At 65.0% G+C, this 56,809-nt stretch carries 48 protein-coding genes, 1 pseudogene and 1 riboswitch (1 of these 50 cut by a window edge); of the genes and pseudogenes, 25 read left to right on the top strand and 24 right to left on the bottom strand.

All coding sequences use genetic code 11. The annotated features are described in order from the left end of the window. Positions 1-278 carry the 5' end (the start) of an anhydro-N-acetylmuramic acid kinase gene (locus FJ414_RS24135; protein WP_140646892.1) on the bottom strand. The gene continues 838 nt to the left of window position 1, outside the view, so 278 of the gene's 1,116 nt are visible here — the first part of the coding sequence; its start codon is at positions 276-278; the stop codon falls past the left edge of the window. Positions 279-467: 189 nt separating this feature from the next. On the opposite strand from FJ414_RS24135, the gene FJ414_RS24130 reads away from it, so the two are divergent. The 5 genes from FJ414_RS24130 (at position 468) to FJ414_RS24110 (ending at position 5,625) form a co-directional block, all read left to right on the top strand. Beyond that, positions 468-1,157, top strand: a complete 690-nt coding sequence (locus tag FJ414_RS24130; RefSeq protein ID WP_140646891.1) for an SDR family NAD(P)-dependent oxidoreductase — start codon at positions 468-470, stop codon at positions 1,155-1,157. A gap of 200 nt (positions 1,158-1,357) precedes the next feature. Next, positions 1,358-2,194 (top strand): transporter substrate-binding domain-containing protein, encoded by an 837-nt coding sequence (locus tag FJ414_RS24125; RefSeq protein ID WP_181181701.1) that lies wholly within the window; start codon positions 1,358-1,360, stop codon positions 2,192-2,194. A gap of 29 nt (positions 2,195-2,223) precedes the next feature. Then, entirely contained in the window at positions 2,224-3,561 is a 1,338-nt protein-coding gene (locus FJ414_RS24120; RefSeq protein ID WP_246672493.1) for a cation:dicarboxylase symporter family transporter, read from the top strand. Next, positions 3,558-4,352: an amino acid racemase gene (locus tag FJ414_RS24115; protein ID WP_140646889.1), complete on the top strand. Its 795-nt coding sequence runs from the start codon at positions 3,558-3,560 to the stop codon at positions 4,350-4,352. The genes FJ414_RS24120 and FJ414_RS24115 overlap by 4 nt, the downstream gene beginning before the upstream one ends. Before the next feature lie 253 nt (positions 4,353-4,605). Beyond that, the gene (locus FJ414_RS24110; RefSeq protein WP_140646888.1) at positions 4,606-5,625 is read left to right on the top strand and encodes an isopenicillin N synthase family oxygenase; all 1,020 of its coding nucleotides are present in this window, start codon (positions 4,606-4,608) and stop codon (positions 5,623-5,625) included. A 230-nt stretch (positions 5,626-5,855) separates the two neighbouring features. Here FJ414_RS24110 and hpaH read toward each other — a convergent pair. The 5 genes and pseudogenes from hpaH to FJ414_RS24085 all read right to left on the bottom strand — a co-directional run. Next, a pseudogene (gene hpaH / locus FJ414_RS24105) lies at positions 5,856-6,641 on the bottom strand (2-oxo-hept-4-ene-1,7-dioate hydratase); the annotation flags it as partial. Continuing rightward, positions 6,638-7,513: a fumarylacetoacetate hydrolase family protein gene (locus FJ414_RS24100; protein WP_140646887.1), complete on the bottom strand. Its 876-nt coding sequence runs from the start codon at positions 7,511-7,513 to the stop codon at positions 6,638-6,640. The gene FJ414_RS24100 and the pseudogene hpaH, both read right to left, overlap by 4 nt. Before the next feature lie 12 nt (positions 7,514-7,525). Then, a complete protein-coding gene (gene hpaD, locus FJ414_RS24095) occupies positions 7,526-8,506 on the bottom strand; it encodes a 3,4-dihydroxyphenylacetate 2,3-dioxygenase (RefSeq protein WP_140646886.1) in 981 nt (326 codons plus the stop codon). A gap of 13 nt (positions 8,507-8,519) precedes the next feature. After that, positions 8,520-10,037, bottom strand: coding sequence for a 5-carboxymethyl-2-hydroxymuconate semialdehyde dehydrogenase (gene hpaE, locus FJ414_RS24090; RefSeq protein ID WP_140646885.1), 1,518 nt, complete (start codon positions 10,035-10,037; stop codon positions 8,520-8,522). Between the two features lie 20 nt (positions 10,038-10,057). Continuing rightward, complete coding sequence (locus tag FJ414_RS24085; RefSeq protein WP_140646884.1) at positions 10,058-10,444, bottom strand: 5-carboxymethyl-2-hydroxymuconate Delta-isomerase; 387 nt, start codon at positions 10,442-10,444, stop codon at positions 10,058-10,060. A gap of 221 nt (positions 10,445-10,665) precedes the next feature. On the opposite strand from FJ414_RS24085, the gene hpaR reads away from it, so the two are divergent. Beyond that, positions 10,666-11,070 carry a homoprotocatechuate degradation operon regulator HpaR gene (gene hpaR, locus FJ414_RS24080; protein WP_246672492.1) on the top strand — a complete coding sequence of 135 codons (405 nt, stop codon included), beginning with the start codon at positions 10,666-10,668 and terminating at the stop codon, positions 11,068-11,070. Between the two features lie 5 nt (positions 11,071-11,075). On the opposite strand, the gene FJ414_RS24075 is transcribed toward hpaR, so the two are convergent. Both FJ414_RS24075 and FJ414_RS24070 read right to left on the bottom strand, forming a co-directional pair. Next, positions 11,076-11,585 carry a flavin reductase gene (locus tag FJ414_RS24075; protein WP_140646882.1) on the bottom strand — a complete coding sequence of 170 codons (510 nt, stop codon included), beginning with the start codon at positions 11,583-11,585 and terminating at the stop codon, positions 11,076-11,078. A 24-nt stretch (positions 11,586-11,609) separates the two neighbouring features. Continuing rightward, the gene (locus FJ414_RS24070; protein WP_140646881.1) at positions 11,610-13,154 is read right to left on the bottom strand and encodes a 4-hydroxyphenylacetate 3-hydroxylase N-terminal domain-containing protein; all 1,545 of its coding nucleotides are present in this window, start codon (positions 13,152-13,154) and stop codon (positions 11,610-11,612) included. 95 nt (positions 13,155-13,249) lie between these two features. On the opposite strand from FJ414_RS24070, the gene FJ414_RS24065 reads away from it, so the two are divergent. Beyond that, positions 13,250-14,131 (top strand): helix-turn-helix domain-containing protein, encoded by an 882-nt coding sequence (locus FJ414_RS24065; protein WP_140646880.1) that lies wholly within the window; start codon positions 13,250-13,252, stop codon positions 14,129-14,131. 59 nt (positions 14,132-14,190) lie between these two features. Here the strand turns inward: FJ414_RS24065 and FJ414_RS24060 are convergent, their stop codons facing one another. Genes FJ414_RS24060 through FJ414_RS24045 form a run of 4 tightly spaced genes read right to left on the bottom strand, consistent with a single transcriptional unit; the run spans position 14,191 to position 18,286 of the window. Next, the gene (locus FJ414_RS24060) at positions 14,191-15,546 is read right to left on the bottom strand and encodes an aminotransferase class III-fold pyridoxal phosphate-dependent enzyme (protein WP_140646879.1); all 1,356 of its coding nucleotides are present in this window, start codon (positions 15,544-15,546) and stop codon (positions 14,191-14,193) included. 23 nt (positions 15,547-15,569) lie between these two features. Then, the gene (locus tag FJ414_RS24055) at positions 15,570-16,235 is read right to left on the bottom strand and encodes an HAD-IA family hydrolase (RefSeq protein ID WP_140646878.1); all 666 of its coding nucleotides are present in this window, start codon (positions 16,233-16,235) and stop codon (positions 15,570-15,572) included. Then, entirely contained in the window at positions 16,232-17,491 is a 1,260-nt protein-coding gene (locus tag FJ414_RS24050; protein WP_140646877.1) for a Tm-1-like ATP-binding domain-containing protein, read from the bottom strand. Before FJ414_RS24050 ends, FJ414_RS24055 begins: the two co-directional genes overlap by 4 nt. Positions 17,492-17,521: 30 nt before the next feature. Next, entirely contained in the window at positions 17,522-18,286 is a 765-nt protein-coding gene (locus FJ414_RS24045) for an IclR family transcriptional regulator (RefSeq protein WP_140646876.1), read from the bottom strand. A 166-nt stretch (positions 18,287-18,452) separates the two neighbouring features. Here FJ414_RS24045 and FJ414_RS24040 point away from each other — a divergent pair, with 166 nt between their 5' ends. The 4 genes from FJ414_RS24040 to FJ414_RS24025 all read left to right on the top strand — a co-directional run bounded on the left by FJ414_RS24040 (position 18,453) and on the right by FJ414_RS24025 (position 23,752). Continuing rightward, positions 18,453-19,910 carry an APC family permease gene (locus FJ414_RS24040; protein ID WP_181181700.1) on the top strand — a complete coding sequence of 486 codons (1,458 nt, stop codon included), beginning with the start codon at positions 18,453-18,455 and terminating at the stop codon, positions 19,908-19,910. A 69-nt stretch (positions 19,911-19,979) separates the two neighbouring features. Then, positions 19,980-21,167 carry a cytochrome P450 gene (locus tag FJ414_RS24035; protein WP_140646874.1) on the top strand — a complete coding sequence of 396 codons (1,188 nt, stop codon included), beginning with the start codon at positions 19,980-19,982 and terminating at the stop codon, positions 21,165-21,167. A gap of 2 nt (positions 21,168-21,169) precedes the next feature. Next, on the top strand, positions 21,170-22,657 hold the full coding sequence (locus tag FJ414_RS24030; RefSeq protein WP_140646873.1) for an aldehyde dehydrogenase: 1,488 nt from the start codon (positions 21,170-21,172) through the stop codon (positions 22,655-22,657). 135 nt (positions 22,658-22,792) lie between these two features. Further along, positions 22,793-23,752: a dihydrodipicolinate synthase family protein gene (locus FJ414_RS24025; RefSeq protein WP_140646872.1), complete on the top strand. Its 960-nt coding sequence runs from the start codon at positions 22,793-22,795 to the stop codon at positions 23,750-23,752. Between the two features lie 75 nt (positions 23,753-23,827). Here the strand turns inward: FJ414_RS24025 and FJ414_RS24020 are convergent, their stop codons facing one another. Continuing rightward, on the bottom strand, positions 23,828-27,232 hold the full coding sequence (locus FJ414_RS24020; protein ID WP_140646871.1) for an acyl-[ACP]--phospholipid O-acyltransferase: 3,405 nt from the start codon (positions 27,230-27,232) through the stop codon (positions 23,828-23,830). Positions 27,233-27,660: 428 nt separating this feature from the next. Further along, on the bottom strand, positions 27,661-28,407 hold the full coding sequence (locus FJ414_RS24015) for an IclR family transcriptional regulator (protein WP_140646870.1): 747 nt from the start codon (positions 28,405-28,407) through the stop codon (positions 27,661-27,663). 160 nt (positions 28,408-28,567) lie between these two features. Here FJ414_RS24015 and FJ414_RS24010 point away from each other — a divergent pair, with 160 nt between their 5' ends. The 9 genes from FJ414_RS24010 to FJ414_RS23970 all read left to right on the top strand — a co-directional run bounded on the left by FJ414_RS24010 (position 28,568) and on the right by FJ414_RS23970 (position 38,901). Continuing rightward, positions 28,568-29,962, top strand: a complete 1,395-nt coding sequence (locus tag FJ414_RS24010) for a transaminase (protein ID WP_246672491.1) — start codon at positions 28,568-28,570, stop codon at positions 29,960-29,962. 3 nt (positions 29,963-29,965) lie between these two features. Next, positions 29,966-30,763 (top strand): SDR family oxidoreductase, encoded by a 798-nt coding sequence (locus tag FJ414_RS24005; RefSeq protein ID WP_140646869.1) that lies wholly within the window; start codon positions 29,966-29,968, stop codon positions 30,761-30,763. After that, positions 30,760-31,533, top strand: a complete 774-nt coding sequence (locus tag FJ414_RS24000) for an SDR family oxidoreductase (RefSeq protein ID WP_140646868.1) — start codon at positions 30,760-30,762, stop codon at positions 31,531-31,533. The genes FJ414_RS24005 and FJ414_RS24000 overlap by 4 nt, the downstream gene beginning before the upstream one ends. Before the next feature lie 63 nt (positions 31,534-31,596). Then, complete coding sequence (locus FJ414_RS23995; RefSeq protein ID WP_140646867.1) at positions 31,597-33,261, top strand: amidohydrolase; 1,665 nt, start codon at positions 31,597-31,599, stop codon at positions 33,259-33,261. A 25-nt stretch (positions 33,262-33,286) separates the two neighbouring features. Beyond that, the gene (locus FJ414_RS23990) at positions 33,287-34,336 is read left to right on the top strand and encodes a GTP-binding protein (protein WP_246672490.1); all 1,050 of its coding nucleotides are present in this window, start codon (positions 33,287-33,289) and stop codon (positions 34,334-34,336) included. Between the two features lie 36 nt (positions 34,337-34,372). Further along, complete coding sequence (locus FJ414_RS23985; RefSeq protein ID WP_140646865.1) at positions 34,373-35,557, top strand: ABC transporter substrate-binding protein; 1,185 nt, start codon at positions 34,373-34,375, stop codon at positions 35,555-35,557. 59 nt (positions 35,558-35,616) lie between these two features. Beyond that, positions 35,617-36,486: a branched-chain amino acid ABC transporter permease gene (locus FJ414_RS23980; RefSeq protein WP_140646864.1), complete on the top strand. Its 870-nt coding sequence runs from the start codon at positions 35,617-35,619 to the stop codon at positions 36,484-36,486. Beyond that, positions 36,473-38,191 carry an ATP-binding cassette domain-containing protein gene (locus FJ414_RS23975; RefSeq protein WP_140646863.1) on the top strand — a complete coding sequence of 573 codons (1,719 nt, stop codon included), beginning with the start codon at positions 36,473-36,475 and terminating at the stop codon, positions 38,189-38,191. The genes FJ414_RS23980 and FJ414_RS23975 overlap by 14 nt, the downstream gene beginning before the upstream one ends. Then, complete coding sequence (locus FJ414_RS23970) at positions 38,188-38,901, top strand: ABC transporter ATP-binding protein (RefSeq protein WP_140646862.1); 714 nt, start codon at positions 38,188-38,190, stop codon at positions 38,899-38,901. The genes FJ414_RS23975 and FJ414_RS23970 overlap by 4 nt, the downstream gene beginning before the upstream one ends. Positions 38,902-38,907: 6 nt before the next feature. On the opposite strand, the gene FJ414_RS23965 is transcribed toward FJ414_RS23970, so the two are convergent. The 6 genes from FJ414_RS23965 to mtnK all read right to left on the bottom strand — a co-directional run bounded on the left by FJ414_RS23965 (position 38,908) and on the right by mtnK (position 44,559). Continuing rightward, the gene (locus tag FJ414_RS23965; protein WP_140646861.1) at positions 38,908-39,633 is read right to left on the bottom strand and encodes an MgtC/SapB family protein; all 726 of its coding nucleotides are present in this window, start codon (positions 39,631-39,633) and stop codon (positions 38,908-38,910) included. 114 nt (positions 39,634-39,747) lie between these two features. Beyond that, complete coding sequence (locus FJ414_RS23960; RefSeq protein WP_140646860.1) at positions 39,748-39,906, bottom strand: peptide ABC transporter permease; 159 nt, start codon at positions 39,904-39,906, stop codon at positions 39,748-39,750. 133 nt (positions 39,907-40,039) lie between these two features. Continuing rightward, positions 40,040-41,104, bottom strand: coding sequence for a class II fructose-bisphosphate aldolase (fba, locus tag FJ414_RS23955; RefSeq protein ID WP_140646859.1), 1,065 nt, complete (start codon positions 41,102-41,104; stop codon positions 40,040-40,042). 159 nt (positions 41,105-41,263) lie between these two features. Then, positions 41,264-41,731: a 6,7-dimethyl-8-ribityllumazine synthase gene (locus FJ414_RS23950; protein WP_140646858.1), complete on the bottom strand. Its 468-nt coding sequence runs from the start codon at positions 41,729-41,731 to the stop codon at positions 41,264-41,266. A 78-nt stretch (positions 41,732-41,809) separates the two neighbouring features. Next, positions 41,810-41,962: riboswitch (FMN riboswitch) on the bottom strand. 237 nt (positions 41,963-42,199) lie between these two features. Next, positions 42,200-43,294 carry an S-methyl-5-thioribose-1-phosphate isomerase gene (mtnA, locus tag FJ414_RS23945; protein WP_140646857.1) on the bottom strand — a complete coding sequence of 365 codons (1,095 nt, stop codon included), beginning with the start codon at positions 43,292-43,294 and terminating at the stop codon, positions 42,200-42,202. Next, positions 43,291-44,559: an S-methyl-5-thioribose kinase gene (mtnK, locus tag FJ414_RS23940; RefSeq protein WP_140646856.1), complete on the bottom strand. Its 1,269-nt coding sequence runs from the start codon at positions 44,557-44,559 to the stop codon at positions 43,291-43,293. Before mtnK ends, mtnA begins: the two co-directional genes overlap by 4 nt. A gap of 136 nt (positions 44,560-44,695) precedes the next feature. Between mtnK and FJ414_RS23935 the strand changes: the two genes are divergently transcribed. The 3 genes from FJ414_RS23935 (at position 44,696) to FJ414_RS23925 (ending at position 48,364) form a co-directional block, all read left to right on the top strand. Continuing rightward, positions 44,696-46,207 carry a sugar ABC transporter ATP-binding protein gene (locus tag FJ414_RS23935; RefSeq protein ID WP_140646855.1) on the top strand — a complete coding sequence of 504 codons (1,512 nt, stop codon included), beginning with the start codon at positions 44,696-44,698 and terminating at the stop codon, positions 46,205-46,207. A gap of 69 nt (positions 46,208-46,276) precedes the next feature. Then, positions 46,277-47,272: an ABC transporter permease gene (locus tag FJ414_RS23930; protein ID WP_140646854.1), complete on the top strand. Its 996-nt coding sequence runs from the start codon at positions 46,277-46,279 to the stop codon at positions 47,270-47,272. A 39-nt stretch (positions 47,273-47,311) separates the two neighbouring features. Further along, complete coding sequence (locus FJ414_RS23925; protein ID WP_140646853.1) at positions 47,312-48,364, top strand: substrate-binding domain-containing protein; 1,053 nt, start codon at positions 47,312-47,314, stop codon at positions 48,362-48,364. Positions 48,365-48,439: 75 nt separating this feature from the next. Here FJ414_RS23925 and FJ414_RS23920 read toward each other — a convergent pair whose 3' ends face one another. Next, a complete protein-coding gene (locus FJ414_RS23920) occupies positions 48,440-48,679 on the bottom strand; it encodes a DUF1127 domain-containing protein (protein WP_140646852.1) in 240 nt (79 codons plus the stop codon). Between the two features lie 262 nt (positions 48,680-48,941). Between FJ414_RS23920 and FJ414_RS23915 the strand changes: the two genes are divergently transcribed. Beyond that, on the top strand, positions 48,942-50,447 hold the full coding sequence (locus FJ414_RS23915; protein ID WP_140646851.1) for a winged helix-turn-helix domain-containing protein: 1,506 nt from the start codon (positions 48,942-48,944) through the stop codon (positions 50,445-50,447). 56 nt (positions 50,448-50,503) lie between these two features. Here the strand turns inward: FJ414_RS23915 and FJ414_RS23910 are convergent, their stop codons facing one another. From FJ414_RS23910 to FJ414_RS23900, 3 genes are all read right to left on the bottom strand, one after another. Next, positions 50,504-51,568, bottom strand: a complete 1,065-nt coding sequence (locus FJ414_RS23910; protein ID WP_140646850.1) for a D-alanine--D-alanine ligase family protein — start codon at positions 51,566-51,568, stop codon at positions 50,504-50,506. Positions 51,569-51,793: 225 nt separating this feature from the next. Beyond that, positions 51,794-53,848: a bifunctional aldolase/short-chain dehydrogenase gene (locus FJ414_RS23905; RefSeq protein ID WP_140646849.1), complete on the bottom strand. Its 2,055-nt coding sequence runs from the start codon at positions 53,846-53,848 to the stop codon at positions 51,794-51,796. Between the two features lie 83 nt (positions 53,849-53,931). Next, positions 53,932-54,897 (bottom strand): sugar-binding transcriptional regulator, encoded by a 966-nt coding sequence (locus tag FJ414_RS23900; protein ID WP_140646848.1) that lies wholly within the window; start codon positions 54,895-54,897, stop codon positions 53,932-53,934. A 204-nt stretch (positions 54,898-55,101) separates the two neighbouring features. On the opposite strand from FJ414_RS23900, the gene FJ414_RS23895 reads away from it, so the two are divergent. After that, a complete protein-coding gene (locus FJ414_RS23895; protein WP_140646847.1) occupies positions 55,102-56,742 on the top strand; it encodes an acyl-CoA synthetase in 1,641 nt (546 codons plus the stop codon). The last annotated feature ends 67 nt before the right edge of the window (positions 56,743-56,809 follow it).

Genomic DNA, 56,809 nt, shown 5'->3' with positions numbered 1-56,809 from the left:
CCCTGGCTCTCGACCAGATCCCTGACCGCCGCCGATTGCGCGCGCGTCAGCGCCTCCTCGGCTTCGCGAAAGATCGCCGGCTCCGGTCCTTCGAAATTCCAGGCGCGCGCCTGGCGCAGCGTCTCTTCGAGCAAGGTGCGGATCGACTGCGGGTAGGGGGCCAGCGTGTAGGTGCCGGTGTCGGCGATGCGTTCGCCATCGGTCTTGATCAGCGCCACGTCGATATTGCCGTCGAGCACCGTGCCGGTCATCAGGCCGACGGCCCAGATTGGTTCCATGGTCGTTCCTCGAATCGCCCTTCATCCACGTGTCGGATGGATCAGCCCCGCAGGCAAGTCTTTCGCCGCGCCCTTCCAGGTCGCCTTTTGCGCCAAATGGCGAAAATCGAGCAGCCACGTTCTTGCCTCTTGGCGCCAAAGGCGCGAGCCTGCGGGTTCGACATCGAGGTACCTCAAGGAGGAAACGTCATGGCAGCCAATGTTGCGGTGATCGCGGGCGCCGGCTCCGGGCTAAGCGCCTCGCTGGCGCGGCTTCTAGCCAAGGAGGGATTCCTCGTCGTCCTTGCAGCGCGTAACGTCGACAAGTTAGCGGCGCTGGTCAAGGAAACCGGCGCGCAAGCCGTCGAAACCGATGTGTCGGACGCTGCTTCCGTCGAGCACCTGTTCGAGGCGGCCGACAAGGAAGGCCCGCTCGAAATTGCCGTCTTCAACGCCAGCGGCCGCACGCGCGGCCCAATCGCCGAGCTCGATCCCGAGGCGGTCAAGCAAGCCCTGCTCGTCGGCGCCTATGGCGGCTTCCTTGTCGGCCAGCAGGCAGCGCGCCGGCTTCTGGCACGTGGTTCCGGCTCGATCCTGTTCACCGGCGCCAGCGCAAGCCTGAAAGGGTTCTCCGGCTCCGCCGGTTTCGCCATGCCGAAATTCGGCCTGCGCGGGCTGGCGCAATCGATGGCACGCGAGCTCGGCCCGAAGAACATCCATGTCGCGCATTTCATCATCGACGGCCAGATCGAGCCGGCCGGACAGGCGCCCGAGTCCGACCGGCCGGATCGTCGCCTCTCGCCCGATGCGATCGCCGAGACCTATCTCGCCGTCCATCGCCAGCATCGCAGCGCGTGGAGCTTCGAGGTCGAGTTGAGGCCGTGGGTCGAGACGTTCTGACGACCCATTGCGCGAAACGTACAGTAACACACCTCGATGCTGCTCATTATTTTAGAAAGTATGCATATTTCCTGACGCCGTTTTAGCGGTCTGCAATGTAAAAAAGCGCAAAATAAAATATACCTTTACTTAACTTCGGCATGCATACTGCGCGTTGTCAGATCTGTTGTCCGGCTCTCCTGCACGAATTGAGAATGGGCATGCCGCTTACACGTCGCACGCTGTTTGCAGCCGGAGGCGGAGGGCTGCTCATTGCGCAGGCGCAAGCCGCGGCCACGCCGGCCCAGGCGCAAGACGCTCCAAAACCCATCGTCAGCGACAACAAGCTGCGCATCGCCATGCCGGCCTTCGCGTCCGATCCGTTCTTTCCGGCCGACGGCTCGGGTGACAAGGGCATCGACATGGACCTGGCGCGCGGCATAGCCGCGGAGCTCGGCGTCGAACCGGTGTTCGACCGGTCCGCCGTGACCTTCGACGCCATGGTGCAAAAGCTGACTTCCGGTGAGGCGGACCTGGCGATCGGCAAGTTGAGCCGCACCCTTCAGCGCGGTCGCTCGATCCTCTATTCCCGGCCCTACGCCATGCTGCACCAAGGGTTGCTCGCCAACCGCGTGAACCTGGCGCGCATCGCGCAAGGCGAGCCGCCGGAGCAGATCATCCGCGATTTCTCCGGCGATCTCGGCGTCATCGAAGGCTCGTCTTTCGCCACCTATGCGGCCACCACGTTCCCGCACGCGCAGATCCGACGCTTCGCGGGCTGGAATACGGTTGTCGATGCGATCCGCAACGGCGCGATCGACCTGGCCTATCGCGACGATTTCGAGATCAAGAAGCTGATGGTCGACGATCCCTCGATGACGGTCGTCGCGCGCTCGATCACGCTGACCGACAAGGTCGACACGATCGCGGTCGGCATCAGTCCGGACAATCCGCATCTCGCGGCCTTTGTCGATCTCTATCTCGACCTGGCAAGGGGCCAGCAGGTCCTCAACACCGACGAGATCATCGCGCGCTACCGCCAGGGGAGCAAAGCCTGACAATGGCCGTCTCGGATGTAGCCGCACCCATGCCCGTCGATTGGCGCCTGGCGGCGAAGCGCATCCTGCGCTCGCCGGCGACGACGATCATCATGATCCTGGCCGGAATCCTGTGCGGCCTCTATTACCCGGCCTTCGCCCACGCGATCAGCCCCGTCGCGCAGATCTACCTGAATTTCCTCAAGATGGTCGTCCTGCCCTATCTGGTCTCGTCCGTCATCTTCTCCATCACTGCCATGGTCCAGGACCCGAAATCGGTCCGCTACCTCGGCAAGGTGGGCATAGCCGTGCTGGTCGTGTCGTTCCTCGCCGTGCTGGTGAGCGGCACCTATTCGCTGATACTCAAGCCCGGCCAGATCGAGAACCCGCAGTCGCGCATCGAGCTCGGCGAATTCATCAATTCGCAAGGCAGCGTATCCACCGATCTCGCATTTCCGTTCCAGCCGCCGCCGCTCACCGGGGATCTGAATGGCGGGCATTCGATCTTCATGGATCTGGTGCCGAACAACGTCTTCAACGCGCTGGCCTCGGGCCAGACCATCCAGGTCCTGTTGTTCTGCCTGCTTTTCGGTCTGGCGATGGGTAAGATCCCCCAGCCCTCGTCGCTCAGCCTGTCGCAGGCGCTCAACGCGGTGTACCGGGCGTGCACGGTGCTGACCAACTGGTTCGTCTGGGGATTGCCCTTTGCAACCTTCATCCTGATCGCCGACCAGACCGCGTCGACCGGCACCAAGCCGCTGATGCTGATGGGTGGCTATCTGCTGGTGATGGGTCTTTCCTGCCTGACATTTCTCGCCGGCGCGTTTGCAATTATCGCCATACGCTCGCGGCGGAGCTACTGGGCCACGATCAAGACCTGCCAACCGCTTCTGATGGTGGCCATCACCACGCGCTCCTCGGTCGCCTCGCTGCCCTGGGTCATCAACCTGTTGAGCGAGCGGCTGCGCTTCAGCCTGGTGGTCGTCGAGCTGCTCGTGCCGCTGCAGGCGGCATTGCTGCGAACGGGCCCGGCGCTGGTCTACACTTCGGGCGTCCTGTTCATCGCCCAGCTCTACGGCCATCAATTGGCGATGCCGGACCTCTTGCTTGTCGGTATCGTCTCCGCGCTTCTGGCGCTGACCACCGGCGGCATGGGCAGCCTGCTCATCCTGTCACAGATGTCCATCGTCTGCGGCTATCTGAAGCTTCCTTTCGAGGCGGCGTTCGCCCTGTTCGTCGCGGTCGACGCGGCTGTCGATACGTTCATGACGCTGTCCAGCGTCTGCACCGTGGCGGCGAGCACGGCGATGATCGCGCCCAGCCACAGGGAGGCGACACAATCTGAAGAACCCGTCGCGGACGAGCTCGAAGCCGAGCCCGTCCGATGATCGACGACAGCATCCGCCCCCAGCTTGGCATCATCGGCGGTCTCGGGCCGCTGGCATCGGCGGACTTCTACTTCAAGCTGACCCGGATGACCGAAGCGCTCGGCGACAACGAGCATGTGCCTTCCGTCATCCTCAGCGTGCCGCAACTGCCTGACAGGACCGAAGCGATCCTTGGCGGTCATGACGGACCGCTGGCGCCGCTGCAGGCCGCGGTCTCGACGCTCAACGAGCTCGGCGTCGCCTGTATCGCCATGCCCTGCAACACCGCCCATCATTGGTACGATCGATTGGCGGCGAACTCGCGGGCCGAGATCATCCATATCGGCGACGCGGCGGTGGCGGAAATCCGTCGCGGCCTGGATCGCGGCAGGGTCGCGAATCTCGCAACCCGGGGCACGCTGGCCTCCGGCTTCTACCAGGACAGGGTATCGGCGGCGGGTTTCGAGCTTTGCCTTCCGCGAGGCACGGAGTTCCAGGAGCGCGTCGACAGCGCCATCGGCCTCGTCAAGGCCGGCTCGATCGCGCAGGCCGCGACCGAGACCGAGCGGGCGCTTCATCTCGCGCAACTGGCTGGCGCCGATGCAGCACTTCTCGGCTGCACCGAACTGTCGGTGGTGGCGGCCAGCCTCGGCGACACGAACGGATTGATCGTCATCGACAGCAACGTCGCCCTGGCGCGGGCCAGCCTGACGCGATTGGGCTTCGGCATTCAGGAAGCGCGAGGCCTGCCGACGGTGCTGCGGCCAACGGCGCATGACCGGTTGCCTTGGCGCGCCGCGCAACGCGTCTGATGCGCGCTGCCGCCCGGTAGAAATGCCTGATTTGCGTCGGCCGAAGCCCATTTGAACGCGATTTGCCGCAAAACCCGGGAATTGAGCGCCGGCTTGCGCCGTTTGCAATGAGATTGGTCGGCGCGTTTCTTCACCCGCAATGGCGCACATGTCATCTTGCGGCGGGGGCGCTAGAGCAATTCCAAGGAAAGTGTGCAGCGGTTTTCCGTCCGGAATTGCGAAAGACAAGAGTTGCCGTAGGAGGAGCCTGTCCATGCCCAGAATAATTCCGGTGCTCGATCTCGATCGCTTGGAGCAGGGTCCGTCGGAGCTTCGAACTTTTCTGTTTGACTTGCGCACAGCCGCCCGCGACGTCGGCTTCTTCTATCTCAGCGGCCACGGCATCACCCAACCGGAGATCGATGCGGTGCTGGGCGCCGCCCGCCGCTTCTTCGCTCTGCCGGAGGCCGACAAGCTCGGCATCGAAATGGTGAAGTCGCCGCAATTCCGTGGCTATACGCGCGCCGGCGGCGAGCTGACCAGGGGCAAGGCCGACTGGCGCGAGCAGCTCGACATCGGCGTCGAGCGTACGACCATTGCTCAGGGTCCGGGAGTGCCAGCCTGGACGCGGCTGCAGGGTCCAAACCAGTGGCCGGCCGCATTTCCCGATCTGAAGCCCGCGCTGCTCGCCTGGCAGGCAAAGGCGACCGACGTGGCGATCCGGCTGCTCAAGGCTTTCGCGCTGTCGCTCGACCAGCCGGAGGACGCTTTCGATCCGATCTATCGCGGCGAACCGAACCATCGCATGAAGATCGTGCGCTATCCCGGCCGCGACGCCACCGGCGACGACCAGGGTGTCGGCGCGCACAAGGATGGCGGTTTCCTGACCCTCCTGCTGCAGGACGAGAACAAGGGCCTGCAGGTCGAATATGACGGCAGCTGGGTCGATGTCGACCCGATCCCGCAGACGCTCGTCGTCAACATCGGCGAACTGCTCGAACTCGCCTCGAACGGCTATCTCAGGGCTACCGTGCATCGCGTCGTCACGCCGCCGGCCGGCGTCGAGCGCGTTTCGGTTCCGTTCTTCTTCAGCGCCCGGCTCGACGCCACGATCCCGCTTCTCGACCTGCCCGAGGAATTGGCGGCCGAAGCGCGCGGCCCGGCTAGCGACCCTGACAATCCGCTCTTCCGCAACGTCGGGACCAATGTGCTGAAGAGCCGGCTGAGGTCGCATCCCGACGTGGCGCGGCGTCACTATGCCGATCTGTTGGAAAAAGCATCGGCCGCTGGCTGAAGATTTCGCGCAGTCGAGCGAGTTTTTTTCGCAATTTCGATCTTTTTTGGAATTCCGTTCGTGGAAAATGTACCGCTCAGGCCCCAAATAAAGGTCATCGCTCGGTGTTTTCCTCCCATTGCGCCGGGCGATGTTCCCCTCTGAAGGTTATGACCTTCATTACTTGGCCGGGCCGCTTTCGCGCCCGGCCTTTTTCTTTCCTGTGCTGGGAATAAGCCGAAGCTTAAACGGATGGTTCCGTATGGGCCGAAATCCGAGACGATCCGGTCGCCATGCCGGCATTCGACCGGTCGGATGAAGGAGCCCGACAGCACGACCTGACCGGCCTCGATGCGCATGCCGTACTGATGCAGCCGGTTGGCGAGCCAGACGATGCCCTTGGCTGGATGATCGAGCACGCCGGCGCCCAAGCCCGTCTCCTCCACCTCGCCGTTGCGCGACACGATGGCGCCGATCCAGCGCAGATCCGCCTCGCGCGGGCCGGCCTTGCGGCCGCCGACGACGATGCCGGCATTGGCGGCATTGTCCGAGATCGTGTCGAAGAAGGTCCTGATCTTGCCGGTCTCCTTGTTCATCCGCTCGATGCGGGTGTCGAGGATTTCAAGCGCAGGCGTGATGTGATCGGTGGCGTCGAGCACATCGTCGATCGAGATGTCAGGACCGGCCAAAGGCGCCTTCATGACGAAGGCGATCTCGGCCTCGATACGCGGCTGGATGAAACGATCGGCCGGCACCGTGCCGCCGTCCGCGAAGAACATGTCGTCGAACAGGATCCCGGAATCGGGAATGTCGATGCTGAGCGCCGACTGCATCGCCTTCGAGGTCAGGCCGATCTTCCAGCCCTTTATCGTCAGTCCCGATGCGGCCTTCCGCTTCACCAGCGCCGCCTGCACGCGATAGGCGTCGTCCATCGTCGCTTGAGGAAAATCGAGGCTGAGCAGCCTGATCTGCCGGCGGTCGCGCTCGGCTTCGAACAGCCTGCGGGCGGCGTCCTCGACTTGGCTTTCCGTCATCATCGGCCGGTTCCCTCGTCGGCGACGCCGTTGCGAAGCTTCCCGATGCCGTCGGCCTCGACCTCGACCACATCGCCCGGCTTCAGCCAGACCGGCGGGTCGAAGCGGGCGCCGGCGCCGGTCGGCGTTCCGGTGACGATGACGTCGCCCGGCACCAGCGTGGTGAAGGTCGAGATGTAATTGATGATCTTGGCGAACGAAAAGGTCATGCGCCCAGTGCGGTCCTGCTGGCGCAGCTCGCCGTTGACGCGGGTGGTCAGCGAAATGTCGGCGATCTGCGCTTCGTCGATGAACGGCACCAGCCAGGGACCGATCGAGCCGGTCCGGTCGAAATTCTTGCCTTGGGTGACGTTGAACTTGGCGTGACGCACCCAGTCGCGGATCGTGCCTTCGTTGCACAGCGAGAGCGCCGCGATATGGCCGAGCGCATTGACCTCCGGTATGCGGCGGCCGCCCTTGCCGATGACAACGACCACTTCGCCCTCATAGTCGAGCTGCGGTGATTCCGGTGGCCGCACTAACGGCGCGCCATGGCCGACGAAGGAACGCGGGAAGCGGATGAACAGCGACGGGTTCGAAGGCGCCGCCTGCCCGTCCTTGTACTCCTCGTTGCGGTCCGGATAGTTGACGCCGACGCAGATGATCTTTTCAGGTGAGGGGATCGGGATTTCGTAGGCGATGTCCTTGACGCTGAAATCGGCTGCTAGACCCTCGGCCTCTTCGGCGAGTTTGCCGAGCGCGCCGGCCTCGATCACTTCGCGCAGCGTCGGCCATTCGGGATGACGCGCCGAGAGGTCGACGACACCCTTGTCGGTGATGGCGCCGTAGCGCGTCTTGCCGTCGGCGGTGAAGGTGGCGAGGCGTCCCGCGCTCATGCTGATGCTCCGTTAGGGTGCCACGATCGGCGAGGCCGCCAGATCGGACTTGCGCGGCTCGACACCCGCGAAAACGCTGCCTTCCTCGAACCAGCTTCGCGGCGCCGGCGCGCCCCACAGCGTCTGGCGCTGCGGGTCCTTGAGGTCCCATCTGATCGGCTCGAGATCGGGATCGACCGTCTGGTAGTCCGAGCAATAGATCTCGATGCGATGGTTGTCCGGGTCGCGGATGTAGAGGAAGAAGGCGTTGGAGATGCCGTGCCGTCCAGGCCCGCGCTCGATATTGCCGACATAGCCGGTGGTCGCCATCAGGTCGAGCAGGTCGATGATGTTGAGCGGCGTCGGCACCCAGAAGGCGACATGGTGCAAGCGCGGGCCGAGGCCGTTGGTGAAGGCGATGTCGTGCACGCCGCCCTTGCGGTGCGTCCAGGCGGCCCACAGTTTTCCGGTCTCGGCGTCCTCGGTGTATTCGGTCACGCGGAAGCCGAGCTCGTTGTAGAAGGCAACCGATTCATCGACATTCGGCGAGAAGCAGTTGAAGTGGTCGATGCGCAGCGGCTTCACGCCCTTGTAAAGCGCGTATTTCTGGTGGATCGGCGGCAGCCGCTCCATCTTCGAATAGAATTCGAGCGGGATGCCGTGCGGGTCACGGGTGCGGAAGGTGCGCGACTGGTACGGCCGCTCGACCCACTCCACCGGCAAGCCCTTGGCTTTGAAGAAATGCTCGGCCTTGTCGAGGTCCTCGTCGGAGAAGACCTTGAAGCCGAGCTCGCGCGCTTCCGGCGCCGTCGCCTTGCGCAGCACGATGCAGTGATGGCCGCGCTCTTCCATGGCGCGCAGATAGATGGCACCGCTGGTCTCGTCCGTCACCTGCAGGCCGAGCGTGTCGACATAGAAGGCGCGGGATTTCGCCAGGTCGGTGACGGCGAGCTCGACATGGCTGAGCCGCACGATGTTGAAGGCAGGGTAAAGGTTGGGTTGGGGCAGGGCCATCATGTGTCTCCGGTCAGCCGCCGAGCTTCTGGATCGAATGCGGCGCCGTGGCGAACGCAATGTTCTTGGTTTCCATGTAGAAGTCGAACGACCAGTCGCCGCCGTCGCGGCCGATGCCAGAACTCTTGACGCCGCCGAACGGCGTCGGCAGATGCCGCACATTCTCCGAATTCACCCAGATCATGCCGGCGTCGAGCGCGTCGGTGAATCGCAGCGCGCGGGTGACGTCGGAGGTCCATAGATAACCGGTCAGGCCGTATTGCGTGTCGTTGGCGAGAGCCAGCGCATCGGCCTCGTCCTTGAACGGGATTGCCGTCAGCACCGGCCCGAAGATTTCCTCCTGGGCGATGCGCATCTTGTTGGTGGCGCCGACGAACAATGTCGGGCTGACATAGCAGCCGCCGCCCGGACCGGCGAACTTGCCGCCGCCGGCGGCGACCACCGCGCCCTCCGATTTGCCGATCTCGATATAGGAGAGCACTTTTTCCTCGTGCACCGGATGGATCAGCGGGCCTACCACCGTCTCGGGATCCAGCGGATGACCGATTTTGATGCGCTTTGCCTTCTCCGCCACCAGTTCGGTGAATTTGTCGTGCACCGAAGCCTCGACCAAGAGGCGCGAGGACGAGGTGCAGCGTTCGCCGTTCAGCGAATAGATCATGAAGACGGCGGCGTCAGCCGCGCGTTCCAGGTCGGCGTCGGCGAAGACGATGACCGGGTTCTTGCCGCCGAGCTCGAAATGCACGCGCTTCAGCGTCTCGGCGCCCTGCTTCATGATCATCGAGCCGGTGCGGCTTTCGCCCACGAAGCCGATCGCCTTGATGTCGGGGTGCTCGGTCAGCGCCCGGCCTGCATCCTCGCCAAAGCCGTTGACGAGGTTCCACACGCCCTTGGGCAGGCCGGCTTCCTCGGCGATCTCGACCAGCAGCCGTGCGGTAAGCGGCGACAGCTCCGCCGGCTTGTGCACGATGGTGCAGCCGGCGGCCAGCGCCGGCGCGATCTTCCAGGTCGACAGCATGAAGGGCGTGTTCCACGGCGTGATCACGCCGACCGGGCCGATCGGCACGCGCGTCGTCAGATTGAGCTGATTAGGCGCTCTCAACGAGCGGCCGTCACGCGCTTCCGGCGCGCGGTCGGCATAGAAGCGGAAGTTCTCGGCGCCGCGCAACGCCGCCTTGGCCATGAATTTCAGCGACTGCCCGGTGTCCATGCATTCGACGAAGGCGATCTCTTCGGCGCGCGCGACGATGGCGTCCGCTATTCTATGCAGCAGCTTCTTGCGTGCGTCGCCGGGGATCGCCGCCCAGTCCTTGAAAGCAGCCTTGGCCGCTCTTGCCGCGCGGTCGATGTCGGCGGCCTTGCCGCGTGCCACAATGGCAATCGGCTTGAGGTCGACGGGCGAAAGCGTCTCGAAGGTCGAGCCGTCCGCGGCAGGCGCCGCTTCGCCGCCGATCTGGTTGAGCACGCCGTCCTTCCGGAAGCGTTCCAGATAGGCCTCGGCCTTTCTCAGATTGTCGTCCAGTGCCGCCATGATTTCTTTCCCGTTCTAGATCACTTGCCACGCAGGCGCGGATGGATGGCGTTCTTCTTCCAGCTCAGTTCGGCGTCGATCTCACGGATCTCCAGCGACAGCGCGAAATGCGGCGTGGCAAACAGCGATGCCAGGTGATCTGTCACGGCCGCGAAGATCGCCTCGCCGGCGCTTTTCTTTTCCGCCGCGCTGCGGCCCTTGCCGATGCGGAAATTCATGTCGATGAAGCCGTTCTCCGGCAGCCGGTCGGCAATCGCGTAGGCTTCGGCGCGGAACGCGCGGACCCTGACCGCGCCCGGTTCGAACAGCCCGGTTTCGAGAATGGTTCGCGAGATCAGCGCGCAAAGCTCGTTCATGTCGACCTTCGCGTCGAGATTCGCCGAATATTCGATCGCCATATGGGGCAAGGTTTCCTCCACCTTGTAGTTAACATGTGAATTACATCTTGACGACCGAATGTCAAGCGTCGTTCTCTGCGCGGATGCAGCTTCCGGGTGGGATTGCCGCTCTCGGCAAAATCGCGGATATAGCTGCGATCCGGGCCCTAATCCTTGTTGCGAGTCGTACTGGTCTGGAATTTTTCGGAGACCTGATTTTGCTACCGCCCAGCACCCGCCGCTCCTTGCCCATGGCTCTGCTTCGCGCCCGCGAAGTGATCATGGCGCATTTCCGGCCGATGCTTGCACGCCACGATATCACCGAGCAGCAATGGCGCGTGCTGCGCGTTCTCGCCGAAACCGGGCCGCTGGAGGCGACCGAGCTCGCCAACCGCGCCTCGATCCTGCCGCCGAGCCTGACCCGCATCATCAAGGCGATGGAAGAGCGCGAGTTCATCTCCCGCAACAAGGTCAAGGACGATGGCCGCCGTGCGCTGCTCGCCATCAGCCCGTCCGGCGTGGCGCTGATCGAGGAACTGGCGCCCGAGCGGGTCGCCATCTACGACGCCATCGAGAAGCGCTACGGCGCCGAAGAGCACGAGCGCTTGCTGGACATGCTGGAGAGCCTGATCCAGTCGGAGTCGGTGGACGGCTGAGAAGCCTACCCTCCAAAACTCCCCACCGCGCTCGGCTGCATGTAGTTGCGCCCGACATAGAGCAGCGCCGCCTCGTCGCTGCCGTGGCGGATGTCGACGACACGACCGAACATCACGTGGTGCGTGCCGACCTTGTTCACCGCGCCGATCTCGCAATCGAAGCTGACGATGGCGTCGAGCAGCGCCGGCATGCCGGACGGCATGGTCTGCCAGCGCGCGGCTTGATAGCGCTCGGCCATGTCGCGGATCGCGCCGGCGAATTTTGCCGCCAGATGCATGTGCGATTGGGTCAGCACATTGACGCAGAAGCGTTGGTTGGCGAGGAACATGCCGGTCTGCGCCGAACGCTCGTTCATGCAGACCAGCAGCGTCGGCGGATCGTCGGAGACGCTGCACATGGCGGTCGCGGTGAAGCCGCCGCGCCCGGCCGGACCGTCCGTGGTGACGATGTTGACCGGCGCGCAGACCCGCGCCATGGCCTCGCGGAATTCCAGCCTCGCGACTTGTGTTGTCATGGCCGCTTCCATCGCCCGCCCCCGTCAGTTGGGCTGGGCGGCAATCGGCGGCAGCCAGGTGTCGCCGGTCCAGCCCTTTTCGTCATAGTCGGCCATGCATTGGTCGACCAGTTCCTCCATCTGCTTCAGCCGGCCGCCGCGCTCGGCGCCCTTCAGCACCTGCAGCCGCACCTCTTCCGGCGCACCTGCATAGTTGAGCTCGTAGAGCGCGTGGCGGCCACCGAATTCGGTGCCGGTCGCGTCCCACAACAGCTTCATGATCTTGATGCGCTCGACATGGCCCATGTCGTTGGAGCCGCGCACATATTGCGCGAGATAGCGGTCGATCTCGGGATTGTCGAAGTCGCGCGCCGAGGACGGCAGATAGATCAGCCCCGAGGCGATCACCCGGCGCACCGTGTCGATGACGCGCGGATACGCTTCCGACATGAAGGTGCGGTAGGCGAGCGCGGCCTCGAGATTGGGCAGCACCGCGCCATTCGCCCACGGTATCGGATTGTGCGCCATCGCATTGGAAAAGCTCCAGAACATGTGGCGCAGCGCAATCACCTCGCCGAGCGCCGCCTGGTTGCCGCGAAAGGCATCGCCGCCTGTCGCCCGCAGCGCCTTGGCGAGCAATCCGGCGAGGAAGTCGAGCTTGACGGCAAAGCGTGTGCAGCCCTGGAAGCAATAGCCATGCATGAAGCCCGACGCCGGATGGAAGGACAGGATCTTCTGCGCATCGCGCAGCACCAGCACGTCCTCCCAGGGGATAAACACGTTGTCGAGCACCAGGATCGCGTCGTTCTCGTCGAAGCGCGACGACAGCGGATAGTCGAAGGGATGGCCGACTGTGTTGGCCGTCTGCTCATAGGAGACGCGGCAGAACATCTTAATGCCAGGCGCATTCATCGGCACGATGAACATCACCGACAGCGATGGATCTTCCGTCACTGTCGCCGAGCTCTGCGCCAGGAAATTGTAGTGGGTGAGCGCCGACGACGTCGCCACCACCTTGGCGCCGGACACCCAAATGCCGGCGTCGTTCTCCTTGGTGATGTGCACGAACACGTCCTTCACCTGCTCGGCCGTCTTGTGGCGATCGATCGGCGGGTTGACGATGGCGTGGTTCATGAACAGGACCGCCTCCTGGGCCCGCTTGTGCCAGGCGCGCGCATTGTCCTTGAACGGGCCGTACCATTCGGCATTGGCGCCGAGCGTGTTCATCAGCGCCGCCTTGTAGTCGGCGGTGCGGCCCATCCAGCCATAGGTCATGCGCGCCCAATGGGCGATCGCGCTTTGCTGCGCGGCAAGATCGGCAGGGGAATGGGCGACGCGGAAATATTTGTGGGTGTAGCCGCCCGAGCCGGTATCGGTCGGCGAGGTCAGCACAGGCTGCTGGTTCGGATCGTGCAGCGCGTCGTAGAGGCGGGCCAGCGAACGCACCGAATTGCGCATTGCCGGATGGCTGGTGACATCGGCCACCCGTTCGCCATTGATGTAGACCTCGCGCCCGTCGCGCAGGCTCGCCAGATATTCGGCGCCAGTGAACGGCCGCGAATTGTCGGCCCGGAATTCTTCCGATCGCATCATGATCCTCCCTTGGATTGTTGGAGAGTAGCCGCAAGCCGCTGGATGGTTTATGGACGAAAGCGTAAAACCGATTGGACTTTTTCGGGCGTCCCATGAGCCAGACCGCCATCCCGGAATTCTTCGTCTACGGCGAGCCGGCGCGGGCGCTCGACGTCGGCTTCCTGCATGTCGAGACCGTGCAAGCCCGCGCTTCCGTGCACCGCGGCCGGGTTCTGGCGCACAAACATCCGCAAATGGCGCAGATCACCTTCTGGACGAGCGGACAGGGCGTCTATCGGATCGAGGACAAAACCTGGAGTTTTTTGGCACCGACGGTGAGTTTCATGCCGAGCGGCGTGGTGCACGGCTTCGACATCGAGCCGGGCACCGACGCCATCGTGGTTTCGGTCGCTGATGCGGCGCTGGCAGCCGTCGCCGAGCACTCGGCCCTAGCGCTTGACCAGCCCGTCTTCGTGACGGGGCGAGGTGACGCGGCGCCGTGGAAGCGGCTTAGCGACACCATCAAGATGATCCAGGCCGAATATCTCGAGGCTCAAGCCGGCGCGGAAAAGATCCTGCCGCCGCTGATCGCGGTGGCACTGTCGCAGATCGCCCGCCTCGACGCCCAGTCGCATGCAGTTACCGTGCCGGCCGTGGTAGCGCTGGGCGGCCGTCTCAGGCGGCTGATCGACCGCCACTTCCGCGACGACTGGGCGGTCGAGCGCTATGTCGGGGAGCTCGGCACCACGCGCCATCTGCTCGACAAGGCGGCGCATCAGGTGCTGGGCTCGGGCGTGCGTCAGGCGATCGGCGAAAGACGTGTGGTCGAGGCCAAGCGCCTGCTGCTCTTCACCATCCGCACGGTCGAGGACATCGCCTACGAAACCGGCTTCAACGATCCCGTCTATTTCTCGCGCTTCTTTCGGCAGGCGGTTGGCGTGTCGCCGGCGGCGTGGCGCAAAGCGAGATTGCAGGCAGTAGGCAGTAGGCAGTAGGCAGTAGGCAGTAGGGCTTTCTTTCCCTACTCTATTCCCTACTGCCCAAGCCCTATTCCCTAGGCCGCGGCAGCGGCCAGCCCCGCATCCAGCCCCTCGGCAATCTTCGCCACATCGGCGGCGGTTATGATCAACGGTGGCGACAGGATGATGTTGTTGCCGGAGACGCGCAGCATGACGCCGGCCTCGTAGGCGCCGTCCGCGACGGTGGCCATCGTCTTCTTGTCGACCGGCTTCTTGGCGGCGCGGTCCGAGACCAGCTCGAGGGCCGCCATCAGGCCTTGGTAACGAACATCGCCGACCAGTTGGTGCTTGGCCTTCAGCGCCTCCAGCGCCTTGCCGAGCTCGACGCCGCGCGCGGCAGCATTCTCGTTGACGCCCAGCCGCTTCGTCTCGGCCAGAGCCGCCAGGCCGGCCGCGCAGCCGACCGGATGACCGGAATAGGTATAGCCGTGGCCGATCGCCCCGAAGCTCGTCTTGTCGGCCTCGAAGACGTCGGCGACCTTGGCGCCGATCAATGTCGCGCCGAGCGGGAAATAGCCTGATGTGATCGCCTTGGCGATGGTCATGAAATCCGGCTTCGTGCTGGAGAGCCGCGAGCCTGACCACGCGCCGGTGCGGCCGAAGCCGGTCACCACCTCGTCGGCGATCAACAGGATGTCGTGGCGGTCGCAGATCGCCCGCACCATCGGCATGAAGCTCTCATGCGGGACGATGACGCCGCCGGCGCCGAGCACCGGTTCCATGATGAAGGCGGCGATCGTATCGGCGCCCTGAAAGGCGATCTCTTCCTCGATCGCCCGCGCGCAGAGTTTCGCAAGCTTCGCCGGGTCGGTCTCGTCGAACGGGTTGCGGTAGGTCATCGGCGCCGGCGTGTGGAAGACGCCGGGCAGGAGCGGTTCGTAGTTGCGCCGGAAATTGGCATTGCCGTTGACCGAGGCGCCGCCGAAATGCGTGCCGTGATAGCCCTTCTTCAGCGCCAGGAATTTCGTGCGGTCGCCCTGGCCGCGGATCTTCCAATATTGCCGCGCGAGCCGCAGCGCCGTCTCGACCGAGTCCGAGCCGCCCGAGGTGAAGAAGGCGCGCGCCATGCCCTCCGGCGCGAACCACTGGGTCAGCTCGTAAGCGAGCTCGATCGATGGCCCGGTCGAGGTGCCGCGAAAGCCTGAGTAATAGGGGAGCGCGTCGAGCTGTCCCGTCATCGCCTTCTTGATCGAATCGCAGCTGTAGCCGAGGTTGACGTTCCAGAGGCCGCCGACGGCATCGAGCACCGTGCGGCCCTCGGCGTCGGTCACCGAAACGCCTTCGCCCTTCATGATGATCTTCGGCGGGCTCGCCCGCATTTCGGCCGGATGCGCCATCGGATGCCAGATCGGCTTGGCATTGTTTTCGGTGAGGAAGTTGATGTCACGCATCGGGAGGAACTCCGGTTTTGCAATCAGGAGAGCGTCAGGCCGAAATGGCTGAGCGCCTCGGCATAGCTTTGCGCCGGTCGGGCGACGTCGAAATGAACGGTCGGCATGCCGGCGGCAATCGCACCGTCGACATTGCGCTTCTGGTCGTCGACGAAGACGCAGGCCGCAAGCGGCAGCCGCACCGCTTCGCCGACCATCGCATAGGCGCGGGCATCGGGCTTGAGGATTTTCGTATAGGTCGCATCGACGATCGTCTCGAAAAGCGAAAGCAGCGGCAGGCGCTGGCGAAAATCAGCGCCATAGAACAGGTCGAGCTCGTTCGACAGGATGGCGAGGCGGACACCGGCGGCATGCGCCGTGCGGATGGCCTGGTCGGCCTCCGGTCGCACCACTTTTTCCGGCTCCGCTCCGCGCGCCCGCTGCACGAAGGTTTGCATGTCCTGCCAGTCTTCTCCGACCAATTGGCCGACTTCGCGCGTACGCGTTTTCCAGTAGTCGCGTTCGCTGATCTCGTCGGCCTGCATCGAGCGCCATAGTGCATCGGAAAGCGGGTCGAATGGTCCGCGCCAACCGAGCGTGCCGGGCTTGAGCCCAAGCGCCTGCTCGGTCAGCGCATGCGTCTCGAACAAAGTGCGCGTGACCACGCCGCCGAAGTCCAACACCAGCGCCTGCGGCTTCACCGGACTCATGCCACGCGCCTGCCGGTCACGCCGGGCGGAACGATGCCTTCCGCCACCCAGCGGTCGAAGATTTCCAGCGCCTTGGCGCTGAAGGCGTCGTCGTTGATATGCCCGACGATCTCATGCAGCTCGGCATTGTCCGGCACGCGCGCCCTCATCTCCTCGACGAAGGCCGACAGCGCTTCCGGCTCGTAGAGCGGCTCGCCTTGCTGGTCCCATTGCTGGATGCCGCCGGCGGGCAGGATGAAGGCGGTCGGACCGGTCGCCGCGGCGAGCTTGTCGCCGATGGCGCGCGCGATCTCCCGGCGTGTCGCGCCGTCGGAGGTGACCGAGGCAAGCAGGCGGTTATGCGCGTGGTACGGCCGTTCCGTGAAGCGCGACGGCACCGCCTGCCAGGTCGGGAAATCCACCATGTCGATGGCGCCGGGCGCGACGATCTGCGGGATGCCTTGCCGCCCGGCATTCTCCAACCGGTCGGTTCCCGAATTCACCACCGAGCCGGTAAGCTGGTTGGCAAGCTCCTGCAGGCTGAAATCGAGCACTGCGACGAAGCCCTTCTGCGCGGCGATCGCCTCCAGCGCCCGCCCGCCCATGCCGGTGGTGTGGAAGACGATGACCTCATAGCCGCGCTTTTCCAGCTCAGGCTTCAGCGTCACCATATATTGCAGGCAGCTTTTGCCCAGCGAGCTCATGCCGACCTTCGGCCGCGACATATCGGGTTTGACGACAGCCCGCGCGGCGCCGACCACGGCGCCGCTGGCCTGCGACAGCACCGCCTTGCAGGCGCTGTTGAGCCCGTAGAGGCCGCCGGCCCACAGGATCATCATCAGGTCGGTGGCGATGCGCTCCGGCGGCACGAGGTGCGAATAGGCGATCGTCGAGACGACGAATTTCGGCACGCCGAGCGGCAGCGCCAGTGCCACGTCGAGCGCAAGGTCGGTGCCCATCGAGCCGCCCAGTGCAATGAAGCCGTCGATTTCGCCCCTGTCGTGCAGCGAGCGCGCAAGCCGCGAGGCGCCAAGCGCCATCAGCGTCATCGCGGTATTCTCGTCGCCGGTGGCGATGATTGCCTCGATGGTGGTGTCCGCCGCGCGCGCCACCGCATGCTTGTCATGTTCCGGCTTGTAGGGCGGGTCGCCAAGCACGCTGACGTCCATCATCACGGCAACGCCGCCGACGGCCTCGATGCGCTCGCGCATGAACAGAAGCTCGTCGGCCTTGGTGTCGCCGGTGCCGATAACCAGGATTCGGCGTTTCTCCTCCACATCAGTCTCCCTGCAGTCTCTCGTTGGTTGTCAGGCCCGCTTCTGGCCGGTCAGCCGGCCGAACAGCCGCTCGCCGATCTCGCGACCCGCGGCGGTCACGCTGACGCCAAGCCGCTCGATGTCGGCCTTTTGGGTGCGCACTCTCGGCGCCGCCACCGCGATGGCGCCGATGGCGTAGCCGTCGGTGCCGAGAACCGGGGCGGCGACGCTCATCACGCCCTCCTCGAAACCCTGCGCGCCGATGGAATGCCCGCGCGCGCGGGTGGCGGCGACTTGTTCGGCCAAAGTGTTTGCATCGCCGATGGTGAAGGGCGTGAAAGCCGGCATCGGTCCGGCAAGGATGGACTCGCGGATGCGTTCCTCGGTGAAAGCCAGGAATGCGATGCCGGACGCCGTCGCATGCATCGGCAGCACGTCGCCGAGTTGCACGCTGACACGATTGGCCTTGGCCGATTCGATGACCTGGACGGTGATCAGGCCGCGCTTCGAATATTCCGAGAGATGCACCGTCTCGCCGGTCTCGGCGGCCAGCATCTCGACCACCGGCACGGCCATGCGCAGGAACGGAAACTGCGCCTCGCGCATTAGCGCCAGCCGCGTCAGGCCGGCTCCGAGTCGGTAGAGGCGCGTCGCCTCGTCCTGCTCGACCAGCCCTTGCGCAATGAGCGAAACCAGCAGCCGGCGCGTCGTCGCCTTGTCGAAGCCGGCGCCCCTGGCAAGGTCGGCAAGCGCCGCCTCGGGCGCGCCGCCGCCCAGCACCTCCAGCAGCGAAATGGCTTTGGCCACCGTGCTCATCGCGTGTCCGATCCTCCGTCAGATACTTAACGTGCGAATTAACTTGACAGCAAGTCGATTCCTTTGCAAGTCTAATATCGAAATGCCGTTGCAAATAATGAAATGCGCATTGGCCCTCTCAGAAGGCCCTCGGCATCTCAGGGACACTTGGTTTCCGCAATGCGGAATGGAGGGAAAAATGACCACAGTTGAAGTCGGAGAAGTGAACCGGCTGAGGAAGAACAGTCTTGGCGTCGGCGCCATCACCTTCATGGTGATTTCGGCCGCCGCACCGCTGACGGCTGTTGCCGGCGGCACGCCGCTCGGCATGCTGATGGGCAACGGCGCCGGCTTTGCCGGCACCTATCTGATCGTGACGCTGTTGCTGCTCCTGTTCGCGGTTGGCTATGTCGCCATGTCGCGCCACATCGGCAATGCCGGCGCCTTCTACGCCTACGCCGCGCGTGGACTGGGCGGCCTGGCCGGCGGCGCCGTCGCGCTGATCGCGATCCTCTCCTACAACGCCATGCAGATCGGCGTCATGGGCCTGCTGGGCGCGGCCACCGCCGGGCTGTTTGCCGGCTGGGGCATCAATCTGCCCTGGTGGGTGTGGAGCTTCATTGCCATCGCCATCGTCGCCGTGCTCGGCTACCGCCAGGTCGACCTGTCGGCCAAGATCCTGACGGTGCTGGTGCTTGCCGAATACGTCGTCGTGCTGATCCTCGACCTCACCATCCTCAAGACCGGCGGCGACAGCGGCCTGTCGGCGGCGCCCTTCAGCTGGAGCCAGATCGCCAGCGGTGCGCCGGCCATCGCCATCCTGTTCTGCTTTGCCGCCTTCATCGGCTTCGAGGCGACCACGATCTATGCTGAGGAGGCGCGCGACCCGAAGGTCACCATTCCGCGAGCGACCTATTTCTCCGTCATCCTGATCGGCCTGTTCTACATGATCACCGCCTGGCTGATGGCGGTCGGCGCCGGCGTCGACAAGCTGTTGCCGTCGCTGCAGGCTTTGCAGGATCCGACCACCTTCCTGTTCGATCTCTCCGACCGTTACGCCGGAACGCTGCTCACTCACGCCATGAGCATCCTCTTCGTCTCCAGCCTGTTCGCCGGCGTGCTCGCCTTCCACAACGCGGTCGCCCGCTACATCTACGTCGCCGGCCGCGAAAAGCTCCTGCCGCAGTCGATCGGCGTGACGCATTCGGCGCATCAGAGCCCGCATGTCGCCTCGATGATCCAGACCGTGCTCGCGGCCGTCGTTATCGGGCTGTTCGCGGTGCTCGGCCTCGACCCGGTACTGGCGCTGTTCTCGTGGCTCACCAACGTCGCCACGCTCGGCGTCATCGTCATGATGGCGGTGGCCTCGCTCGCCGTCGTGATGTACTTCCGTGCCAACCCGTCCAACCAGGAGAACGGGCTCAAGACCACGATCCTGCCGGCGCTGACCTTCATCGCCTTTGCCATCATCATCTACCTGATCGTCATCAATTTCGGCAGCCTGTCGGGCGCCGGTGGCTTCCTCGGCGTGTTCCTGCCGGCGCTGGTGCTGATCGCGGCCGTGGTCGGACTGTTCTTGGCAGGTGCCTTGAAGAACCGCGATCCGGTTGCCTTCGAAAGCCTCGGCAAGCCACTCGGCGATTGATGGGCAGGTGATTGATGGAGAAGGGGCGGCGTCCGCGCCGCCCCGCCTTAACGGAACGGGAGCAGCGGCATGAGCTTTGCCGATGGTATCACGGTCGAGGCGCTGGAAGCCGACCCCTATCCGATCTACGCCGAGCTCAGGCGCAACGCGCCGGTCGCCTTCGTGCCGGCGGTCAATCTCTGGTTCGTCACCCGCTGGAAGGACGTCGAGACCGTCGCCAAGTCGCCCGACATCTTCTCGGCGGCTGTCGGCACCTCGCCGGTCGAGCGCTCTTTCGGCAAGCCGACCATCCTGACCACCGACGGTGAGACGCATAAGCAACTGCGCCAGGGCGTCGATCCGAAATACCGGCCCCGCACCGTCGCCTCCTATGCCGGCGATCTCGTGCGCGCGATCGCCGAACCCTATCTCGACAGAATTGCCGCGCACGGCTCGCCAGAACTGATGGCCGACTATTTCGAGCCGGTGTCGACGCTGAGCCTGGCGCGCTCGCTCGGGCTTGCCGACGTCGATATGCCGACCTTGCGGCGCTGGTTCTATGGCCTTGCCCAGGGCGCCATCAATTTCGAGAACGATCCGAAGCGGCAGGAAACCGCCGACGCGATCAGCGCCGAGGTCGGCGCCGCCGTCCGGCCAACGCTCGAGCGGCTGATCCGCGAGCCCGACGACTCGGCGCTCTCGCATATGCTGCATGACGGCATGCCTGAGGGCTCGACCCGCTCGATCGATTTCCTGATGCCGACCATCAAGGTCATCTTGCTCGGAGGCATGCAGGAGCCTGGCCACGGCGCCGGCTCCATCCTCGTCGGTCTGCTGACGAGCCCTGAGCAGTTGCGGCAGGTGCTCGACGATCCTGAAACCTTCGTGCCCAGAGCAGTGGACGAGGGTCTGCGCTGGGTGGCGCCGATCGGCACCCAGACGCGTGAAACGACCCGTGCCGTGGAGATCGGCGGGGCGACGATACCCGCCGGAGCTCCCGTTGCGGCGCTCGTCTCCTCGGCCAGCCGCGACGAAAGTCGCTTCACCGATCCCGACAGCTTCGATATCCATCGCAACGAGGGCAACCACGCCGCCTTCGGCTTCGGCCATCATTTCTGCTCGGGCCGCTTCTTCGCGCGCGAGCAGATGTGCCTCGCGCTAAGGTTGCTGCTGGAGCGTTTTCCGGATCTCAGGCTGGTGCCGGGCAAGGAGCCGGTGTTCCGCGGCTGGGAGTTCCGCGCGCCGGCGGCACTTCATGTAGAATTTGGAGCAAATTGAGAATGATCAGCCAGGACACCATCGACACGCTGCGCAAGACGGAGGTCGGCGCGCGGCGTCTGTTCATCGATGGAACTCCGGTAGACGCGCAAAGCGGCGGCAGTCTGCAGGTGATTTCGCCGATCGACGGCCGCCCCTTTGCCAGCATTGCCGACGGTGGCGCCGCCGATATCGACCGCGCCGTCGCTTCGGCGCGCAAGGCGTTCGCCAAGGGCTCCTGGTCACGCGCGGCGCCGTCTTTTCGCAAGAAGGTGCTGACGAAATTCGCCGAGCTGGTCGAAAAGCGCGCGCTGGAGCTTGCCGTGCTCGGCGTGCGCGACAATGGCACCGAGATCGGCATGGCCTACAAGGCCGAGCCGCTGTCGGCTGCCGGCACCATCCGCTACTATGCCGAAGCGATCGACAAGGTCTATGGCGAGATCGCGCCGACCGCTGACAATGTCCTTGGATTGATCCACAAGGAGCCGCTCGGCGTCGTCGGCGTCATCGTGCCGTGGAACTTCCCGCTGATGATCGGCGCCTGGAAGATAGCGCCGGCACTCGCCGCCGGCAACGCCATCGTCGTCAAGCCGCCGGAGATCGCCTCGCTGACCTTGCTGCGCCTGGCGGAGCTTGCCGCCGAGGCCGGCTTGCCCGAGGGCGTCTTCAATGTCGTCACTGGCCGCGGCTCGGTCGCGGGCGAGGCGCTAGGCCTGCATATGGATGTCGACGCCATCGCCTTCACCGGCTCCGGGCCTGTCGGCCGCCGCCTGCTCGAATATTCCGCGCGCTCGAACCTCAAGCGCGTCTTCCTCGAGCTTGGCGGCAAGTCGCCCAACATCGTCTTTGCCGATGCGCCGGACCTGAAACAGGCGGCGGTCGTCTCGGCCAACGGCATCTTCCGCAATTCCGGACAGGTCTGCGTCGCCGGTTCGCGCCTGCTGGTCCAGGCCTCGGTCTACGACCGCTTCATGGACGAATTGCTCAAGGCCACCACGAAGCTCAAGGTCGGCGACCCGCTTGATCTCGGCTCCGATGTCGGCGCGGTGTCGAGCGCCGAGCAACTGACCAAGAATCTCGGCTTCGTCGCCAAGGCTTCGGAGGAGGGCGCCCGTCTCGTCACCGGCGGCGAACGCATCCTGGCGGAGACCGGCGGCAGCTATATGGCGCCGACGATCTTCGAGAACGTGACCGAGAAAATGCAGCTCGCCCGCGAGGAAGTGTTCGGGCCGGTGCTCGCCGTCACGCGCTTCGAGACCGAGGAAAAGGCGGTGCGCCTGGCCAACGCGACCGTCTATGGTCTTGCGTCGGCGGTGTGGACCTCGAACCTGTCGACCGCGCACCGCATGGTGCGCGCCATCAATGCCGGCGTAGTCCATGTCAACACCTATGGCGGCGCCGACATCACCGTGCCGCTCGGCGGCTTCAAGCAGTCCGGCTTCGGTCGCGACAAGTCGCTCCACGCCATCGAGAAATACACCGACCTCAAGACGGCGTGGGTAGCGCTCTGAGCGGAGTGCCTGAGAACAAATGGCCACGATCGTACCCATACTGAGCGCGCATGAACCTCGACTATCCACTTGGCAAGCGGTGCCGCGCCGAGCCAAACTGGTCAATCTGCATGCCTGCCTCAAGGAGACTTCGAAATGACCGCCAATGTTTTTTCCGGCTGCATGCCGGCGCTGATGACGCCTTGCACCGATGACCGCCTTCCCGACTTCGACGCGCTGGTGCGCAAGGGGCGCGAGCTGATCGCCGCCGGCATGTCGGCGGTCGTCTATTGCGGCTCCATGGGCGACTGGCCGCTCTTGACCGACGCGCAGCGCATGGAAGGCGTCGAGCGCCTGGTGAAGGCGGGCGTTCCGGTGATCGTCGGCACCGGCGCGGTCAACACCGCCAGCGCCGTGGCGCATGCCGCCCACGCGCAAAAGGTCGGCGCGCGGGGCCTGATGGTGATTCCGCGCGTTCTGTCGCGCGGGCCATCGGTGACGGCGCAGCGTCATCACTTCAAGGCGATCCTTGCCGCTGCCCCCGACCTGCCGGCCGTCATCTACAACAGCCCCTATTACGGCTTTGCCACGCGCGCCGATCTCTTCTTCGCGTTGCGCGCCGAGCATTCGAACCTCGTCGGCTTCAAGGAGTTCGGCGGGCCGTCGGATCTGCGCTACGCGGCGGAAAACATCACCAGCCGGGACGATGAGGTTGCGCTGATGATCGGCGTCGACACCGCCGTCTTCCACGGTTTCGTCAATTGCGGCGCGTCCGGCGCCATCACCGGCATCGGCAATGTCCTGCCCAAGGAAGTGCTGCATCTCGTCGGCCTCAGCCAGGCGGCGGCCAAGGGCGATGCCGAAGCGCGCCGGTTGGCGCAGGAACTGGACGCGGCGCTGGCCATGCTGTCCTCTTTCGATGAGGGACCGGACCTTGTGCTCTATTTCAAGCACATGATGGTGCTGAAGGGTGGCCCCGAATACAGGCTGCACTTCTACGAGACGGATGCGCTGAGCGACAGCCAGCGCGGCTATGCCGAACAGCAGCTCAAGCTGTTCGACACCTGGTACGCGCAGTGGTCGAGGCAGCCGGTGATGGCGAGATACGCGGCCTGAGCAGACATCTCGGCCGGACCTGCCGGCCGGGACGAACAGGCCCGCGCTTGTCGCCGGCCTGTTCGTCCATTCGGCTCAGGCGGCCTTGACCTTCAGCTCTTCCGCGCCGCGCACCATCCTGGTCACCCCGGCGAAGTCGAGCTTGCCGGAGCCGAGCACCGGCACTTTCTGCACGACGCGCACTTCGGACGGCACCATCAGGTCCATGGCGCCGTTTGCCTTGGCGAAGGCGAGGAAGTCCGCGCGGGTGGCACCCGAAGCTTCCGTGATCAGGATCAGCTTCTCGCCCTTGCGCGCGTCCGGCACCGTGGCGACGGCCGACAGCGAGCCTTTCCACAGATCGCCGGCCAGCGCTTCGATCGCGGCAAGTGAGACCATTTCGCCGGCGATCTTGGCGAAGCGCTTGGCGCGGCCGCGGATCGAGATGAAACCCGCATCGTCGACGGTGACGACGTCGCCGGTGTCGTGCCAGCCGTCGGCCAGCGGTTCGATCACGCCGGGGTTCTCGGCGCGCAGGTAGCCAGCCATGACGTTCGGACCGCGCACGAACAGCCGGCCGCCTTCGTCGACGCCGGGCACCGGCTCGAGGCGGTACTCCATGCCGGGCATGATTTTGCCGACGCTGCCCGACTTGTTGTACATCGGCGTGTTGATGGCGATCACCGGCGCGGTTTCGGTCACGCCGTAGCCTTCCAGGATACGCAGGCCGAACTTCTCCATATAGGTCTGGCGCGTCGCGGCCTTCACCGGCTCGGCGCCGGCGAAGCAGTAGCGCACCGAACGGAAGTCGTAGGGGTGTGCCGTGCGGGCATAGCCGGACAGGAAGGTGTCGGTGCCGAAGATGATCGTCGCGTTCGAGGCATAGATCAGCTCCGGCACGATGCGGTAGTGCAGCGGCGAGGGGTAGAAATAGACCGGCACGCCGGAGATCAGCGGCAGCACCGTGCCCGCCGTCATGCCGAAGGAGTGGAAGATCGGCAGCACGTTGAACACCTTGTCGCCCGAATGGAAGTCGATGCGCGAGGCGGCCTGGGCGGCATTGGCCAGGATGTTGCGATGGGTGAGCACCACGCCCTTCGGCGTGCCTTCCGAGCCCGAGGTGAACAGGATCGCCGCCGGATCGTCCGCTTTGCGCGCCACCCGCGGCGTCGCCTTGCGCAACAGGCCGAGCAGCTTGTCCTTGAGACCGATCGTGGCCCGCAGATCGTCGAGCCAGACGATGTCGACCGAGCGGCCGATCTCCTCGACCATCGGCCCGAGCTTTGCCTGTTCGACGAAGGCGCGGGAGGTGAGCACGGTGTGCACCTCGGCCGCCTTGCAGGCCGACAGGATGTTCGCGGCACCCGCGGTGAAGTTGATCATCGCCGGAACCTTGCCGGCCGACATGACGCCGAGAAGTGCCGCGCAGGCGCCGTTGGCGTTGGGCAGCATGATGCCCAGCGTCTGCTGTCCGGCATAGAGATGCTCGAACTTCTCGCCGAGCACGGCGGCGGCGGTGAGCAGCTTGCCATAGCTCAGCGAACCGGTGACCGGATCCTGCACGGCGAGCTCTTTCATGCCGCGCTCGTTGGCCGTCTCGATGATCTTCTCCAGAACGGTCTTGTCGATGTCCTGGGTTCGGAAGACCAGGTCCGACATCACCTGATAGAGCGCGGAGCCCGCTGCGGCGCGGCGCTGGCGGCCCTTCAGTTCCTGCGGCACTTCGAGCTTCACCGGCTCAAGGATGGTCACCTTGACCTTCGGGAACAGGCGGCGGCGCACATGCTGCGAGGAGAGCCGCGAGAAGTAACTCTTCTCAAGCCCGTCGATGCGCACCGGCACCACCATCGAGCCGGTCTTGTCGGCGACCATGGCGGCGCCGTCATAGACCTTCATCAGGCCGCCGGTGACGGTAATGCGTCCCTCGGGGAAGATGACCAGCGGATCGCCGCCCTGCACGATCTTGATCAGCGTGCGGGTCGACATCGGCTTCGCCGGATTGAGCGGCAGTGCGCGGGCGAGCTTCATGAACGGCTTCATCCACCAGGCCTGGGCGATCGTGTAGTCGATGGCGAAGACCGGCTCCTCGTCGGTCAGCGTCAGCGCGAGCGGGCCGTCGAGGAAGCTGACATGGTTGAGCGCCAGGATCGGCGCCTTGCCGGCCGCCTTGAGGTTCTCGATGCCCTCCACCTCCAGGCGCAGGAAGGCGCGGAAGAGGATGGAGACGAAGTCGCGGAACGGGTTGGTCGGCAGGTATTTCAGCATCAGCCAGGCGGCGACGGCGTTGGCCGCGACGAGGCCGAACAGGATGCCCGCGATGGAGACGCCGGCGGCCTGGATGGCAGCGACGAGGATGCCGCCGACGGTCATGAAGCCGGCATTGACGATGCTGACCGCCGCGACGACGCGGGCGCGGCGTGCCTCGGGCGACCAGGCCTGCACGGCGGCGAAGGTCGGCACCACCAGGAAGGCAGCCGCAATCGCCATGCCGGCGAGGTCGATGGCGACGCGGATGGTGTTGGGGCCGGCGAAGAAGGCCGAAAGGCTAGCGGCTGTTGGCGAAGGCTGCATGCTGCCGATGGTCCATGCGAGATGCAGGCCGAACAGCGCCATCAGCGCCGTGCCGACCGGCGCCGGCAACAGCACCATGCGCCCTTGCGACATCCAGGCGGCGATCGCCGAGCCGATGGCGATCGAGACGGCGAACACGGCGAGATAGGCGGTGACCGCGATCTCGTTGCCGCCGAGCGAATCCTTGATCAGCGCCGGCAGGATCGAAAGCACGATCGCGCCGACCAGCCAGAACCACGAGGTCATCAGGCCGGCGCGCCAGATGCGCGTGTCGGTGCGCAGTTCCGCGACCTGCCGCCAGGTCGAGCGGAGGATGTTCTTGTCGATGGTGAGGTTGGGTGCGGCCGAACCGGTGGCGGGGATGTAGCGGCTGACCAGCCAGCAGCCGACGGCCAAAGCCATCATGATCGGCCCGAACACCGCGACCCCGATGCCGTCGGCGGAGACGACGCCGCCGGCGATGGTGCCGCCCAGGATCGCGGCGAAGGTCGCCGACTCGATCCAGGCGTTGGCCTTGGGCAGTTCCTTGCGCTGCAGGTGATCGGGCAGGATGCCGTATTTGATCGGCCCGAACAGCGCCGAGATGATGCCGAACATCAAGAGTGCCATCATCAGCACCGGGATCGAGGACAGCGCGATGCCGACGACGGCGACGGCGGCCGCGGCGATCTCGGTGAATTTCAGGCGGCGCGCGATCAGCGCCTTGTCGAAGCGGTCGGCAATCTCGCCGCCCAGCGCCGAAAGCAGCAGGAAGGGGGCCATGAAAATGGCGCCAGCCAGCGTCACCAGCGACGCGGCCTGATCCTTCGCCAGCGTGAAGAGAATGAGGAACACCAGCGTGTTCTTCAGGAAATTGTCGTTGAAGGCCGAGAGGAATTGCGTCCAGAAGAGAGGCGCGAAGCGCCGCGACATCATCAGATGGGTGTTCATGGCAACTTCCATTGGGCAAGTCCGGCTGGCAATCCGATTGGACTGAGCGGACACTTGCGCGGTTTGAGCCTTGTTTATCGGGAAGCGGTTAAACTTCGTTATTGCGGTTCAATCCAATCCATTTGTTTCTTGTTCTTGGCGCCTGGAATCCGTCGTCCATGATCGGTCTCCAGGCCTTCCAGGCACTTGACTGTTTGCGGGCTTGGCTGTCGGCGAGCATCGATATGATCCTTTCGTTTCGGCGTTAAGCCGCATCGGCGCCGGTCTGTTTCAGGCTGGATACATCGCTTTGAACGTTGTTCACGGATGCACCATAGCACACCGTGAACGGCGTTCAAGAGAAAAGTGAACGACGTTCACAAGCGGAACACGTGGGTCAAAAATGCCTCAAAGCAAAAGTCCGTGGCTTTGAGCGCCGGTGGGGCGCCTCACGCCTCGCCGGTCAGCCGCGCCGAGATAAGCCTGGCTGCCCTGACCGCCGCCTCGCCTTGTCCGGCCGCTGTTGCGTCGTCGATGCGCGAGACGGGCGAGGCCACGGCCAGCGTGCCGATCGGCTGGCCCTCGGCGCCGAGGATGGCCGCGCCTATGCTGTGCACGCCTTCCTCATAGCCTTGGGCGCTGCGCGAATAGCCGCGTGAAGCGGCAAGCGCGATGGCTTTCACAAGGTCGTCCGGCTGCGTCATCGTGAACGAGGTGAAGGCCTGCAGTGGCCTCCCCAGATAGGCGCCGACCGCTTCGAGGCGTGAGGCGGCGAGGAACGCGATGCCCGAGGCGGTGCCGTGCAGCGGCAGCACCTGGCCGACATCGACATTGACGCGGTTGGCCTTGGCCGACAGCTCGACATGCAGCGTAAGCAGCGCGCCGGCGCTGAACTCGGACAAATGCACCGTCTCGCCGGTTTCGAGCGACAGCTCGCGGATGACTGGCGCGGCCAGCCGCACGAAGGGGAAATGCGCGTCGCGGATGCGCGCCAGCCGCGACAGGCCGGCGCCCAACCGGTAGCGGCGGCTGCGCGGCTCCTGCTCGATCAGCCGGTGCGCGGCAAGCGCCATCAGAAGCCGCCTGGCGGTGGCCTTATCGAGGCCGGCGCGGCGCGCGAGGTCGGAGAGGCCGATCTCCGGTTCGTGTAGCGTGAACAGCTCCAGCAGCGACACCGCCTTGCCCACCGTGCTCATCGCGCATTCTCCAAGATACTTCGCATGTGAATTAACTTGACAGACGCCCTTCCTGCCTTCAGTGTTGTCTATAACATACAAAACGCTGGTTCAAATAGTGAACCGAATTGGGAACAGCTACGCGCTCCGGAATTTGGCGCGCCAGGGAGAGTTCAGCGCCGTGACGGCCGCCAGCAAGACCGCTTTGCAATCAGCAACGATCGAAGACCTGCTCGACCGCGAGCAGGCGCGGTTCCTCGATACGCATCCGCGCTCGGCGGCGGCCTGGGAAGAGGGCAAGACGCATTTCCTCTACGGCGGGCCGTCGCACTGGATGCGTCGCTGGGCAGGCGGTTTCCCGGTCTATGCCGCCTCGGCCCGTGGCGCGCATATCACCGACATCGACGGCCACGACTATGTCGACTTCGCGCTTGGCGACACCGGCGGCATGTGCGGCCATGCGCCCGAAGCGGTGACCCGCGCGGCAATCCACCAACTGCAGAACGGCACGACAATGATGCTGCCCACCGAGGACAGCCTCTGGGTCGGCGCCGAGCTCACACGCCGCTTCGGCCTGCCTTACTGGACGCTGACAACCTCGGCCACCGACGCCAATCGCGGCGCCATCCGCATCGCGCGCATGATCACCGGCCGCCCCAAGGTGCTGGTCTTTTCCGGCTGCTATCATGGCGGCGTCGAGGAGGCGCATGTCGAGATCCGCGACGGCAAGATCGGCATGCGCAACATGATCCACCCGAACGGCGTCGATCATTCGGCCGTCTCCAGGGTGGTCGAGTTCAATGACGTCGCGGCGCTGGAAGAAGCACTGTCGCATGGCGACGTCGCCTGCGTGCTGACGGAGCCGCTGATGACCAATTTCGGCATGATCCCGGTCGCCGAGGGTTTTCACACCGCACTGCGCGAGATCACGCGCCGCACCGGCACGGTGCTGATCATCGACGAGACGCATACCATCTCCAGCGGGCCTGGCGGCTACACCGCGCTGCACGGGCTGGAGCCGGACATGCTAGTGGCCGGCAAGGCGATCGCCGGCGGCATTCCAGCCGGCATCTTCGGCGTCTCGCGGGAGATTGCCGAGCGGCTGTGGAAGATCGTGCCGATGGTCAATCCGCGCGTGCGCCAGTCGGCGCATCTCGGCATCGGCGGCACGCTGGCCGGCAACGCGCTCACCGTCGCCACCATGCGCGCGGTGCTGGAAGAAGTGCTCACGCCGGCCAATTTCGAGCGGATGATCGCCAACGCCACGCGCCTTGCCGAAGCCGCGAGCAAAATCATCGCCGGGAACAAATTGCCTTGGCACGTGACGCAGACCGGCGCCCGCGCCGAGATCATGTTCATGCCGAACCCGCCGCGCAGCGGCGCCGACGTTATCGCCGGCCGACGCGGCGACCTCGAGACGCTGCTGCATGCCTTCTACATGAACGAAGGCATACTGGTGACGCCCTTCCACACCATGTTCCTTATGTGCCCGGCGACGTCGCCGGCCGATATCGACCGCCATACGGAGGTCTTCAGCCGCTTCGTCGATCTCGTCCGTAGCGCGGGCGTCGTCTAAGCGATGGCGACCCCGTTCGATCTCACGGGCAGGGTGGCGCTGGTGACCGGCGGCGGGCGCGGCATCGGTGCCGCCATCGTCACGCGCTTTGCCGAGGCCGGCGCCTCGGTGGTCATTGCCAATCGAACGCTCGATGTCGCCGAGGCGCTTGCCGCGGAGCTCTCCGCGCGCGGCCTGTCCGCACGCGCCGTTGCGCTTCCCGGGCTCGACCGCGCCGCGCTTCACACACTTGTCGGCAATGTCGCGCGCGAGGCCGGCCGGCTCGACATCGTCGTCCACAATGCCGGCGGCTGCCCCTGGGCCTCGGTCGAGGAGCTCGATGAGGACAAGCTGGAAGAGGCACTGACTATCAACCTGAAAGCCTGTTTCTGGCTGGCGCAGGCGGCGGCGCCCGCAATGCGCACCAACCGTTTCGGCCGCATCCTGGTCACCTCGTCGGTTTCGGCGCGCGTTGCCATGGCCGGCGGCGCGCACTATTCGGCCGCCAAGGCCGGCGTCAACGCCTTCATCCGTGGCGCCGCCTTCGAACTTGCCCGCGACGGCATCACTGTCAACGGCGTCGAGCCGGGCTTTATCGCCAAGCCCGGCCGCGGCACGATGAGCAAGCCGGAGGTGGCGGACCGCCTAGGCCAATTCATTCCCATGGGCCGTCTCGGCGAGGCGGACGACATCGCCTACGCGATGCTCTACCTCGCTTCGAGCCAAGCGAAATACACCACGGGCCAGACCATCGTCGTCGACGGCGGCTCGACCCTGCCGGAGACCGGCTACGCTGTCGAACGGCATTGGGGGCTGGCATGAGCCGGCGCCTCGAAGGCCGCACGGCCCTGGTTACCGGCGCCGCCACCGGCATGGGTCGCGCCACCGCCGAGCTGTTCGGGCGAGAGGGCGCCAGGGTCGTCGCCTTCGGGCATGGCGGCAAGGTGCTGGAGGAGGCGGCCGAGGCCAGCGGCGGCACCGCCGTGCGCGGCGACATCACGGATGCCAACGATATCGCTCAGGCCATCGATGCCTGCGACGGACGTCTCGACATCGTCGTCAATGCCGCCGGCGTCATGATCCTCGACGAGCCTGAGACGCTGAGCGACGAGACCTGGACCAAGAGCTTCGCCGTCAACGTCACCGGCTCTATGATGGTCTGCCGCGCCGCGCTGCCGCTGCTCAAGGCGCGCGGCGGCGCGATCGTCAACATCGCCTCGGTCGGAGCCTTCAACGCCAGCGGCCAGAACGCCGCCTATTCGGCGAGCAAGGCGGCGCTCGTCTCCTACACCCGCTCGCTCGCGTTCGCGCATGGTGTCGACGGCATCCGCGCCAACGCGGTAGCGCCCGGCTGGGTGCGCACGCCGATGAGCGTCTACGAGATGAAGGTGGCAGCAAGCGCCAACGGCTCGACTCCCGACGAGGAGTTCAAGGCGCTGACCAACCGCATCGCCCTGCGCCGCGTCGCCGAGCCGCAAGAGATCGCCTCCTGCTGCCTGTTCCTTGCCTCGGACGAAGCGTCCTTCGTCACCGGCGCGGTGCTGGTCGCGGATGGCGGCGGCCGCGCCCCGACACAGAACAGGGCGGTGTGACGTGAATTGAAACTTGCCCGCTCGCCAGCATGGGGGTGCGGTTAGCGGAGAGGAGGAGAGAGAATGCCCGACAGAAGCGCCGACCTGGTTTTCACCAATGGCCGCATCTACACGCTCGACCGCAAGCGGCCCTGGGTCTCGGCTGTCGCCGTCAAGGGCGGCCGCATCGTCGCGGTCGGGGAGGGCGCCGACGTTGCCGCGCTGAAGGGCTCTGCCACCCGCCTCGTCGACCTCAAGGGCGCGATGATGATGCCTGGCATCGTCGACGTGCATGCGCATCTTATGATGGGCGGCCAGGCCGAACTTTTCGAACTGCGCTTCCCGCCGACGGGGAGCTTCGAGACGCTGATTGCGCGCGTCGACGAGGCCGCGGCCAAGGCGCCGGCAGGCTCCTGGATCATCGGCGGACAATGGGGCAGCGACCTGTTGCCGAAGCTCAACCGGCTGGAGGCGCTGGCGGCGCTCGATCGGGTGAGCCAGGGCCGGCCGGTGATGCTGCGCGACGACACCTATCACAACCGCTGGGTCAATTCGCAGGCGCTTGGCTTGGCCGGCCTTTCCGCGTCGTCGCCCGATCCGGAGAAGGGCTCCATCGGCCGCGATCCGGCCACCGGCGCGCTGACCGGCATGATGATCGAATCCGCCGCCGGCATCGTCGAGCGCACCATCGCGCAATCCGGGCACTACACCGAGGAAATGGACCGCGCCGCGATGGCACGCTCGATCGCGACGCTCAACTCCTACGGCGTCACCGCATTCCTCGACGCCGCCGCCATGCAGCCGATCCTCGCGGCGCTTAAAGGCCTCGACGATCGCGGCGAGCTGACCGCCTGGTCGGTGTCGGCTATGCCGGCCGTCGAGCCCTCCTTCATGTTCGGCATTGCCGGCGACGAGCTGATCGCGCTGCGTGAGCAATATCGCGGCGTTCACGCGAAGCCGGATTTCGTCAAGATATTCCTCGACGGTGTGCCGGGCGCGCGCACCGCCGCCTTCCACGAGCCCTACACCAAGGACGCGGTGCTGGGCTGCTGTTTCCGCGGCTCGACCATCGTCACCGTGCCGGAGCTGATCCGCTGGATCGGCAAATGCGAGAAACTCGGGCTCGGGGTAAAGATCCACTGCGCCGGCGATGCCGCGGTCAGCCAGGCATTAGACGCGATCGACGTCGCACGCTCCTTCAATGGGCCGACCAAGCTGAAGCATCACATCGCACATGCGAGCTACATCGCGCCGGACGATATCGCCCGCTTCGCCGAGCTTGGCGTCGTCGCCGACCTTTCGCCTTTCCTGTGGTATCCGACGAGCTTCCTCGAAGGCCATAAGCAGACCATGGGCGAGGCGCGGGCACTGCGCTTCTGGCCGAACAAGGACCTGCTTGCCGCCGGCGCGCTGCTGGCCGGCGGCTCCGACTGGCCGGTGATGCCGAACCCCGATCCGTGGGACGGCATCGAAGGCCTGGTGACGCGCCGCAACCCGAGCGGCGAATTTCCGGGCGCGTCGCTTTGGCCGGAGCAGGCGATCGATATCGCTACCGCGCTCGAAATCTTCACCATCAATTCGGCCCGCGCCATCGGTCTCGCCGAGACCGTCGGCTCGATCGAGATCGGTAAATCGGCCGACCTCATCGTGCTCGACCGCAACGTGCTGGAGACGCCGGCCGAGGACCTCGCCGACACAAAAGTGCTGACGACCTGGTTCGAGGGGAGGGTGGTCTATGAGCGCGCCTGATACTTCAAGCGACGCGAGTATACCGGTGACAATCCTTACCGGCTTCCTCGGCAGCGGCAAGACGACGGTGCTCAACCGCCTGCTGCGCCAGCCCTCGCTTGCCGGCGCCGCCGTCATCGTCAACGAGTTCGGCGCCGTCGGGCTCGACCATCTGCTGATCGAGGCCAGCGAGGAGCAGTTCACGCTGCTCGACAATGGCTGCGTCTGCTGCACTGTGCGCGGCGATCTCGTCGCCACGCTGAAGGAGCTCGACCGCAGGAGCCGGGCCGGCGAAACGCCACCGCTCAGCCAAGTGATCATCGAGACCACCGGTCTTGCAGACCCGGCGCCGATCCTGCACACGCTGATGGCCGAAGCTGAGCTCACGGCTCGCTTTCGCATCGGTGGTGTCGTCACCACCGTCGATGCGGTGAATGGCGCGGCGACGCTTCACCGTCATCCGGAAGCCGCCAAGCAAGTCGCCGTCGCCGACCGGCTGCTGATCACCAAGACCGATCTCGTCTCGAACGAGGCACTCGGCGGCTTGCAGCACCGGCTGGAGCATCTGGCCCCGGCCGTCGAGCAAACCGTTGCCCGCAACGGCGAAGTCGAACTCGATCTGCTGAAGAGCCTGTCCGCCGATGCTGCGGCGGATGTGAACCGCATCGCCGCGCGGCTCGAAGAGGCTGATCACCACGACCATGAATGCGGACCTGATTGCCACCATGGTCACAATCATCATCGCGACACACACCACGGCATCCGGTCCTTCAGCTTCATCATCGACAAGCCAGTCGAGTGGGCCGCTTTCGCCCGCTGGCTGGACTATGTCGCGGCGCTGAAGGGCGAGGATCTGCTGCGCTTCAAGGGCATCGTGCGCACCACGGACGAGCCGGAGCAGCCACTGGTGCTCCACGGCGTGCAGCACGTCTTTCATCCGCCGGCGCGGCTCGACCGTTGGCCGTCGGCGGACCGTCGCACCCGGCTGGTGTTCATCGTCCGCGACATTGAGCGCGAGACCATCGCCCGCACGCTGGTGAAATTCGCCGCCATCGATGCCGCCAGCATTGCCGCGCCGGCGCTGGCTGCCGCCTGAAACGAATAACGCATGACAAAAATGGGAGACTGAAACATGCATTGGAAATCGAGACTGCTCGCAGCGGCATTTGCCGGCATCGGCCTAGCCGCCATGGCCGGCACGGCTTCCGCCGCCGGCCCAACCTGCAAGGATGGCGCCATCAAGGTCGGCGCCGTGTCGACCGTCACCGGCCCGGCCGATTTCTCCGAAGTGCCGAAGCCGACCCAGGCCGCCTTCGATGCGGTCAATGCCGCCGGCGGCATCAATGGCTGCAAGATCGACTACACCATCGCCGACGACAAGGCGGATCCGGCGGTCGCCGCGCAAGCCGCGCGCGACCTGATCGACAACAAGGAGGCGGTAGCGCTGGTCGGTTCGGCCAGTCTGCTCGACTGCGCCGTCAACTCCGCCACCTACAGCCGCAAGAAGATCCTTTCGGTGCAGGGTCTCGGCGTCGACGCCGCCTGCTTCTCCTCGCCCAATGTCGCGCCCGTCAATGTCGGCCCGTATACGCTGTCGACGGCCATGGCCTACTACGCCACCAACGAATTGAAAACGAAGAAGCTCTGCGCCTTCTTCATCATCATTGGTGGCACCCAGGAGGCTTACAAGAAGGCGATCGTGAACTGGGAAAAGATCAGCGGCCAGAAGATCCACCTGATCGATCTGACGCTGCCCTTCCAGGGCGATCTGACGCCTTATGTCATCAAGGCGCGCGACGCCGGCTGCGACGCTGTGCTGACCAACCAGGTCGAGCCGCAGGTGGTGCAGCTGATCAAGACCGTCGATGCCCAGAAGATCACCGGCATCAACTGGCTCTTCCTGGCGCCCGGCTATACCGAGCAGGTCGCCAAGGCGCTGGCCGACACCAAGCAGCCGATCTATGTCGGCACCGAGTGGGAGCCCTACACGGAGAAGAACTCGGCCGCCAACGCGCAATGGATTGCCGACATGCAGAAGGCGAACCGGCCGCTCACCGCCTTCTCGCAGGGCGGCTATCTCGCCGCGGAGCTGTTCCTCAAGGTGGTCGCCTCGATCGACGGCGAGGTCACGCGCGAAAGCGTTGCCAAGGCGCTGCACGACATGCAGCCGCTCACCAACCCGCTCGCCGGCTCGCCTTACGTCTTCGGCACGGCCAAGACGCATTCGCCGATGCAGGCCACCAAGGTGATGAAGCTCGATGCCGGCGCCTGGAAGGTCGAGACGCCGGACTGGCTCGTGCTGCCGCAGGCCAAGTGATGGCCGCTTGAACCGGACGGCGCGGCTGGCCGCGCCGTCCCTCCGGATCGGGATACGAGATGAACGCATTGCTCACATCCGCCGTGGCGGGACTGACGGCCGGGGGCACCTATGCCCTGCTCGGCGTCTGCGCCGTCTTCACCTACCGGCTCGTCGCCGTGGTGAATTTCACCGGGGCCGCCATCGGCACCGCGGGCACCTTCGTGCTGATCGCGCTGTTCGAGGCCGGGTTCCCCATCTGGCCCTCGGTGCTGGCGGGGATTGCGGCGGGCACGGCGACCGGCGTCGCAATCGGCTACATCATGACGCGGTGGTTCGGCGAAGCGAGCGCTTCGACCAAGGCGGCGGTGACGGTGGCGCTGCTCGTCGGGCTGATCGCCGTCGGGCTGCGTCTCACCGGTGGCCAGCACCCGCACAACATGCCCGAGCTGTTCCCAGGCTCGGCCTTCCGTCTCGCCGGCGTAGAGGTGACCATCGCCTCGGTGCTCACCATCGGGCTCGCGGTGCTGTTCACCATCCTTTCCGACCTCTTCCTCAACCGGACAAAGGTCGGCCTCAATCTGCGCGCGCTGGCCGACCGGCCGATGGCGGCGGAACTGCTCGGCGTGCGGGTGCAGATCCTGTCGCTGCTGGTATGGGGCATGACGGGCGCCTTCACCACTTTCGCGCTGATGATCATCGCGCCGCAGCGCTCGCCGAACTTCATGACGCTTAGCCTGCTTGTCGTGCCGGCGCTCGCCGCGGCACTCATCGGCGTCTTCAGCAGCTTCTGGTGGACGCTGGCCGGCGGCATTGCGCTCGGCATCGTCGAAGGGCTGGCGAGCTCCATCGACAGCATCAGCCAGTATCGCAGCGCCATTCCCTTCCTGGTGGTGCTTGCCGTTCTTCTCTGGTCGCAGCGGGAGGCCCGTTGGGATGAAGCGCGCTAGTTTTCGGGCCTCATTGACCCTCATCGTCGTGGCGCTTATCGCCGGCGGCGTCGCCTATGCCGGCCTCCTGCCGTCTTATTGGGTGTTCCTTGCAACCTCGGTCCTGATCACCGGCGTCGCGCTGCAGAGCCTCGGCCTCGTCGCCGGCCGCACCGGCATGATCGCGCTCTGTCAGATGTCCTTCGCCGGCGTCGGCGCCTGGACGGTCGGCTATCTCAACCTCGCCGAAGCGCCAGGCGGCCTCGCCACATGGATCCTTGTCGGCGGCCTTGCGGCCGTGCCGTTCGGCGTTGCCATCGGCCTGCCGGCGCTGCGGCTGCGCGGCATCAACCTCGCCATCGTCACGCTCTCCTTCGCCACCGCCTTCGACACCATCCTGGCCACCATGACCTATCCCGGCCAGACCGACTTCCTGCAGGTGCCACGGCCGGAACTGTTCGACAGCGACGAGGGCTATTTCGTCTTCGTGCTGCTGTTCTATGTGGCGATCGCGGTTTCGCTCGAATTCATCAGCCGCTCGCGGCTCGGCGCCTCCTGGCTGGCCGTGCGCCATTCGGAGCGCGCCGCCGCCGCGCATGGCGTCCGCATCGCCACCGCCAAGCTCACGGCTTTCGCGCTCAGCGCCTTCGTCGCCGGCATTTCCGGCGGTCTGCTCGCCGGCTATCTCGGCACGCTGGTCGCCGAGAATTTCAGCATGATGCAGTCGCTCTCGCTCTACGCGGTGTCGGTGATGGCCGGCGCGCATTTCGCCGAGGGTGCGATCATCGGCGGCCTGCTCGTCGTCATGTTCCCCGAAATCCTGCGCCGGCTGGACTGGCCGCAGGACATCGGCAATGTGCTGTTTGCCATCGGCGCAACCCAGGCGCTGTCGACCGGCGAGACGATGAGCGAGACCTTCCGGCGCCAGTTCCGCAAGCGGCTTTCGGCGCGCGCGCCGAAAGCCGCTGCCGCGTCTGCCTCCGACCTGCCGGCAGCAGTCGAGCGTGCCGCCGGCCCGGCCCTTATCATCGAGGCTTTGACGGTCCGCTACGGCAGCGTGGTCGCGCTGAACAATGTCAGCCTGAGCGTTGCCGCCGGCACCGTGGCCGGACTGATCGGCCCCAACGGCGCCGGCAAGTCGACCTTCATCGATGCGGTCGCCGGCTTCCTGTCGTCCTATCAGGGGAGCGTGCAGCTGGGCGGCAAGCCGCTCGAAGGCGTGCCGGCGCATCTGCGCGCCCGCGAGGGCGTGCGCCGCACCTGGCAGACCAACCGCATCGCGCCGGAACTCACCGTTGGCGGCTATCTGGCGCTTGCGGCCAAGGGCCTGTCGGTGATCGAGACCAAGGCCGTGCTCGACTGGCTCGACTGTCCGCATCCCGACACGCTGGTGGCTTCGGTCGATGCCGGCACAAGGCGGCTGCTCGACGTCGCGGGCGTCGTCGCTGCCCGCCCGGCCGTCGTGCTTCTCGACGAACCGGCTGCCGGCCAGTCGCATGAGGAAACGCTGCGGCTTGGCCGGCGCATCGCCGAGATCCCGAAGCTGTTCGGATCGGCGGTGCTTCTGGTCGAGCACGACATGGACCTGGTTCGGGCCGTCTGCTCGGAGGTCACCGTGCTCGATTTTGGCCAGGTCATCGCCTCCGGGCCACCGGCCAAGGTGCTCGGCGAACGCGCGGTGAAGAAGGCCTATCTCGGCATCGAGGAAGAGAGCGTGGCGGCATGAGCAGGCTCGTCGTTTCCAACCTGTCGATCAACCGTGCCGAGTTGCCCGTCGTCACGTCGGTCGATCTCACCGCCGAAAGCGGCGCGATCAGCGTCGTGCTCGGCGCCAATGGCGCCGGCAAGACGACGCTGCTCGAAGGCCTGTCGGGCATCATCCCGGTTGCCGGCGGCTGCATCGCCATCGATGGCCGCGAGTTGCAGAAAGCGCGTCCGGGCGCCCGCTCGCGCGAAGGGCTTGCCCATGTCGAGCAGGGCCGCACCGTCTTCCGCCAGCTGACGACCGAAGAGAATTTGCGCGTCAGCCTGCAGCCTGGCGCCGACATCGCGGAAGCCTATGCGCTGTTTCCCGAGCTGGTGCAGCGCCGTTCGGTGAAGGCAAGCCTGCTTTCGGGCGGCGAACAGCAGATGCTGGTCATCGCGCGCGCGCTCCTCACCCGGCCGAAGGTGCTGCTCATCGACGAGATGTCGGCCGGCCTGGCGCCGGTCATCGTCACGCGGCTGATGACGGCCGTGCGCAAGCTCGCCGATGACGGCCTGGCCGTCGTCCTCGTCGAGCAGTTCGCGGCGCTTGCGCTGTCGATCGGCAACCGCGCCTATGTCATGCGCCGCGGCCGCGTCGTCTATGACGGCGATTGCGCGAAGTTGCGCCAATCGCCCGACGAACTGCACCGGCTTTATCTCGGAGGGGCGGAGATGGCTGCCACATCCTGATCCTGCTCAGGACGAATTCTCGCCGATCACGTCGAAGCGCTCGACCGTGCAATGTTCACCGACTACGGCCAGCACTTCGGTCGAAGGCCTTTCCGCGTCGGGCTGCTTCCATTGCACCTTGAAAGAGAATACGAAGCGTTGGTGGTCGACGTCATGTTCCATGCCCACGAAGCGGGCATCGTAGCCAAGCGGCCGCACAATGTCCGGGAGATCGGGCGGCGAGCTTTTCGGCCATGAGACCGACAGGATCGCCTTGTGGTTGCGCGCGATCTTGAGGTCGACCCATTTCAGCGCCTGCAGCGTCACCAGCGTCAGTACCGTCGCGATCGCGCCGAGGCCGTACTGGCCGCCGCCGAAGGCAAGGCCGATCATGGTCATGATCCACATCGTCGCGGCTGTGGTGACGCCGGTGACCAGATCGCCACGCCGCAGGATGGCGCCGCCGCCGATGAAGCCGACACCGGTGAGCACGCCCAGCGCAAAGCGCATGACGTCCATACGCACGAAGGAATCCGGCCCTTTGCCGGAAACATCGAGCAGCATGTTGGCCTGGACCATGGCCACGCAAGCCGCCAAGCCGACCAGAATGGTTGTCCTCAGCCCGGCGGAATGCCCGCGCGCCTCGCGATTCAAGCCTATGAGAAAGCCTGCCAGCAGCGTGACCAAGAGCCGCCCGACGAGGTCCGGCCAGGTCGGATGAAGCGGCATGTCGCAGCAAAGCGTCTCGAACATGGTTTCGACACGGCGGTGAACGGGCGCCGCGCCTCAGTTTCGTCTGCGACGTTCAACCGGCGGAGCCGGTGATGGTTCCTTGGCGCAAGCCCGGCTTTTCGCGGGCGACAACCCTCAATGCGCGGCGAGACTGACCACCAGCGCCAGCACCACGATACCGACCAGCCCTGCGATGAAGATGATGCGTTGCGCGCGCCTATGCAGGATGATCTCGCCCTGCCGGGCATCCTGGCCGGAGAAAACCGGCCCTTCGTCGTCGCGATCCTTGCTCATGACGTGCTCCTTCCCTTCGATGGGTGCGGAAGGTCTCTGAGCAGGAACCACTTTGTTGGCTTGAAGTTCCGCCCCGCTTTGGCGGGGTACATGCCCGCGACCGGGATCGAACCGGTCGCGGGGATTGATCGGCTCAGCCGAATTTCGGATCCAGGCTGCCCGACTTGTAGCGCTTGGCCATGTCCGCCAGCGGGATCGGCTTGATCTTCGGCGCGTTGCCGGCGGTGCCGAACTGCTCGAAGCGCTCCTTGCAGAGCTTCTTCATGGCCGCCATGGCCGGCGTCAGATATTTGCGCGGATCGAACTCCGACGGATTCTCGGTCAGCACCTTGCGGATGGCACCGGTCAGCGCCATGCGGTTGTCGGTGTCGATGTTGATCTTGCGCACGCCATGCTTGATGCCGCGCTGGATCTCTTCCACCGGAACGCCCCAGGTCGGCTTCATCTGGCCGCCATATTTGTTGATGATCTCCTGCAGATCCTCCGGCACCGAGGACGAGCCATGCATAACCAGATGCATGTTGGGCAGGCGGCGGTGGATCTCCTCGATCACGTTCATCGCCAGCACCGCGCCGTCCGGCTTGCGCGAGAATTTATAGGCGCCGTGGCTGGTGCCCATGGCCACCGCCAGCGCGTCGACATGCGTGTCGCGCACGAATTGCTCGGCCTGCATCGGATCCGTCAGAAGCTGATCGTGGCTGATCGCGCCTTCGACGCCGTGTCCGTCCTCCTGCTCGCCGCCGCCGCTCTCCAGCGAGCCGAGCACGCCGATCTCGCCTTCCACCGACACGCCGCCCCAATGCGCCATGTCGACGACGCGCCGCGTAATGCCGGAATTATAGGCGTAGTCGGCCGGCGACTTGCCATCCTCCTTCAGCGAGCCGTCCATCATCACCGAGGTGAAGCCGTACTGGATCGCGGTGACGCAGGTGGCTTCGTTGTTGCCGTGGTCGAGATGCATGCAGACCGGGATGTCGGGATGGATTTCGACCAGCGCGTCGATCAGCTTGGCCAACACCACGTCATTGGCATAGGCGCGAGCGCCGCGGCTGGCCTGCAGGATGACCGGCGACTTGGTCTCCTCGGCCGCCTCCATGATGGCGAGGCCCTGTTCCATATTGTTCATGTTGAAGGCAGGCACGCCATAGCCATGTTCGGCGGCATGGTCGAGCAATTGTCTCAGTGTGATGCGAGCCAACGAATAGTCTCCCGTATCTGGTTCGAGCCCGTGTTTGAAAAGGCCGCCCGACGCCCGGGCGACCCGTTGCTTCTGGCCGGATTTCGGAGCTACCGCAACCTTTTGAAGCCTTTTCGGCCGCAATTCTTGTTGCAGGGCTGAAATCCGGCCTTGGCGGGCTTAGGCGGCGATCCGCGCACGCGCGGCGAGGATTTCGACGCAGGCCTTGGCCGCCTCCTTGCCCTTGACGGTGAAATGCTCGTGGAAGAAGTGGTGATGCTCGGCGCTGTCGTGGTAATTGTGCGGCGTCAGCACCGCCGACAGCACCGGCACGCCGGTCGCAAGCTGCACATTCATCATGCCGTCGATGACGGCGCTTGCCACGAAATCGTGGCGATAGATGCCGCCATTGACGACGAAGGCGGTACCGAGGATCACGGCATAGCGCCCCGTCTCGGCAAGCGTCTTGGCGTGCAGCGGAATCTCGTAGGCGCCCGGCACGTCGAAGATGTCGACGGTGAAGCCGCCAAGCGCGGCGAGCTCCGCCTCGAAAGCTTGCACGCATTGATCGACGATGTCGGCGTGCCATCGCGCGCGAATGACGGCGATGCGGCGGGTTTCATAGGCTTTTGGGGAATGCTGATTCATGGGTCCATCCTTCCGTTTCGAACCAGAATCAGGACGCACGACGCAAAAACCGGCCCGCGCGAGCGGACCGTCTTCTGCGTACGTTCTCTTCCATCCGGACTGTAACCGTCGGCTCCGGAATCGCACCGGATCTGCTGACCCTTCCGATAGGCTGGAAGGCGCTCGCGGGCTTGAGCGATCGAAATCGCCCTTACCGCCGGTGGGGACTTTCACCCCGCCCTGAGAACATTAACGCGGGTTTTATGGAAGAGGAGGGCAACAGTGTCAATTGGCGATGACATCGCGGTCGTCATTCTAGGGCGGAGCAAGGAGCGAAAGCGACGCGCGCAAACCCTAGAATCCATGCCGTGACGCTAACGTGTTGCAACGGCTACAGAATTCTGCACCACTGCGCTCGATGACGGAGGTCATGGCGTGGATTCTCGGGTCAAGCCCGAGAATGGCGACGTGCTGGGGGAGATCAACTGACTACCCCCGTTCCGGAAACATCGCCTTCAACCCCTCGCGCGAGGCCTTGGCCACGCCGCGCTCGGTGATCAGACCGGTCACCAATCTTGCCGGCGTCACGTCGAAGGCGGGGTTCGCCGCCGGTGTCGCATCGGGCGACACGCGCACCTGCGCGATCTTGCCATCGGAAGTCTTGCCCCAGACCAGGGAAACCTCGTCGCCCGAGCGCTCCTCGATCGGGATCTCAGCGAGCCCGTCGGCGACGGTCCAGTCGATGGTGGGCGAGGGGAGCGCGACATAGAAGGGCACGTCATTGTCGGCGGCGGCCAAAGCCTTGAGATAGGTGCCGATCTTGTTGCAGACGTCGCCATTGGCGGTGGTGCGGTCGGTGCCGACGATCACCATGTCGATGTCGCCATGCTGCATCAGATGGCCGCCTGCATTGTCGACGATCAGCGTGTGCGGCACGCCGTGCCCGGCCATCTCCCAGGCGGTGAGCTGGGCGCCCTGGTTGCGCGGCCTGGTCTCGTCGACATAGACATGCACCTGGATGCCGGCCTCGGTCGCCAGATAGATAGGCGCCGTGGCGGTGCCGTAATCGACCGTCGCCAGCCAGCCGGCATTGCAATGGGTAAGGATGTTGACGGTCTCGCCCGGCTTCTTGCGCGCGGCGATCTGCCTGATGATGGCAAGCCCGTTCTCGCCGATGGCGCGGTTCAGCCCGACATCCTCATCGGCGATCTCCGCGGCGCGCTGGTAAGCGGCTTCCGCGCGCTCCGCGGGTGCAATCGGCTTGAGATGCCGTCGCATCTCGTCCAGCGCCCAGCGCAGGTTGATCGCCGTCGGCCGCGTCTTGTGCAACCTCTCCCATACGGCGTCGAGCGCTTCGTCCGACGGATCGTCTTTCATCTGTATGGCGACGCCATAGGCGGCGGTGACGCCGATCAGCGGCGCGCCGCGCACCCACATGTCGCGGATCGCGGTGGCGATGCCGGCAACCGTTCCGATCGTCTCGATGCGGAACTCATGCGGCAGCCAGCGCTGGTCGATGATCTCGACCGACCGCTTGTCGTCGCTCAGCCAGATGGTGCGGTAATGGCGTTCGCCGACGTTCAAATTCTCTTCTCCTGTTCGATCAGCGCGGCCAGATTGTTGACCTCGTCGATGCTGTGGATCTGGCGCCGGTTGACGGCGATATGGCGGCCGAAGCGCAAAGCCTTGGCCTCACATCTGGCGCGCAGGTCTTGATCGGCAATGGTCTCGAAATCGGCATTGTGGGCGAGGCCGAGGATGCGCCGGTGCACCTCGATGCCGGCGAAGCCGAGCAGGTCGTCCCAGATGGAATGCAGCATATGGTCGAGCGCCTGTTCGGAGCCGAGCAGGTCGCCCTGATCCTCGAACAAGCTCCGCTGGTAGAGCATGCCGCTGCGCTCGGTCCGCCACAGATGCGAGAACTCGGCGCGGAAGGTCGCCCAGGTCTCGCCAGTGACGCCGAGCAGATAGGCGCGCATGGAGTCGCGGCCGCCTTTCTCCTCGTGGCCGCGCTGCGAGAAGAAGGCTATCCAGAAATTGGCAAGCAGCATCCCGACGTCGAAGGCGATCGGGCCGTAGAAGGCGAATTCCGGATCGATCATCCGGGTTTCGCTGTCTGTCACCATGATCGAGCCTGAATGCAGGTCGCCATGCAGCAGCGTCTCGGCATTGGCGGCGAACAGATGCTTCAGCCGCTGCGCCTCGACCTTGAGATCGCGGTCGGCGCGCAGCTCGGCGACTAGGCCGTCGAGCTGCGGCGAGGTATGCCGGTTCATCTTGGCGTCGAAATAGGGGTCGGAGAACACCAGGTTCTCGGTGATGTCGCACAGCTCGACATTGTCGGCGAACAGCGCAAGATCGGCCTTGCGCTCCTTGGCTGCCATCGACAGGTCGGAGCCGCGGAACAGCGTGCGCGCCATGAACAGGCCGATGTCGCGTGCGATGTTCGGCAGCTCGCGGCCGTCGATCAGCGCGCGCCTGAGAATGACGTGCGGCGGCGCCAGATACTCCATGACGATCAGCGCCTGGCTCTCGTCGAAATGGTAGATCGCCGGTACCGAGCCGGGCGCACGGCGCTCCTGCCTGGTCAGCGCATGATATTCGAAGAAGGAGCGTTTGAGCGGCAACGGCCAGCTGTCGCCGACCAGCCGCACATAGGGCAGCGCCTGCTTGACCACCGCGGCACCCTTGTCGCCTTCGACGATGAACACCAGGTTGAGATTGCCGTCGCCGACCTCGCGTACCTTCCAGTGGCTGGCGTCCTTGCCGATGCGCTCGGTCAGCGCTTTGGTCTCGCCAAGGCGTTTCGGCAGCGTTTCCACCGACAATGCTTCGAACTTCCCGGTCATTCTCTCCCTCCTGCGCGTGGTTTCCGACGATAGCGGAGCCACGGCGGCGAGGCCAAGCTAGGAAGCGCTCTGGCAAATGTCAATCGTGTTGACAATTGCCGAATGAGCCCATAGCGTCACCATCCGGGAGGAACGGATGGGCGCAGATGCCGTGTTCCATGTGGAGGGCCTGAGGAAATCCTTCGGCCAGAACGAGGTGCTTGGCGGCATCTCGCTCGACCTCTTTGCGGGCGAGGTGACCGTGCTGATGGGCGCCAACGGCGCCGGCAAATCCACCCTGGTCAAGATCGTCAGCGGCGTCTATGCGCGCGGCGCAGGCTCAATGCAGCTCGCCGGCGAGGCCTTCGATCCGCAGACCCCAGCCGAAGCGATCCGCGCCGGCGTCGTCACCGTGCACCAGAACATCAACGACGGCGTGGTCGCCGACCTCGATGTCGCCACCAACCTGACGCTCGACCGGCTGAGCGGCAAAGGCGCGTCCTTGCTCTTCAAGCCTGCCAATGTCCGGGCCGAAGCCAGGGCTGTCGCCGACCGCATGGGGCTCGCCATCGACCTCAAGGCGCGCGTCAGCGACTTGTCGTTGGCCGACCGCCAGATGGTGGCCATCGCCCGCGCCATGGCGCATCGGCCCAAGGTGCTGATCCTCGACGAGCCGACCTCGTCGCTGTCGAGCGCCGAGGCCGACCGGCTGTTTTCGCTGATCGACAGGCTGCGCGGGCAGGGCGTCGCCATCCTCTATATCTCGCACCGCATGTCCGACATAAGGCGGCTCGCCGACCGCATCGTGTCGATGCGCGACGGCGTCGTCTCCGGCGTCTTCGACAAGAAGCCGCTCGACTATGAGGGCGCGGTCAACGCCATGCTTGGCCGCAAGATCCATCTCGACCGGGTGGTGGCGAGAAGCTCGGCTCGAGCCGTCTTCACCGCCGAAGGGCTGCAACTGGCGCAAGGGTCGAGGCCGATCTCGATGACGCTCGGCGCCGGCGAGGTGGTGGCGATCACCGGCCTGGTCGGCGTCGGCAAGACGGCTTTGGCGGAGACGCTGTTCGGCGTGCGCCGGCCGCTCGCCGGCACCATGCATATGGACGGCAAGCCCTATGCGCCGGGCGCGGCGCGCGAGGCGATCGCCGCCGGCGTCTTCCTGGTCGCCAAGGACCGCGTTGCGAGCGGCATCGTCGGCGGCTTCAACATCGAGCGCAACATCAGCCTGCCGTTCCTCAAGCGCATGTCGGGTCTCGGCGTGATGAAAAAGCGCGCCGAGCGCGTCGTTGCCCGCCGCCAGATCGACGAACTTGGCATCGTCTGCCGCTCGGAGAAGGACGAGCTGTCGGCGCTTTCCGGCGGCAACCAGCAGAAGGTCATGGTGGCGCGCTGGATGTCGCAGGCCTCGCGGCTCTTCATCCTCGACGAGCCTTTCCAGGGCGTCGACATTTCGGCGCGCCGCGACATCGCGGCGAAGCTTCGAGCCAGCGCCGACGACCGCGCGACGCTGATCTTCGTCACCGAAATCGACGAGGCGCTGGAGACCGCCGACCGCATCCTGGTGATGTCGGAACACACGATCGTCGGCGAGCACCGTAACGCCGATATCGATCTCGACCTGCTGCTGGCGGAAGTGGCTGGCGGACCGCTCCACAGCGCGGCATGAGGTCGAGGGATTTGCATGGAGTGGAGTTGGAATGAGCTTTTGTCGGACAGCCGCGCGGCGGGGCGCTGAGTGATGTTGCGCGACTACGCCATCCGCTACGGCTTCATCGTCCTGTTGGTCGGGTTGATCGCCTATTTCGCGGTCGCCGCCGATGGTTTTGCTTCGCCGCAAAGTGCCGTCTTCATCTTCCAGTCGGTGGCCATCACTGGTGTGCTGGCGCTCGGCGTCACCGCGACGCTGGTCGTCGGCGGCTTCGACCTGTCGATCGGCTCCGTCGCCACCAGCGCCATGATGGCGGCGTCCTACGCCATGGTCGTGCTGGAGCAGAACGCGATCGTCGCGGTGATCGCCTGCCTTGTCATCGGCGTCATCGTAGGCCTGATCAATGGCTGGCTGATCGTCTATATGCGCGTGCCCGATCTGCTGGCCACGCTCGGCATGATGTTCCTGCTGCTCGGCCTGCAGCGCATCCCGACGGAAGGCCGCTCGATCGCCACCGGCATGACCATGCCCGACGGCTCGGTCGCCAACGGCAAGTTCTCGGAAGCCTTCCTCGCGCTCGGCCGCCACCGCATCGACTTCTTCATCCCGAATCTGATCCCGGTTTCGGTGGTGGTGCTCGTCGTGCTCGCGGCGCTGATCTGGTTCTTCCTCGAATACACGCGCTTCGGCCGCATGATGTATGCCGTCGGCAGCAACGAGCGGGCGGCCGAGCTCGCCGGCGCGCCTGTCAAGGCATACAAAATCTGGGCCTATGTGATTTCGGGAGTTTTTGCCTCGATCGGCGGGATTTTGCTCGCCGCCCGGCTTGGACGCGGCGACATCGCCTCGGGTAATAATCTGTTGCTCGACGCTGTCGCCGCGGCGCTCATCGGCTACGCGGTGCTCGGCGCCGCCAAGCCCAACGCCTTCGGCACGGCCGTCGGCGCGGTGTTCGTCGGCGTCTTGCTGCAAGGCCTGACGATGATGAACGCCCCCTACTACACGCAGGATTTCGTCAAGGGCGCGGTGCTTGTCGTCGCCCTTGTCTTCACCTTCGCCCTTTCCGGCAGGGGCAAGAGATAGTTTCGACCGGGGCATTGAGACAAAACGGAGGAAAACGAAGTGAGCATCACAAGAAGATTTTTGGGGAAGGCAGCACTCGGCCTTGCCGGCGCAGCGCTGCTGATGCAGGGCACGGCGCTTGCCGCGGACCGTCCGGCGCCGTTCGACAAGCCGGGCGTCAAGATCGCGCTGGTGCGCTATCTGTCGACCGGCGACTTCTTCCAGGCCTATCTCTCCGGCGTCGAAGCGCAAGCCAAGGCGCTCGGCGTCGACCTGCGCGTGCTGGACAGCCGCCAGGACGCAGCACTCCAGGCCGACATGGTCGACCAGGCGATCGCGCTCGGCGTGCAGGGCATCATCATCCAGCACGGCCTGACAGAATCGATGAAGGACGCCGCCCAGCGCGCGGTCGACGCCGGCATCAAGGTCGTCGCCTTCGACGTCAATGTCGAGAACCCGAAGATCCCGCAGGTCGAGCAGTCGGACAAGGATCTCGCCAAGCTCGCGCTCGAGCAGGCGGTGAAGGACAATGGCGAGAGCTGGAAGGCCGGCTATGTCTATGTCGCCGGCATCGCGCCGCTCGACCGCCGCAACGAGACCTGGGTGGACGTGAAGAAGAAATATTCAGGCATCAGCGAGGTCGCCCAGTTCGGCACGCTCGACAACCCGATCGCCAACTCGGTCGCCAACCAGGCGCGCTCGGTGCTACAGGCGCATCCCGACATCAAGGTGATGTTCGCGCCCTATGACGAGTTCGCCAAGGGCGTGAAGATCGCCGTCGACGAGGCCGGCCTGAACAAGGGCATCAAGATCTATTCGGCCGATATCTCGACCTCGGATATCGCCGCGATGCGCGAGCCGGACAGCGCCTGGGCGGCCACCGCCGCCACCAACCCGGCCGTCGTCGGCCAGGTCTCGGTGCGCGCGCTGGCGCAGCTTCTCGCCGGCGAGGATCCCGGCCACAACGTCATCGTGCCGCCGACGCTGATCACCCAGAAGGAACTGATCGACAAGGACATCAAGAACATGGAAGACCTGTCGGCCAAGCTGCCGCAGTTCGCCCATGCCGATGTCGCGATGCCCGCCTGGATGCCGAATCCGAACGCCAAGTAAGGGTTCTGCCCGTTGCTGATGAAGGGAGCGGTCCAATGGGCCGCTCTCTGTCTTTTCCAAGGGACTGTTGCGACTTCACCGCTGCCAGAAGGGCAGTTTGGCGATTTCCGCCTCGACCTCTTTCCTTGTCAGCCCGATGTCGTCGATCAGATGCGGATTGTCCGTCGCCATGCGCTTGAGCTCGAAACGGAAATAGGCCTGCTTGCGGCGCTCGGCGAGGAGGCCTCGCAGGGCTGAGAGGCTGTAGCGCCGGCGGCCGTTGATCTCGGCTGGACGCGCCGCCAGAGATGCGCAAGGCGTAAGGATATCGTTCATGGCAACCTCCATGCGGCAGAGAGCTTGAAGGCCCTCGCCCTGATTGAGATTGCAGTGTGCCGCTGGTGGCCGGCGGCGTAATTAAGCCCTCCCAAATAGTTCTCAAAACTTCCAAATCGGCTAGAGCGTGTCACCGTTTCACGGAAAAACGCCGAACCGCTCTATCCCTTTGTTTTTACGCAATTCCGGACGGAAGGTTACGGCGAAGACGCCGAACTTAACCGCTTCACACTTTTCCTGGAATTGCTCTATAGATCGCCGCATGCAGGGATCGCGCTTTGCTTTTGGACCGTTCGTGTTTGATCCTGGCGCGGGAACGCTGCTCCGGGGCGACGTTCCCGTTGCCGCCGGTCACCGTGGGCTGAAGCTGCTGGAAGCGCTCGTTGCGCGTCCGGGAGAAATCCTGGCCAAGGCCGAGTTGATGGACGCGGCGTGGCCGGGCACCGCGGTCGAGGAAGGCAATCTCACGGTGCAGATCGCGCAGCTCAGGAAGCTGCTCGGTCAGGCGACCGGTGGTGGCGAGTGGATCGTCACGGTGCCGCGTGTCGGCTATCGTTTCATCGGTGCGGTCGAACAGCCCGACGCGACGCGCAAACCCTTGCCGCTGCCCGACAAACCGTCGATCGCCGTGCTGCCCTTCATCAATCTGAGCAACGATCCCGAGCAGGACTCTTTCGCCGATGGCCTGACCGAAGATTTGATCACCGATCTCTCGCGGATCCCGGGCCTCTTCGTCATCGCGCGCAACTCGGTGTTTGCCTATAAGGGCAAGGCCATGGACGTGCGCGCCATCGCCGGGGAGCTTGGCGTGCGCTATCTGCTGGAAGGCAGCGCAAGACGGGCCGCGGGACGCGTGCGCATCAACGCCCAGCTGATCGACGCGCTGAGCGGCGAGCATCTGTGGGCCGAGCGCTTCGATCGCGGCCTGGAAGACATCTTCGCCGTTCAGGACGAGGCGACGGCCAAGATCGTCGAGGCGCTGCTCGGTCGATTGCGCGCGCCGCCGGCGCGCAACCGGCCGAAGAACCTCGAGGCCTATGATCTCGTCGTACGCGCGCGAAAACTGTTCGACGAGTCGCCGCAGATGGCGCGCGAAGCGCACCTGATGCTGACGCGCGCGATCGCTCTCGATCCGGATTACGCGGAGGCCTATCGCTGGCTTGCGATGAACCACTGGATGGGATGGGTGCATTGGGGCGAGCCGTTCGAGCCTGCCCGCAGCACGTCCCTGGAACTGGCGCGCAAGGCCGTGGCGATCGATCCCAACGACGCCGGTTGCCGCTGGGTTCTGGCGAACCTTCTTGCCTATGAACGCGATTTCGAGCAATCCGATGCGGAATTCGCCAAGGCAATCGAGCTCGACCCGAACGAGGCCGATATCTGGGCGACATTGTCCGACATCGAGGTGCTTGCGGGAAAGATCGAACAAGGCCTGGAACACATTCGCAAGGCGTTCCGGCTCAACCCCTTTCCGCCGAGCTGGTATTATCTGACGCTCGGCCAGGCGCAATATGCGGCCAGCGACTATGAAGCCGCCGTCGAGACGCTGCGCCGCGACGAGACCTACCGCACCAGCTCACGCCGCTTCCTGGCTGCAAGCCTGGCGCAGCTCGGCCGCCTCGACGAGGCACGCACAGAGGTTGCGCTGTTCCTTGTCGGCAATCCGCATTTTTCCACCCGCCGCTGGGTCGAGACGGAACCGTTCCGCGACGCGGCGACGCTCAAGCATTTCGAGGATGGCTTCCGCGCGGCTGGCCTGCCGGAGTGATGCGACCGACGTGATCCGTCGGTCGCGTCCGAGATTCCGATCCTCAGACTTCGGCCTCAACGGCCGGCGCGCGCCAGCCCGTGCGCCACCAGGCGCTCGATAACCTCCGGATAGCTGACGCCACTCGCCGCCATCGCCTTGGCGTACATGCTGATATTGGTGAAGCCCGGAATGGTGTTGAGCTCGTTGATCAGGAAATTCATATCCGGCATCAGGAAGAAATCGACGCGGGCCATCCCGTCGCAGCCGAGCGCTCTGAACGCCCTGGCGGCCATATCGCGCATGGCATTCTCGACTTCCAACGGCAACTCGGCCGGCACGGTCAGGGCCGCGCCATTCTCGTCGATATATTTGGCGTTGTAGTTGTAGAAGCCGTGACTTTCCGCGGGCACGATCTCGCCCGGCCGCGAGACGAAGAGTTCGCCCGTGGGGCTCTCCAGCACGCTGAATTCGATCTCGCGGCCACGAACGAATTCCTCCGCCAGGACCTTGCGATCGTGCTGGAAGGCTTCCGCCAGCGCGCGCTCGAACTCCTGACTGCCATTGACCTTCGCAACGCCGACCGACGAGCCCTGCCGCGCCGGCTTGATGAATAGCGGCAAGCCGAGCTTGTCTTCCAGTTGGGCAAGCGAAGGCAGCCGACCTTCATCGATCGTCACCGAGCGCGCGACCGGCAGTCCCACCGCCTTCAGCAGCCGCTTGGCGATGTCCTTGTCGAGGGCCGTGGCCGAGCCCAGAATACCGCATCCGGCGAGCGGCACGCGCGCCACTTCGGCCAATCCCTGCACCGCGCCGTCCTCGCCATGCAGACCGTGCAGCACTGGAAACAGGATATCGATGACGGGCAGGTCATGGGGTGCGCCGCTGGTAGGGATCGCCAGCATCCGCCCTTGCCCTCCCGGCACCAGGCACAGCTGTATGCCAGCCGACGGTGTCGCCAGGGCGCCGTCCTCGAAACGGCTGAGCAGCCATTGGCCGTCGCGCGTGACGAAGATCGGCACGGCGTCGTATTTCGCCGGATCCAGCGCCTGCATGACGTTGGCCGCCGAAAGCAGCGACACCTCATGCTCGGCGGATCGACCGCCGAACAGCACACCTATACGCAGTCTTTTCGCGGGCATCGACAACTCCACTAATGATCGGGGTTGGAGCTCGCACGCGAAACACCAGACATGCCCCTTCAACCGTCCGAGTAGTAACCGAAGGATTGGAGTGGGACTTTGACCGGTTGAAGCAGTTTTTCAGCAGAAGCGCGAAAGGCCTTCCGTTCGGAACCGTGTCAAGACTAGGAGCGGTTCATCCGCTTATGAAACGATGAACCGCTCCAAGGTTGTGTCTTTACTTCGTCAGCGCAACGCCGCCGCGATGTTGCCGCCGTCCACCGTCGTCACGTCCGCTGTGGTGCGTTCGGCCAGCGCCTGGTGCAGGAATGCCTGCGCCACGTCGTCGGCGGTCACTTCCTGTCCGAGCAGATTGCCGGACATGTATTCCTTTTCCGACACGCCGCGCGCGCCGGACCGGCTGGCGATCATCGTGTCGGTCAAGAGCCCGGAGCGGATGCGGTCGGCGTTCACCGCATTGGAGCGTATGCCATAGGCGCCGTAGTCAAGCGCATATTGCCGCGACAGGAACAAGGTCGCCGCCTTCGGGATGCCGTAGGCGCCGAATTTCGGGCCGGGGTTGATCGCCTGCTTGGAGGTGTTGAACAAAAGCACGCCACCGGTGCCCTGTTCCAGCATGATGCGCACCGCATTCTGCGCCGCCGACTGGTGGGCGAAGAAGTTGAGCTCAAAACTCTTGCGCAAAGTGGCGTCGTCGAGCTCGCCGATGCGGCCTTCCCAGGCCGCGCCCGCATTCGAGACCAGGATGTCGACGCCGCCATAGACGGCGACCGCCTTGTCGAAGGCGGCGCGCATCTCGGCCGGATTGGTGATGTCGGCACCGACGCCGATCGAATTGTTACCGGCCGCCTTGGCCGCGTCCGCGGCCTTGGTCGGATCGAGGTCGACGATCACCGCATGCGCGCCGTTGGCCGCGAATAGTTTTGCCGTAGCAGCGCCGATGGCGCCGGCGCCGCCGGTGATCAGCACGACCTGGCCGGTCAGCGGCTTCGGCTTGTTCGAGGCGAGCTTGGCCTGCTCCAGCGACCAGTATTCGAGCGGAAAGAGGTCGGCCTTGGACAGCGGATGGAAATTGCCGACGGCCTCGGCGCCGCGCACCGCCTCGATCCACATCTCGCCGACATCGGAGGCGATCTTCGCGTCCTTCAGCGTGCGGCCATGGCCGAACATGCCCAGCCCCGGCACCAGCGTCAGGCGCGGCATCGGGTCGAGCATGGTGCGCTTGACGTCGTCCAGCGCGTCATTGGTCTCGAAATAGGCGGCGTAGTCCTTGACGAAGGCCTCGACATGGCTGCGCACCAAGCCCTTGTAATCGCCGAGCTTGCCGGCATCGGGAGCCGGCACCGCCATCGGTCCGGTCTTGATGCGGATCGACAGATCGGGCGTCGACACGCCGCGGCCGGCATAGTCGGCGATCTTAGCCGAATTGATGAAATCGACGATGGCATCCGAGGTGCGGAAGTCGCTGATCATGCGGTCGAAACGGCCTTCGCCGCGCGCCACCGCGACTGCGCCGCGCAGCATTGGCGCGATGTCGCTCGGCCGGGCGAGCTTTGCCGGCAGCGCCGCCTTGACCGCCTGCGGCTTGCCGTTCCTGGCGACGTAATCCTCGGCCATAGTCACATAGTGGATCATGCGGTCATAGGCCTGCCTGGCATCGTCGCCGAAAGTGAAGATGCCATGCTTGTCGAGGATCAGGCCCTCGACGTTCGGGTCGGCGTCGAACACCTCCGCGGCGACCTTGGCGAGGTCGAAGCCCGGCTTGATGTAGGGCACGTAACCTAGTCTGTCGCCGAACACGGTCTCGATCAGCGGCTTGCTGTCTTCCTGGTCGACGATGGCGAGGATGGCCGTGGAATGCGTGTGGTCGACGAATTTGTGCGGCAGGAAGGCGTGCAGCAACGTTTCGACCGATGGGTTCGGAGCGGCGGGGTCGACGAGGTTGGAGCGCTGCAGCGCCACCATGTCCTCGTCGGCGAGCTGGTCCAGGGAGCGCGCCTTGAGCAGCGCGCCCATCTTCACCGCCGGCAGGCCCTGCGGTTCGATGACGGCCATGTCCCAGCCGCTGCCCTTGACGCAGAGCACGTCCCATTCGTCGCCGACCAGATCTGTGGCCTTGGTCTTGCAGGAGGTGTTGCCGCCGCCATGCAGCACCAGCCGCGGCTCGCCGCCAAGCAGACGGGTCGTGTAGACGCGCAGCGCAAGGTCGCGGGCGACGCCTTTCTTGGCATAGTCGGCAACCATCTTTTCCGCGTCGGCGTCATTCCAAAGGTTCTGCATGTCGTTCCGTCCGGTTCCGTCTTTTTTGCTCATGAACAGAAAGCCGCGACGTCTTGATGACAGAAGCGGCGAGGGTGGTTTTTCTAGGATGCCTTTTTGCCGGCTTCGCCCGCGTGATTGATCAGGCGCTCGGCCATGTGCGCGCCGATCACCAGATGCGTGCAGAGCCCGCCGGCGACGGCCGCAAGCAGCGGCTCGAATTTGGTGTCTTCCTGCACCACCATCAGCCGCTTCTCGATCGCGCGCAGCGAGGCGAGTTCGGCGGAAATGACGCGCCGGTTGTAGCTGCAGTCGAGCACCTCGCCCTTGGCGTCGATGATCTGCCCGGCGATAACGCCGGCAGCCCCTTGGCTGCGCAGCGCTTCCATCTCGCCTGCGGACAATGCGCCGCATTTCACCAGATGGCTGTCGGCGTCGACCGCGCCGACGGAATAAAGCGCGAGGTCGCAGTCGGCGATGCCGGCAAGCTGGTCGCGGATCACCGGCTCGGCGCGCAGGCCTTGCGCCAGTTCCTCGGTGGAGAGCACCAGCGGCGCATAGAAATTGAGGCCCTTGGCGTTCAGCCGCCGCGCGATCTCCATCGTGCACTGGTCGGGCCGGTAGGAATAGGGCGCGCCGAGATTGCCGCAGAGCTGCACCACGGTGACGTCCTGCAGGTCGGCATAGGACATGATGTCGGCGATGGTGTAGACGGTGCGGCCCCAGGCGACGCCGATACGGTCGCCTTTCTTCACCAGCTCGAGAAAGACGCTCGCCGCCAGCACGGCGATATCGGCCGAAGGATCGGCGAGATAGGCATTTTCCGGCGCGATCCAGACGGCGTCGAGATCGAAGGCGTCTTCAAGTCGGCGCGCCGTGACGTCGTCGGTGAAGAGCTGCGTCGAGGTCGAGATGTTGACGATGCCGGTCTCGCGCGCCTTGCGCAGATACATGGCGACCGAAGCGCGTGAAATGTTTAGCTGGCTCGCCACTTCGTCCTGACGAAGGCCGTGGGCATAGTAAAGCCAGGCGGCCTTGTGGATGATCTGTTCTGCCGGTCTGATCGCCATGCCGCCTCCTCGGCTGACATTAGTCACGGCTCTCGACAAAAGTCAAATTTGCCTGCGTGAGCTGCGATCGCCTCACGGTGGGGCTTCATCCGGATCGCCATTCCACCAAGCCGGCGCAGCATAGCATTTTCAGCCGCGGAAGGGGGATAGCGTGACGAAGGGCCTAAGGTTAGAAGGTTCGAAAAGAACCTTGGGGAGAACGGGATGGCCAATCCCTACGAACAGGATCTCGACAGGAACGCCGCCAACCACCAGCCGCTGACGCCGCTCACCTATCTCGAGCGCGCGGCCAAGACCTATCCCGACCATGTCGCCATCATCCATGGCAACCAGCGCATCACCTATCGCGATTTCTGGCGCCGCTCGCTGAAGCTCGCCTCGGCGCTGTCGAAGCATGGCATCGGCAAGGGCGATACGGTGACGGTGATGCTGTCCAACACGCCGCCGATGCTGGAAGCGCATTTCGGCGTGCCGATGACCAAGGCGGTGCTGCATTCGCTGAACACCCGCCTCGACGCCGCCGTTATCGCTTTCCAACTCGACCATGCCGACTCGAAGGTGCTGATCGTCGACCGCGAGTTCTCGGGCGTTGTCAGGGAAGCGCTGGCCTTGGCCAAGGTGAAGCCGTTGGTCATCGACTATGACGATCCTGACTATGCGGCCGACGCGCCCTATCCGAAAGGAGAGCGCATCGGCTCGGCCGATTATGAAGAGTTCGTCGCCGGCGGCGACGAGGCTTTCGCCTGGTCGATGCCCGATGACGAGTGGGACGCCATCTCGCTCAACTACACTTCCGGCACGACGGGCAACCCGAAGGGCGTCGTCTATCATCATCGCGGCGCGGCGCTGATGGCCTACACCAACACCATCCATGCCGGCATGGCCAAGCACGCGGTCTATCTGTGGACGCTGCCGATGTTCCACTGCAATGGCTGGTGCTTCCCCTGGACTTTAGCCGTGCAGGCCGGCACCCATGTCTGCCTGCGCTGGGTGCGGGCAAAGCCGATGTATGACGCCATCGCCGACCATGGCGTCGCGCATCTGTGCGGCGCGCCGATCGTCATGTCGGTGCTGATCAACGCGAGGGAGGAGGACAAGCGACAGTTCGCGCAGACCGTCACCTTCAACACGGCAGCGGCGCCGCCGCCGGAGGCCGTGCTCTCCGGCATGGCCGACGCGGGCTTCGCCGTCACCCATCTCTACGGCCTGACCGAAACCTACGGTCCTGCCGTCGTCAACGAATGGCACAATGAGTGGGACGCGCTGGAGAAGGGACCGAGGACGGCAAAGAAAGCGCGCCAGGGCGTCCGCTACGCCTCGCTCGAGGGTCTCACGGTGATGAACCCGCAGACCATGGCGGAGACGCCGGCCGATGGCGAGACCATCGGCGAGGTCATGTTCCGCGGCAACATCGTCATGAAGGGCTACCTGAAGAACAGGAAGGCGACCGACGAGGCCTTCGCCGGCGGCTGGTTCCACTCCGGCGATCTCGGCGTCATGCATCCCGACGGCTACATCCAGCTCAAGGACCGTTCCAAGGACATCATCATCTCGGGCGGCGAGAACATCTCTTCCATCGAAGTCGAGGACGCGCTCTATAGGCACCCGTCGGTCGCTTCCTGCGGTGTCGTTGCCCGCGCCGACGAGAAATGGGGCGAGGTGCCGGTCGCCTATGTCGAGCTGAAGCCGGGCAAGGCCGCGACCGAGGCCGAGATCATCGAACATTGCCGAGGTCTGCTGGCGCGCTTCAAGGTGCCGAAGACAGTGGTGTTTGCCGAAATCCCGAAGACGTCGACGGGCAAGATCCAGAAGTTCAGGTTGAGGGAAATGGCGAAGGAGGCATGAGCCTCAAATGGGCGATGCCGAGTTCCCGCCCACCCCCCTCTGGCCTGCCGGCCATCTCCCCCGCAAG

The sequence above is a fragment of the Mesorhizobium sp. B3-1-6 genome (assembly GCF_006439555.1).
In the GTDB taxonomy this organism is placed as follows: Bacteria; Pseudomonadota; Alphaproteobacteria; order Rhizobiales; family Rhizobiaceae; genus Mesorhizobium.
This window is presented reverse-complemented; position numbering and strand designations above follow the sequence as displayed.

What these genes read in the sequence shown, in the direction of transcription:
- FJ414_RS24070 (WP_140646881.1), bottom strand. Translation starts at nt 13,154, where the DNA reads ATGCGATCGGAAGAATTCCGGGCCGACAATTCGCGGCCGTTCACTGGC.
- FJ414_RS24020 (WP_140646871.1), bottom strand. Translation starts at nt 27,232, where the DNA reads ATGAACACCCATCTGATGATGTCGCGGCGCTTCGCGCCTCTCTTCTGG.
- FJ414_RS23970 (WP_140646862.1), top strand. Translation starts at nt 38,188, where the DNA reads ATGAGCAGGCTCGTCGTTTCCAACCTGTCGATCAACCGTGCCGAGTTG.
- FJ414_RS24015 (WP_140646870.1), bottom strand. Translation starts at nt 28,407, where the DNA reads ATGAGCACGGTGGGCAAGGCGGTGTCGCTGCTGGAGCTGTTCACGCTA.
- FJ414_RS23915 (WP_140646851.1), top strand. Translation starts at nt 48,942, where the DNA reads ATGCAGGGATCGCGCTTTGCTTTTGGACCGTTCGTGTTTGATCCTGGC.
- FJ414_RS24025 (WP_140646872.1), top strand. Translation starts at nt 22,793, where the DNA reads ATGACCGCCAATGTTTTTTCCGGCTGCATGCCGGCGCTGATGACGCCT.
- FJ414_RS24100 (WP_140646887.1), bottom strand. Translation starts at nt 7,513, where the DNA reads ATGAGCGCGGGACGCCTCGCCACCTTCACCGCCGACGGCAAGACGCGC.
- hpaE (WP_140646885.1), bottom strand. Translation starts at nt 10,037, where the DNA reads ATGGCGGCACTGGACGACAATCTGAGAAAGGCCGAGGCCTATCTGGAA.
- FJ414_RS24035 (WP_140646874.1), top strand. Translation starts at nt 19,980, where the DNA reads ATGAGCTTTGCCGATGGTATCACGGTCGAGGCGCTGGAAGCCGACCCC.
- FJ414_RS24125 (WP_181181701.1), top strand. Translation starts at nt 1,358, where the DNA reads ATGCCGCTTACACGTCGCACGCTGTTTGCAGCCGGAGGCGGAGGGCTG.
- FJ414_RS23920 (WP_140646852.1), bottom strand. Translation starts at nt 48,679, where the DNA reads ATGAACGATATCCTTACGCCTTGCGCATCTCTGGCGGCGCGTCCAGCC.
- FJ414_RS24040 (WP_181181700.1), top strand. Translation starts at nt 18,453, where the DNA reads ATGGAGGGAAAAATGACCACAGTTGAAGTCGGAGAAGTGAACCGGCTG.
- mtnK (WP_140646856.1), bottom strand. Translation starts at nt 44,559, where the DNA reads ATGACCGGGAAGTTCGAAGCATTGTCGGTGGAAACGCTGCCGAAACGC.
- FJ414_RS23995 (WP_140646867.1), top strand. Translation starts at nt 31,597, where the DNA reads ATGCCCGACAGAAGCGCCGACCTGGTTTTCACCAATGGCCGCATCTAC.
- FJ414_RS24000 (WP_140646868.1), top strand. Translation starts at nt 30,760, where the DNA reads ATGAGCCGGCGCCTCGAAGGCCGCACGGCCCTGGTTACCGGCGCCGCC.
- FJ414_RS23900 (WP_140646848.1), bottom strand. Translation starts at nt 54,897, where the DNA reads ATGGCGATCAGACCGGCAGAACAGATCATCCACAAGGCCGCCTGGCTT.
- FJ414_RS24005 (WP_140646869.1), top strand. Translation starts at nt 29,966, where the DNA reads ATGGCGACCCCGTTCGATCTCACGGGCAGGGTGGCGCTGGTGACCGGC.
- FJ414_RS23910 (WP_140646850.1), bottom strand. Translation starts at nt 51,568, where the DNA reads ATGCCCGCGAAAAGACTGCGTATAGGTGTGCTGTTCGGCGGTCGATCC.
- FJ414_RS24075 (WP_140646882.1), bottom strand. Translation starts at nt 11,585, where the DNA reads ATGACAACACAAGTCGCGAGGCTGGAATTCCGCGAGGCCATGGCGCGG.
- FJ414_RS23950 (WP_140646858.1), bottom strand. Translation starts at nt 41,731, where the DNA reads ATGAATCAGCATTCCCCAAAAGCCTATGAAACCCGCCGCATCGCCGTC.
- FJ414_RS23960 (WP_140646860.1), bottom strand. Translation starts at nt 39,906, where the DNA reads ATGAGCAAGGATCGCGACGACGAAGGGCCGGTTTTCTCCGGCCAGGAT.
- FJ414_RS23985 (WP_140646865.1), top strand. Translation starts at nt 34,373, where the DNA reads ATGCATTGGAAATCGAGACTGCTCGCAGCGGCATTTGCCGGCATCGGC.
- FJ414_RS24130 (WP_140646891.1), top strand. Translation starts at nt 468, where the DNA reads ATGGCAGCCAATGTTGCGGTGATCGCGGGCGCCGGCTCCGGGCTAAGC.
- FJ414_RS23980 (WP_140646864.1), top strand. Translation starts at nt 35,617, where the DNA reads ATGAACGCATTGCTCACATCCGCCGTGGCGGGACTGACGGCCGGGGGC.
- FJ414_RS23895 (WP_140646847.1), top strand. Translation starts at nt 55,102, where the DNA reads ATGGCCAATCCCTACGAACAGGATCTCGACAGGAACGCCGCCAACCAC.
- FJ414_RS23965 (WP_140646861.1), bottom strand. Translation starts at nt 39,633, where the DNA reads ATGTTCGAGACGCTTTGCTGCGACATGCCGCTTCATCCGACCTGGCCG.
- FJ414_RS24110 (WP_140646888.1), top strand. Translation starts at nt 4,606, where the DNA reads ATGCCCAGAATAATTCCGGTGCTCGATCTCGATCGCTTGGAGCAGGGT.
- FJ414_RS23935 (WP_140646855.1), top strand. Translation starts at nt 44,696, where the DNA reads ATGGGCGCAGATGCCGTGTTCCATGTGGAGGGCCTGAGGAAATCCTTC.
- FJ414_RS24065 (WP_140646880.1), top strand. Translation starts at nt 13,250, where the DNA reads ATGAGCCAGACCGCCATCCCGGAATTCTTCGTCTACGGCGAGCCGGCG.
- FJ414_RS23905 (WP_140646849.1), bottom strand. Translation starts at nt 53,848, where the DNA reads ATGCAGAACCTTTGGAATGACGCCGACGCGGAAAAGATGGTTGCCGAC.
- FJ414_RS24030 (WP_140646873.1), top strand. Translation starts at nt 21,170, where the DNA reads ATGATCAGCCAGGACACCATCGACACGCTGCGCAAGACGGAGGTCGGC.
- hpaD (WP_140646886.1), bottom strand. Translation starts at nt 8,506, where the DNA reads ATGGCCCTGCCCCAACCCAACCTTTACCCTGCCTTCAACATCGTGCGG.
- FJ414_RS24060 (WP_140646879.1), bottom strand. Translation starts at nt 15,546, where the DNA reads ATGCGTGACATCAACTTCCTCACCGAAAACAATGCCAAGCCGATCTGG.
- FJ414_RS24045 (WP_140646876.1), bottom strand. Translation starts at nt 18,286, where the DNA reads ATGAGCACGGTGGCCAAAGCCATTTCGCTGCTGGAGGTGCTGGGCGGC.
- FJ414_RS24120 (WP_246672493.1), top strand. Translation starts at nt 2,224, where the DNA reads ATGCCCGTCGATTGGCGCCTGGCGGCGAAGCGCATCCTGCGCTCGCCG.
- hpaR (WP_246672492.1), top strand. Translation starts at nt 10,666, where the DNA reads ATGGCTCTGCTTCGCGCCCGCGAAGTGATCATGGCGCATTTCCGGCCG.
- FJ414_RS24115 (WP_140646889.1), top strand. Translation starts at nt 3,558, where the DNA reads ATGATCGACGACAGCATCCGCCCCCAGCTTGGCATCATCGGCGGTCTC.
- FJ414_RS23975 (WP_140646863.1), top strand. Translation starts at nt 36,473, where the DNA reads ATGAAGCGCGCTAGTTTTCGGGCCTCATTGACCCTCATCGTCGTGGCG.
- FJ414_RS24055 (WP_140646878.1), bottom strand. Translation starts at nt 16,235, where the DNA reads ATGAGTCCGGTGAAGCCGCAGGCGCTGGTGTTGGACTTCGGCGGCGTG.